41 protein-coding genes, 2 tRNA genes and 1 pseudogene (1 of these 44 running past the window's edge) are annotated in these 45,307 nt (G+C 38.6%); 41 read left to right on the top strand and 3 right to left on the bottom strand.

The features are described 5' to 3' along the window. The 27 genes and pseudogenes from DOT_RS30560 to DOT_RS15890 form a co-directional block, all read left to right on the top strand. Positions 1-222: pseudogene (locus DOT_RS30560) on the top strand (ATP-binding protein); the annotation flags it as partial. Next, positions 219-836, top strand: a complete 618-nt coding sequence (locus DOT_RS16005) for a response regulator transcription factor (RefSeq protein WP_009620852.1) — start codon at positions 219-221, stop codon at positions 834-836. The pseudogene DOT_RS30560 and the gene DOT_RS16005, both read left to right, overlap by 4 nt. A gap of 628 nt (positions 837-1,464) precedes the next feature. Then, complete coding sequence (locus DOT_RS16000; RefSeq protein WP_009620850.1) at positions 1,465-2,091, top strand: response regulator transcription factor; 627 nt, start codon at positions 1,465-1,467, stop codon at positions 2,089-2,091. A gap of 435 nt (positions 2,092-2,526) precedes the next feature. Then, positions 2,527-3,132, top strand: coding sequence for a response regulator transcription factor (locus DOT_RS15995; protein ID WP_009620848.1), 606 nt, complete (start codon positions 2,527-2,529; stop codon positions 3,130-3,132). A gap of 245 nt (positions 3,133-3,377) precedes the next feature. Continuing rightward, on the top strand, positions 3,378-4,322 hold the full coding sequence (locus tag DOT_RS15990) for an NAD-dependent epimerase/dehydratase family protein (RefSeq protein ID WP_009620846.1): 945 nt from the start codon (positions 3,378-3,380) through the stop codon (positions 4,320-4,322). A 24-nt stretch (positions 4,323-4,346) separates the two neighbouring features. Then, positions 4,347-5,696, top strand: a complete 1,350-nt coding sequence (locus DOT_RS15985) for a sugar transferase (RefSeq protein ID WP_009620844.1) — start codon at positions 4,347-4,349, stop codon at positions 5,694-5,696. Positions 5,697-5,801: 105 nt separating this feature from the next. Continuing rightward, positions 5,802-6,578, top strand: coding sequence for a glycosyltransferase family 2 protein (locus DOT_RS15980; protein ID WP_009620843.1), 777 nt, complete (start codon positions 5,802-5,804; stop codon positions 6,576-6,578). Positions 6,579-6,610: 32 nt separating this feature from the next. Then, the gene (locus DOT_RS15975) at positions 6,611-8,071 is read left to right on the top strand and encodes a radical SAM protein (protein WP_009620842.1); all 1,461 of its coding nucleotides are present in this window, start codon (positions 6,611-6,613) and stop codon (positions 8,069-8,071) included. Between the two features lie 15 nt (positions 8,072-8,086). Beyond that, positions 8,087-9,190, top strand: a complete 1,104-nt coding sequence (locus DOT_RS15970) for a glycosyltransferase (RefSeq protein ID WP_040412435.1) — start codon at positions 8,087-8,089, stop codon at positions 9,188-9,190. After that, positions 9,187-10,143, top strand: a complete 957-nt coding sequence (locus DOT_RS15965; protein WP_009620839.1) for a glycosyltransferase — start codon at positions 9,187-9,189, stop codon at positions 10,141-10,143. The genes DOT_RS15970 and DOT_RS15965 overlap by 4 nt, the downstream gene beginning before the upstream one ends. A 6-nt stretch (positions 10,144-10,149) precedes the next feature. After that, positions 10,150-10,812, top strand: a complete 663-nt coding sequence (locus tag DOT_RS15960) for a hypothetical protein (protein WP_009620837.1) — start codon at positions 10,150-10,152, stop codon at positions 10,810-10,812. Positions 10,813-10,822: 10 nt separating this feature from the next. Beyond that, positions 10,823-12,265, top strand: coding sequence for an alkaline phosphatase family protein (locus tag DOT_RS15955; RefSeq protein WP_009620834.1), 1,443 nt, complete (start codon positions 10,823-10,825; stop codon positions 12,263-12,265). 102 nt (positions 12,266-12,367) lie between these two features. Continuing rightward, the gene (locus tag DOT_RS15950) at positions 12,368-13,501 is read left to right on the top strand and encodes a glycosyltransferase family 4 protein (protein WP_009620832.1); all 1,134 of its coding nucleotides are present in this window, start codon (positions 12,368-12,370) and stop codon (positions 13,499-13,501) included. A gap of 366 nt (positions 13,502-13,867) precedes the next feature. Beyond that, a complete protein-coding gene (locus DOT_RS15945; RefSeq protein ID WP_207637048.1) occupies positions 13,868-14,860 on the top strand; it encodes an O-antigen ligase family protein in 993 nt (330 codons plus the stop codon). A 58-nt stretch (positions 14,861-14,918) separates the two neighbouring features. Then, entirely contained in the window at positions 14,919-16,499 is a 1,581-nt protein-coding gene (locus DOT_RS15940) for a membrane protein (protein ID WP_009620827.1), read from the top strand. 3 nt (positions 16,500-16,502) lie between these two features. Next, entirely contained in the window at positions 16,503-17,561 is a 1,059-nt protein-coding gene (locus tag DOT_RS15935; RefSeq protein ID WP_009620826.1) for a polysaccharide pyruvyl transferase family protein, read from the top strand. A 254-nt stretch (positions 17,562-17,815) separates the two neighbouring features. Then, on the top strand, positions 17,816-19,258 hold the full coding sequence (locus DOT_RS15930; RefSeq protein ID WP_009620825.1) for a polysaccharide biosynthesis tyrosine autokinase: 1,443 nt from the start codon (positions 17,816-17,818) through the stop codon (positions 19,256-19,258). Positions 19,259-19,404: 146 nt separating this feature from the next. Then, entirely contained in the window at positions 19,405-20,658 is a 1,254-nt protein-coding gene (locus tag DOT_RS15925) for a right-handed parallel beta-helix repeat-containing protein (RefSeq protein WP_009620822.1), read from the top strand. A 114-nt stretch (positions 20,659-20,772) separates the two neighbouring features. Then, positions 20,773-21,315, top strand: coding sequence for a CatB-related O-acetyltransferase (locus DOT_RS15920; RefSeq protein ID WP_009620821.1), 543 nt, complete (start codon positions 20,773-20,775; stop codon positions 21,313-21,315). Positions 21,316-21,846: 531 nt separating this feature from the next. Further along, positions 21,847-22,986, top strand: a complete 1,140-nt coding sequence (locus DOT_RS15915) for a nucleotidyltransferase family protein (protein ID WP_009620819.1) — start codon at positions 21,847-21,849, stop codon at positions 22,984-22,986. 267 nt (positions 22,987-23,253) lie between these two features. Next, positions 23,254-23,517, top strand: a complete 264-nt coding sequence (locus DOT_RS15910) for a PqqD family protein (protein WP_040412432.1) — start codon at positions 23,254-23,256, stop codon at positions 23,515-23,517. Positions 23,518-23,546: 29 nt separating this feature from the next. Continuing rightward, on the top strand, positions 23,547-24,671 hold the full coding sequence (locus tag DOT_RS15905) for a radical SAM protein (protein ID WP_009620815.1): 1,125 nt from the start codon (positions 23,547-23,549) through the stop codon (positions 24,669-24,671). Between the two features lie 123 nt (positions 24,672-24,794). Continuing rightward, a complete protein-coding gene (locus DOT_RS30555; RefSeq protein WP_009620812.1) occupies positions 24,795-24,959 on the top strand; it encodes a hypothetical protein in 165 nt (54 codons plus the stop codon). A 30-nt stretch (positions 24,960-24,989) separates the two neighbouring features. Next, on the top strand, positions 24,990-25,136 hold the full coding sequence (locus tag DOT_RS30550) for a hypothetical protein (protein WP_009620810.1): 147 nt from the start codon (positions 24,990-24,992) through the stop codon (positions 25,134-25,136). Positions 25,137-25,296: 160 nt separating this feature from the next. Next, positions 25,297-26,193 carry a hypothetical protein gene (locus DOT_RS15900; RefSeq protein ID WP_009620809.1) on the top strand — a complete coding sequence of 299 codons (897 nt, stop codon included), beginning with the start codon at positions 25,297-25,299 and terminating at the stop codon, positions 26,191-26,193. Further along, positions 26,181-26,648 (top strand): S24/S26 family peptidase, encoded by a 468-nt coding sequence (locus DOT_RS15895; protein WP_009620808.1) that lies wholly within the window; start codon positions 26,181-26,183, stop codon positions 26,646-26,648. Before DOT_RS15900 ends, DOT_RS15895 begins: the two co-directional genes overlap by 13 nt. A 75-nt stretch (positions 26,649-26,723) precedes the next feature. After that, complete coding sequence (locus tag DOT_RS15890) at positions 26,724-28,436, top strand: ABC transporter ATP-binding protein (RefSeq protein WP_009620807.1); 1,713 nt, start codon at positions 26,724-26,726, stop codon at positions 28,434-28,436. A gap of 38 nt (positions 28,437-28,474) precedes the next feature. Here DOT_RS15890 and DOT_RS15885 read toward each other — a convergent pair whose 3' ends face one another. After that, positions 28,475-30,364: a NosD domain-containing protein gene (locus DOT_RS15885; RefSeq protein ID WP_009620806.1), complete on the bottom strand. Its 1,890-nt coding sequence runs from the start codon at positions 30,362-30,364 to the stop codon at positions 28,475-28,477. A 359-nt stretch (positions 30,365-30,723) separates the two neighbouring features. On the opposite strand from DOT_RS15885, the gene DOT_RS30545 reads away from it, so the two are divergent. The 9 genes from DOT_RS30545 (at position 30,724) to DOT_RS15845 (ending at position 36,500) form a co-directional block, all read left to right on the top strand. Continuing rightward, a complete protein-coding gene (locus DOT_RS30545; protein WP_009620805.1) occupies positions 30,724-30,864 on the top strand; it encodes a hypothetical protein in 141 nt (46 codons plus the stop codon). A 17-nt stretch (positions 30,865-30,881) separates the two neighbouring features. After that, positions 30,882-31,214, top strand: coding sequence for a hypothetical protein (locus DOT_RS15880; RefSeq protein WP_009620804.1), 333 nt, complete (start codon positions 30,882-30,884; stop codon positions 31,212-31,214). Between the two features lie 34 nt (positions 31,215-31,248). Next, on the top strand, positions 31,249-31,857 hold the full coding sequence (locus DOT_RS15875; protein ID WP_139024228.1) for a hypothetical protein: 609 nt from the start codon (positions 31,249-31,251) through the stop codon (positions 31,855-31,857). A 242-nt stretch (positions 31,858-32,099) separates the two neighbouring features. Beyond that, positions 32,100-32,756 (top strand): VTT domain-containing protein, encoded by a 657-nt coding sequence (locus tag DOT_RS15870; protein ID WP_009620801.1) that lies wholly within the window; start codon positions 32,100-32,102, stop codon positions 32,754-32,756. 279 nt (positions 32,757-33,035) lie between these two features. Then, complete coding sequence (locus tag DOT_RS27880; RefSeq protein WP_009620799.1) at positions 33,036-34,607, top strand: DUF5667 domain-containing protein; 1,572 nt, start codon at positions 33,036-33,038, stop codon at positions 34,605-34,607. A gap of 201 nt (positions 34,608-34,808) precedes the next feature. Further along, positions 34,809-35,108: a hypothetical protein gene (locus DOT_RS15860; protein WP_040412429.1), complete on the top strand. Its 300-nt coding sequence runs from the start codon at positions 34,809-34,811 to the stop codon at positions 35,106-35,108. Positions 35,109-35,188: 80 nt separating this feature from the next. Next, a tRNA-Gln gene (locus DOT_RS15855) sits at positions 35,189-35,263 on the top strand. Between the two features lie 85 nt (positions 35,264-35,348). Further along, a tRNA-Leu gene (locus DOT_RS15850) sits at positions 35,349-35,431 on the top strand. A gap of 352 nt (positions 35,432-35,783) precedes the next feature. Further along, positions 35,784-36,500, top strand: a complete 717-nt coding sequence (locus DOT_RS15845; RefSeq protein WP_009620797.1) for an SGNH/GDSL hydrolase family protein — start codon at positions 35,784-35,786, stop codon at positions 36,498-36,500. A gap of 243 nt (positions 36,501-36,743) precedes the next feature. Here DOT_RS15845 and DOT_RS15840 read toward each other — a convergent pair whose 3' ends face one another. Next, complete coding sequence (locus DOT_RS15840; RefSeq protein ID WP_009620796.1) at positions 36,744-37,124, bottom strand: DUF4363 family protein; 381 nt, start codon at positions 37,122-37,124, stop codon at positions 36,744-36,746. A 37-nt stretch (positions 37,125-37,161) separates the two neighbouring features. After that, positions 37,162-37,833, bottom strand: a complete 672-nt coding sequence (locus DOT_RS15835) for a DUF421 domain-containing protein (RefSeq protein ID WP_009620795.1) — start codon at positions 37,831-37,833, stop codon at positions 37,162-37,164. Positions 37,834-38,095: 262 nt separating this feature from the next. On the opposite strand from DOT_RS15835, the gene DOT_RS15830 reads away from it, so the two are divergent. From DOT_RS15830 to lonB, 5 genes are all read left to right on the top strand, one after another. Beyond that, positions 38,096-39,247 carry a glycosyltransferase gene (locus DOT_RS15830; protein ID WP_009620793.1) on the top strand — a complete coding sequence of 384 codons (1,152 nt, stop codon included), beginning with the start codon at positions 38,096-38,098 and terminating at the stop codon, positions 39,245-39,247. Between the two features lie 71 nt (positions 39,248-39,318). Next, the gene (locus DOT_RS15825; protein WP_009620791.1) at positions 39,319-40,578 is read left to right on the top strand and encodes a polysaccharide deacetylase family protein; all 1,260 of its coding nucleotides are present in this window, start codon (positions 39,319-39,321) and stop codon (positions 40,576-40,578) included. A gap of 300 nt (positions 40,579-40,878) precedes the next feature. Further along, positions 40,879-42,162, top strand: a complete 1,284-nt coding sequence (gene tig, locus DOT_RS15820) for a trigger factor (RefSeq protein WP_009620789.1) — start codon at positions 40,879-40,881, stop codon at positions 42,160-42,162. Positions 42,163-42,204: 42 nt separating this feature from the next. Beyond that, entirely contained in the window at positions 42,205-43,473 is a 1,269-nt protein-coding gene (clpX, locus tag DOT_RS15815; protein ID WP_009620787.1) for an ATP-dependent Clp protease ATP-binding subunit ClpX, read from the top strand. 176 nt (positions 43,474-43,649) lie between these two features. Further along, positions 43,650-45,307, top strand: the 5' portion of a protein-coding gene (gene lonB, locus DOT_RS15810; RefSeq protein WP_009620780.1) for an ATP-dependent protease LonB. The gene runs 88 nt beyond the window's last position; the window shows 1,658 of its 1,746 coding nt (coding positions 1-1,658); the start codon lies at positions 43,650-43,652; the stop codon falls past the right edge of the window.

The following is a 45,307-nucleotide window of genomic DNA, read 5'->3' as shown; positions in this document are numbered from 1 at the left end:
CATTTAACGATCATAGATGATGGTATTGGTTTTGAACCGGTAAATAGCGCCAGGGAAAATCACGGTTTGGGGTTAACCAACATCACCTGTTTAGCTCATTCAATGAATGCGATTTCATCGATTGAAAGTCATATAGGGCGAGGGACTCGGATAAAAATCATTGTACCTAATGAGAAAGCAAAGATCACTCCTGAAAAGACGTTTGAGGAGGTAGTTTCATGACCTTAGTGTCGATTGATGATTTTCCAATAGCGAGACAGGGTCTAATAGCAGTTTTGGAGTTAGAAGAGGAGTTTGAGTTAGTTGGGCAAGCTTCCAGTATCATAGAGGCACGCGACGTTATTTTTAGGTTAAAACCGGATATTGTTATTATAGACTTAAGGCTAAAGGATGAGTGTGGTTTTGATATTGTCTCAGAAATTAGAGATTTCTACGTTAAGTGTAAGATTATTATTTTGACTTCTTCGTTAGATCCGGATGATTTTAAGCGAGCATCCGAGTTTAAAGTAGATGGATATATTATAAAAGATGCAATGCCTGAGGAGATAATCAGCGCTATTCGGCTGGTTAGTAAAGGCAGAAAGTATTATGACCCGTCCATTATGGAAATTGTGTTGAAGAAGGAAAAACTTGAGAATATCGAACAGTTAACGCCTAGAGAGCTAGAGGTACTGGCATCATTAGGCAAGGGCTTAAATAATAAAGATATCGCCAAACATCTGTTCATTACAGAGTATACGGTGAAAAAACATGTTAGCCAAGTTCTCGGTAAGTTGGGACTGAGCTGTCGTACACAGGCAGCACTTTATGCAAGTGCACGTGGAATTATAAATTGAGTAATTTCATAATTAATGAAAAAGCCACTGCCAGTGCAGTGGCTTTTTCAGTCTGCGCTTACCGTAGCAATGGAATACTTTTACCATTAAGTACCCAAAAAGGATAACAGCAGTTTGGTTCCAATGCTGTATTGGCTTTAAGTTATAGAGTCTAGAATGACACTAAAGTATTGCAATCTATCCCAATAGGTTACTAGACAGTCGACGTCAGCATTCCATTAACAGTATCTGTTTGGATATCTCGAAGTTATTCCATTGCGCGACGATTAATACCGCAAAAAAATGAATAATAAACATAGAATCAGATGTTCATTTTCGGTTCTTGGATAATTAGATAAGGATCAACTTTAGGTTGCGGCCTAGAAAATTGGCAGAAAGCGTTAAAGGGGTGGTAGGCATGACAAGTAAGGTATGTCCAAAATCTCAAGGAAAATCGTACTCAGTTCACCTAGGAGATCGGATTTCTCTATGGCGAAGACTTAGGAAATATACCGACAGATGATGAGGTTAGTGCAAGAAATGTCTTTACAACAGCAAGCAAAGAACAGCGAATTCGATTGTTAGTAATGAAGGTGGGACTATGCAAAAAAGATACAATGAAGGCATATAGTCCTCAGGAGGATGTAGAGTGAGGTTTGTATGTGTAGATGATTATCCATTGTCGAGACAGGGACTTATAACAATTCTGAGATCAGAAGATGGATTTGAATTTGTGGGACAGGCTGCTTCTGTTGATGAAGCGAGAAATGTTATTTTCAATTCGTGTCCGGATGTTGTTATTTTAGATTTATGGCTCAAGGGCGAATCTGGATTAGATATATTAATGGAAATGAAAAAAACAAACTTAAGCTGTAAGTATGTGGTTCTGACAAATTCACATAAATTAGAAGATTTTATGAGAGCTAATGACTTAGGCGTCGATGGATATATTTTAAAAGATGCAATGCTTGAGGAAATCGTTAACGCTATTCGGTTAGTGGCACGAGGAAGAAAATACTATGATCCCGCAGTTATTGAGTGGGTTCTTAAAAGAGAAAGCCAACATGTTGAGCCACTAACTCTAAGGGAGCAGGAGGTTCTATCTGCACTTGGGGCAGGTCTAAGTAATAAAGATATTGCTGACCAGTTGTACATTACGGAATATACAGTTAAGAAGCATGTGAGTCGGATTTTATCTAAGCTTGGTTTTAGTGGTAGAACTCAGGCTGCACTTTATGCAAGGTCAAAAGGATTTAATAGTCAATTACCTTCTTGAAGAGATTACAATAAGCCTCATGTTACAATAGTGTACTGATGGATGTATGACGTATTAAAATCTGAATACGTTTACACGTAAGGGGCGATAAACCGCCCCTTTTAGTCGTCAAGCGAAAAGAGGTTTCCTTTCACTGTTTTCTGATTACAAAGTCACCTATGCCGACCCTAGATGCTAACATTACTACCTGTTTTGGCATGCGAATTTGAGAATAGCGGTACTTTAGTGTAATTAGTATACTTCATTTGTAGATTATGCGTACTTCATTTGTATAACTCTGGATATACGCCTTCGATTAATTTGAAGGTGTTCGTTTGCGTGACGAAAAAGGTCGAGAAATGAATGATAATTTATACAAAGGTGTTTATGAAGGGTAGTCTATATTCTAGTGCTTAAATTACACTGGGAAGTATTTTGTATCAGGAGGTTAGTTTTGTGACGGTTGTGTCCATAGATGATTTTCCATTATCAAGACAGGGGCTTATAGCAATTTTAGGATTAGAAGAGGGGTTCGAGTTTGTAGGGCAAGCTTCTACAGTCAAGGATGCTTTAGATGTCATTAGACGATCTGATCCAGATATCATTATTTTGGATCTAAGGCTTAAGAATGAATGCGGATTAGATATCTTGCCAGAGATCAAAAAACAAGGCTCAGGATGTAAATGTGTAGTGTTAACCTCTTCATTCGATCCAGAGGATTTTCGACGTGCCAGTGAGCTGGGTATTGATGGATATATTCTTAAAGATTCGATGCCCGAAGAAATTGTATCTGCTATTCGCTTAGTAAGTAAAGGTCGGAAATATTATGATCCTGCTATCATAGAACTCGTCATGAAACAATCGAAGTTAGATGACAAGGATATGTTAACACCAAGAGAGCATGAGGTACTTAGATTACTTGGAGTGGGGTTAGCAAATAAGGACATCGCTCAACAATTATTCATTTCGGAGTGTACAGTTAAAAAACATGTTAGCCAAGTTTTAGCGAAACTCGGCTTTAGCTGTCGAACTCAAGCAGCTCTTTATGCAAGGACTCATTAAAGAAAAACTTTAGACAAAATGATAAGATCTAATACTTTAGTATAACAATGATGGAATAAAGTAGAATTCTTAAATGATACATGTTGTCAAGTTTAGATTAGACATATGACTGAAGAAAAAGAACTCGTTAAAAAGGATAATTAACTTAGAAACTATGCAAAGAAATCTTTGGGATTATCTAAAATTGTTGTCACAATTAGGCGATTCGTTTAAATTATTTATCCGTATAGGAGGTGTTTAAGTAAATGAAGGTATTAGTGACAGGTGGAGCGGGTTTTATTGGTTCTCATGTTGTAGATCAATTAATTTGGGGAAAGTTCGAAGTCTTTGTTATTGATAACTTTTCTACGGGAAAGCGGGAAAATGTAAACCATAAGGCCAGAATACATCAATGTGATATCACCAACTTAAAAAAGTTAGAAAGTATTTTTGAGGAAGTAAAACCCGAAGTAGTGATTCATCATGCTGCCCAGATTAGCATACAACAATCTTTAAATTTTCCTAATTTTGATGCTGATGTGAATGTTTTAGGCACCCTTAATATTCTTCAAAATTGCATCATGCATAACGTGAAAAAGCTAATCTATGCTTCGTCGGCTGCAGTGTATGGTGACCCAAAGTATTTGCCGGTTGATGAAGAACATCCATTAAATCCTCAGTCACCTTATGGAATATCTAAACATACACCTGAGCATTACATTAGCGTGTTTAATGAATTATACGGTCTGGACTATACCATCCTTAGATACGCTAATGTATACGGACCGCGCCAGGATGCTGAGGGGGAAGGCGGGGTTGTATCAATATTTATTAATCGGTTGCTGCAGCACAAAACAATTAAAATATTTGGTGATGGATACCAAACAAGAGATTTTGTTTACGTCGAAGATGTAGCCGAAGCTAACTTGTTAGCAATCAATAATGGGACAGGTGAAATAATTAATATTAGTACTAACTTGCAAACCTCAGTAAAGGATCTCTTTCGAACGTTGTGTGTTATAAATAATACCTATACTGAACCAGATTATCAACTAGCACGACTAGGTGATATTAAACATAGCTACTTGGACAATAATAAGGCGCAGAATAAACTGAGATGGCAACCTAAATGCACTCTTTTTGAGGGGTTGGATAGAACTTTAAGCTATTATAAAATGGATCGCAATGTAGTCAGTAACCTGGCTAAATAAGGATCAAGAAAAAGGAGGGGGAGAGTGACGAAAAGTCGTTTTTCATCGATTTCTATTTTATTAGCATTCCTTGACATAGGTATCATTAACTTGTCTTACCATCTATGTTATTTGATTATATTTGGACCTCAAAGTCCTTTTACTTACTGGAATGCGTATTTTAAAGTCTTGCCATTTGTTTGTATAGGGATTCTATTATCATTTTATATATTTGACTTATATACAGTAGCTATAACTCGAAGCTTACTAAAAGTTCTCTGTTCTCTTTTCGCGGCAATGATTATTAACACAGCACTTATAATGAGTTATGTTTATATAATTGAAAACTCTGTTCTACCTGATTCAGTTGCTTTAACGGCGACAGTTTTAGAATTTTTTTTATTTTCTATTTCGCGTACTATTATTCAGTTACTATTTCGAGAAGTCTATAAATCAAAAAGGTTGTTGTTCATCGAAAAAAATACTAGCTTTGAAACTAGAAGATTGATAAAGAAATTTGCTAACCATAAGGGTTTTTCTATTTGTGAAAATGCAAATAGACATGAATTACAATCGGTACTTGATGAAGTGGATGTTATAGCAATTAACCCAGGAATCGAAGATAAAATGAAAGTGATTGACCTTTGTGTCAAAAAAGGAAAGGAGGTTCTTTTAGTTCCAGATCTGATAGAGATCTTGCTTTACAGTGCTGAAGCTCAATGCGTTGATGACACATTATTACTATCAATCAAACCCCTGGGTTTAGATATTAGACAACGATTTGCAAAAAGAGTATTCGACATCATAATTTCCTCGTTAATGTTATTAGTTGCGAGTCCGATTATGATTACATTGAGGATTTTAATACCAATCTTATCACCAGGGCCGGCAATATTTAGCCAAGAAAGGTTGGGGGAAAAAAGTCTTTCATTTAAAGTAATGAAGTTCCGCTCAATGGTAGACAACGCTGAACAAAAGACCGGACCGGTATTAGCAGTTGAGAAAGATCCCAGAATAACAAGATTTGGAGCATTTCTGCGTGCAACAAGACTAGATGAGTTGCCACAATTAATTAATGTAATAAAAGGGGATATGAGCATTGTTGGTCCTCGACCAGAACGTCAATTTTTTGTAGATCAGTATAGAGAGTCAATCCCATATTATAGTTATCGGATGGCTGTAAAACCTGGAATTACTGGACTTGCTCAGGTTAAAGGGAAATATACGACCACTCCTGAAGATAAATTAAGGTTCGACATAATGTATATTAGAAATTATTCGTTGGGCTTGGATTTTAGTATTTTGTTTCAGACAGTAAGAGTGGTGTTCCAACGGGAGAGAGCAGTCGGGTTAAATGCAGAAACGAATACTGGCGTTAAAAACTTAGTTTCGTAACTTAATATTACTAATTATCTTATGACTATGTTTAAGTAATGTATTAGACCTCTTCCCTTCCTCCTTCCATAAGATTAATTGATAATTTATTTTGGGGATGTTTTGATGAGTCAATTTGTTAGTGTTATTATGCCTGCTTATAATGCTGAAAAATATATTGAAAAAGCAATAAATTCAGTCTTGAATCAGTCATACGATCAATTCGAACTTATTGTTATAGATGATGGTTCTGAAGATAATACGGCTGAAATCATAAAAGCTATGGTAATTAAAGATAAAAGGGTACATTTTTTTCGTAATGAAAAGAATAGAGGTGTTTCAGCATCAAGAAATCTCGGTATAGCCCAGTCAATTGGAGATTGGATAGCTTTTCTCGACAGTGATGATATGTGGAGATCAGAGAAACTCGAAAAGCAAATAAACTTGATCAGAAATAACGAACACGCTAACTTGATATATACAGGATTGTCATTTATGGACGAAAACGACAACCCCAATTCGTATGTTCTTAAAATTCCTGAATTGGTAAAATACAAAGATCTGTTGAAGCAAAATATTATTGCCTGCTCTTCCGTGCTTGTTAAGAAGCAGTGTCTGTCGGGTCTCAAAATGGAACGGGACGATATGCACGAAGACTTCGCAATGTGGCTGAAGATACTTAAGACAGAAAGCTACGCTTACGGCATCAATGAGCCTCTCTTAATATATCGACTTTCCAAAAACTCAAAATCGGGCAACAAAATCAAAGCAGCGAAGATGACTTTTATGGTTTATCGGCATATCGGGTTAAATATATTTCAATCGGCGTATTTTATGCTTTTTTATACATTTAAAAACATTAAAAAATATAGGAAATTAAACTGCCGACATTGTGTAAGTTAAAAGTTATTGAAGAAAAAGTTTTGGAGGCAAAAATGAAGGTCTTTTTTGTTAACCCACCATTTAAAGCCCAATATGGCAAATTTTCTCGAGAATCAAGGAGTCCTGCAATCGGTCATAGTGGTGTTCTTTATTACCCATTGTGGTTAATTTATGCCGCTGCTGTTGTTGAAAAAGAAGGTTTCGATATTGAGTTTCTAGATGCGCCAGCTAAAAATATGGATGAGGAAGCAAGCTTGAATTATGTGTCTGAACATGCTGAAGATACAAGACTGTTTGTACTAGATACTAGTACTCCGTCTATTTACAGTGATATTGCTTTTGCTGGGACAATCAAAGACAGATATCCTAACGCATTTATTTTGCTTGTCGGGACCCATCCGTCGTCGACAGTAACCGAGACTATGGAAGCAGATGGTCGGATCGATGGAATTGCTAGAAAAGAATACGACTATATTATTAAAAATCTTGCATATACAATTAAAAACAATGTTGGGCTAGAAAAGGTTGATGGGTTAACTTACCGACGCAGTGGTAACCTCATTCATAATAGGGATGCTGAGTATATAACAGAATTGGACGAAATTCCCTTTGCCGCCGAGTTTATCAAAAAGCACCTTGACATCATGGATTACTCTTTCCCTGCTGCATCATATCCGTCCATTCAGATATTTACGGGCAGAGGTTGCCCGGCAAGATGCAACTTTTGTGTGTATCCACAGACCCTGCACGGTCATCAATATCGTCTCAGGAGCGCCCAAAACGTAATTGATGAAATTAAATATATTGCCGCTAACTTTCCAAGAGTCAAAGAAATCGTTATTGAAGATGATACGTTTACAGTTAACAAAAAACGCGTTACTGAGATTTGTAATTTGCTTATTGAGAACCGTCTGCACAAACGGCTAAAGTGGATTTGCAATGCAAGAGTAAATCTTGATTTTGAAACGATGAAACTGATGAAAAAGGCCGGCTGTCACCTGATTATCCCAGGTATTGAAAGTCTTAATCAGACGATTCTTAATAATATTAAAAAAGGAACAACCGTTCAACAGATTGAGAAATATATTGCAAACGCGAAGAAAGCTGGGCTTTTAGTTCACGCGTGCTATATGGTGGGAAACCAAGGTGAAACAAAGGAAACTATGAATGAAACGTTGAAGGCGGCTTTAAGATTTAAAACTGATACGGCACAGTTTTTCCCCCTCGTTCCTTATCCAGGCACCGAGGCTTATACCTGGGCAAAGTCATACGGTTATATTAACGGAAGGTATGATGAGTATTGTAACGAGGACGGAACGATGAGTTGTGTCATCAACCTTCCTGAAATCTCTGCACAGGAATTCGTAGATTTTTGTGCATTTGCAAGGAAGAAATATTATCTTCGCTTTTGGTATATTTGTCACAGGCTGTGGATGGGTATGTTGAACTTTGATGATTTGAAGCGTTCATTAAAAGCATTTGCAAAATTTAAAACCTACTTATTTAACGAGTAAGAATAGGATGATGATATGAGCAAGGTGTTTATCGTCTCAAACCCCATTCCGGACTCGAATAAATCGTCTCTTATAAGTTTGAGTAAATTTTCGCTTCTGTTATCCTGCATCTTCGGCAAGCTTATGGTCTTGGGAGGTAATATTGAAGACTTTGACGATAATGCCTGTGTAGAACTCTACAACGTAAGGTGCAGTCGTACTGGTAACAAACTGAGAAAAGTATTGAGTTTTCTGAAACTGGAGTTGTTGTTACTTTCTATGATCCTAAAAAGGGTGGAAAGAGATGACCTAGCATTTTTCTGGATTGCGGATAAAATGTTGTTGCCATTCTGGGCAGCGAAACTTAAAAGGGCGAGGACTTATTACTTCTTGATGGGTAATGTCGGTAATGAAGGTAAAAAAACTCTATTTAGAAATATCTCTGAAAAAATGATCGTTTATATGGCTGAGCATGCAGACTATATCTGCGTTGAAAGTCTTTCGGTGATTGATTGTTGGAATATTAGAATAAAACCTGAGAAGATAAAAATTATACACTTGTTTGTTGAGGGCAAGGCCGAACCTTTGTATGAACAAAAGGAAAATACTATTGGTATGGTCTGTCGACTAGTGGAGGGTAAGCACGTGTTAGAAAGCATTAAAGCCTTTGCTATGTTTTCCAATCAAAAACCCAATTGGAAACTTCAGATAGTTGGCAGCGGAATGCTAAGAGATGACTGTGAAAATCTGATCAAAGAGTTTAAGCTCGAACACAAGGTTGAATTGCTTGGTTGGGTGGAACACAGTAAGTTACCTAGTATTGTTGCAAAGTGGAAACTTTTACTTTTTCCCACGGATGCGGAAGGATTACCGAATGGGCTCATTGAGACAATGTTCCAGGGTGTTCCTGCAATCGCTTCGCCTGTCGGCGGCATTATTGATGTGATTGAAGATTGGGTTAATGGTTGGATTCTCTCAGACTGTTCAGTAGATAGTATTTGTGAAGCTATGATTCGAGCGTTGTCCTCACAGAACTTCCTATCAATTGCCAAAGCTGCAGAAAAGATTATAGTTCAGAAATTTACTTTTAGTGCAAGCGTCGACAACTTGAGAGAACAACTAAAAGAGGTGTTGCTATGAAGATACTAATTATTGGAACAGTTAATGGACTTCAGAACGAAGGCATGAGAAATGTAATTACTCATTTATCAAGGTCTTTCGAGAAAAAACACGAAGTTGTTTATTTCGCACTCAGAGACATTGGGGCTATCTTATCCATTGCTAAGTCAACCGACGCAGTGATTGTTTGCGCAAGGGCAAATCTCAAAGTCTTTTTGCTTTGCCAGCTACTAAGGTTACACGTTAATAAACTATTTGTTTTATTGGTTCAAGAACCAGAGTACGGGTTTGTCCTATTAAATAACGTATATCCGTTGAGATGTAATTATTTTACGATATATAAAAATGATATGCGTAAGTTGAGACTTCCAAAAGAGGGTAAGGTATTTGAGGTTTCCGTTGGCATTGACAGTCAAAAATTTCGAGCGCGTCCGCCTCATGAAAGATCTCATCTAAAGGAAAAGTATGGCTTTGACACCTTGCGACCTGTCGTACTTCATGTGGGGCATTGTTCATACGGGCGAGGGCTTGAAGATTTTTGTCAGATCAACCAAGAGCACTATCAGTGCGTTATCGTTGCAAGCGGATTGTTTGAGAACAAAGAAGTGATTGAAAAGTTGCAAAAGGCGAACATTAGGCTGTTAACTGGATATTTGCCGAATGTTGAAGAACTGTTTCAACTTGCAGACGTTTATTTATTTCCTACAAAAACGACGGAGTTTGTGATTTCTATCCCGCTATCCGTGATGGAAGCCTTGTCTTGCGGAACTCCTGTCGTTGCGTATAAGCAACTATCCTCATTATCCTATATAAAAACAACCAACCCAAAGGCTTTAACAATTATTGACAGCATGATAGATCTTACAAAAGCAATTGAGAACGCGGCTTATTATAAATCACAGACCACATTGCTCTCTAACAGCAAAAGTTGGGATGAGTCCTCGGAGAAAATTCTCGAAATCTTGAAAGGTTGAGTTTCAATGAACCCTATCATTTGTTTTATCGGACTAGATGGTTCCGGCAAATCAACAAGTATTGGGCAAGTATATAAAGAACTTAAAAAACAAGGGATCAGAGTTGAAGTTGTTCGCGCAGCATATGTTGTCAAAGTGATGTCATTTTTCATTAAAACCGGAAAGAGACTGTTGCTTAAGAAAGATAATAGTCCCCATAGCGGTGATTATAAAGCCTATCTCACTGGAATGAGAAACCAGGCCCGAAGAAAATATATTTATACAATTTTTTCATTTCTGACCACATGTGAGTTCAAGTTACAGATTTTCTTTAACATTTGTGTAAAGCATTGGCTTGGGACGACTCTTCTGGTGGACCGGTATATCTATGACAATGCTGTCACATATGCCGCAAATCTTGGAGAGAATGAAGAGTATATCGAAAGAACTATATCAGGCAAGTGGAAGCATGCTCCAAAACCCGATTTAATTATTTACATAAAAACTCCTGTGGAAGTTTGTTGCTCCAGAAAAAATGATATCCCAGACCCCCTTTATTTGGAGATCAGAGAGCCGCTTTATGATGCACTCGCATCTATATATAATGTTAGAACTATATCCGGTAATCAACCAGTGGATAGTATGATTTCCGAAGTTATGGCAACTATCCAGCCACTGCTGATGAAATAGAGGTTGTGATATGGTAAAAAAATTAATTATTATTGGTGTGGATGGAATGGATTGGGATGTCGTAAGGGAATATGAATGCGACCTGCCCACCATCAGTTCTATGATGAAGCGCAGCAAATACCCTCATCTTCGCTCGGTATTTCCTGCCGATACAACGCCGGCTTGGTCTACAATCTACACTGGGCTTGACCCATCTAAACATGGGATCATAAATTTCCTTAATGTCGGTGATAAGTTAAACGCCTATAAGCCACTGAGCTTTGATGATTTCTCTTTCAAGGGGAGGGTGTTTTGGGATAAGCTCAATCAACAGGGTTTACGATGTGCCGTCATCCTCCCAATGAATATTAAAGAGGGTTGGGAAATTGATGGACTGATGATCACCCGACCGCATAAGGGCAGAATGTGCGTTTATCCGCAAAGCAGGTACGTTACCTATCATCCCAAGGTTGGCTTGTTGGGAACAGAAGGTAAATTCACATCGGAAAAGCAGTTCGGCAAAATAATTAAGGAATACGTTTGCAAAGCCGAGGAAGAATTCCGTCTTACGAAGCTTGCGATTGAAAACGAAGAATGTGATGTCCTGTTCAGCTATTTTTCAGTAATCGACGGCATACAGCATGATTTTTGGCGTCATTGCGACCCTACTCATCCGGAATATCCAGGAGATAATGAGTATAAAGACGTCATTCGAGATATGTATAAACGTATAGACAATTACATCGGCAAAATCCAAAAGATGCTTCCTGATACACCAATGCTGTTGATAAGTGACCATGGGCACGGCGCGCGTCCGGTGTATATAGCAAGGATTAACGAAATGTTGCGACGTAGGGGATACTTAACACCAAGGCAGGCAGGAATCAAAAAGGATAAAAAGTTTGATATTAAGAAATGGGTTAAGAAAACCTCCTTGACCTTTGTGAAAAAACGAGGACTACCTAAATGGGCGGTGAAGATAGCAAAGAAGTTCCCTGTGTGGAAAGGAATTTTTGCATCAAGCAACGATTTTGACTGGAGTAAAACGATTGCCTACCTCAGCGATTTGTCAGCTCTAAAAAATTACAGCTACGGCGGGATCAGAATAAGTGAAAGCGTTAAGCATAAGAAGGCTTTATGCGATGAAATCATTACTTATTTAAAAACAATTAATATCGACGGTGAAGATTCGCCTGCTTTCCTATGGATAAAACGTACTGATGAACTTTATAACGGCGAATACTTGTCGAGGTACCCAGAAATCATTTTTCAAATGGATGAGCGTTACGGTGCAGATTGGAATTTAGGCGAAAAGTTGTTTGAAAAGCAGGGTTTTATGCATAGGCTTTCCCCCGGGGCACACCGCTATGAAACTGCTGTCATCGCCTCGAACGGCTTTTTGCTGGATAAGACACAGTATGAAATGACGGATATTTATTCATTAATAATGAAAATATCTTTGCAGAAGGAGTAATTCTAAAATTATTTATGGAAAAATCTATTTAATATTATTGTTGTAGATGGTAGATCGAAGTGTTTATGGTATAGCGGCTGACCGAAAGGAGATGTTGTTTGAATGGAAGTGTTGGTTTGGGAAACATCTCACCTAATTGGTGGTGGTCAGCAAATGTCGTTAGCAATAGCAAAAATGCTCAAGAAAAAATATAAGGTTAAATTCCTTATACCTCAAAGAGGGCCATTATCGAAGCAACTTGAAAGGGAAGGAATACCTTACATATGTTGTGGAAGCCAAATACTCCCTATAGGTATCAAAAAGAGAACTGCTATCTTTAAATATAGTTGGATGTCTATAAAAGCAATGCTTAAGTTTTTACATATTTATATGATACATAAACCGGATATTATTTATGTTCCTGGGCCGGCAGCACTGCCTTGGGGTGCAATTTGCGGCAAGTTAGTTCGTCGTCCAGTTATTTGGCATCTGCATCACATTTTCGAGGATGGTGGAACGAAAAAGCTTCTTAACTATTTCTCGAACTGGTCAAGTATCAAAACCATTATATGTATTTCCGATTCCGTTGGAAGTCAACTGACTTCCGAAAAGATAAAGGACAAAGTAGTTACTATGTACAATCCAGTAGATTCGCATAAATATAAAAGTGGTAAGGCAAGTAGGATTTATAAGGAACTCTCGTTAACTCCAGGGCAACAGATACTAATAGGACATATCGGCATACTACAACCATCAAAACGGCAAGAGTTCGTAATTCAAGTTGTTATAGAGATTTTAAAGAGGGGGTACTCAGTTCAGGCTCTTCTGGTGGGTTCTGCAAGAAAAGAAACAAGGGAGTACGAAAGAGAGTTAAAAAGACTTGTTACAAATTTGAACTTAGAGAAAAACATACATTTCATGGGGCAACGCCAAGATGTAGCGGATATCCTTGCTGCTATAGATGTTGTCATTATACCTTCTGTAGAGGGGTTATCTTTAGTAGGGTTGGAAGCATTGGCAGCCGGTAAGCCCATTGTATGCAACGAAGTGGGCGGAGCATGTGAACTTGCCGAAGTGAGCAAAGGGGGCATCTGTTTTTCAGATAGTGTAGTCATGGCTGCAAATGCCATTTTGGAAGTACTAACTCCGGAAACGAAGCAAAAACTATATAGTAATGCAGTTTGTTTTATCGAGCAGCAATCTTATGAAAGATATCAGATGTTATTACTAAGGCATTTTGAACGAGCTCTGAGATAACATGAGATAAGGTTCGCGTAGTTCAGATTTGAGCGGGATGAGGTAATTAAGATGATATGGATATGGATAACGTTAGCATGTTCAATTACATGCTTTCAATTAAGGAATAAGAACATATCGTGGTATCACTACATTTGGATGTTACTACCTATTGATATGTATGGAATTAGCATTTCAAATGTAAACATAAAGCCTTACATGCTATTCTCATTTTTAATACTTTTAAAAGTACTTGCGTCATATAAAAATAATTTGAGTGTGCGTTACAATGTGAGATTAGTAATTACTTTGTTAAGTATTTTTAGTGTTCTATTTTGTATCGACATTATCAATGGCTCTGGATTCCTTTCATTTAAGCAACACTTCATGGTAATCATTATTATTCTTTGTGCATTGCTTTATGTTTCTTTGCTAAAACGGGATAATGATTTGCTTCAAATTCGGCAAGTTATAGTAGCCACTGCCTTAGGTTACGGCATTGTTTTTTTCATGGCAATGCAAATGAATATTCAAGGGATAAATGTTGGAGGTTTAAGTACTTCTTTTAGAATGTCCGAAGGTATTATTTTGAAATTCGTAGATATTACACAAGGTAGGCTAAGGGGTTTTTTTATTGATCCAAATGTAGTCGTAACGGGTTTTATAGTTGCAATTGCGATCTCAATTTGCAGCTTTCCCAATGAGCCAAAATTCTCAGTAAGAAATCAATATTTATTAACTATCATAATTTGTGCAACTGACTTATATTATACAGAATCGCGAGCTGCCTTAATGACCCTATCTTTGACTGTCATGCTCTCTTTAGGCGCCTTTTTCAAAAACCAACAATCAAGAAAGAAAATCACCTTGTATCTGGGTATTATCTGTCTAACGGTTTTAATACTTATTATTCTAGTGACTAACATAAACTGGAATCCAGTGTTTTTTAAAAGTCTAATAGCTCAATATGAGAATAGATCTGCGTTAAATGATGAGTATGGGCGGATAACTATTTGGAAAAATGCATGGCAAGTTTTAATGAATAACAATTCATTTTTAGGAATTGGACAAGGACGAATACCTTACTATACATATAGGGATTGCCATAATACTTGGCTGGAGTGGATTGTTGGGAATGGCATTGTTGTTGGAAGTGCTATTGTAGCAACGTTTATTAGTGTTCCAATAATCTTTTATCAAAAGTGCCAAAAGATAAAGATCTTAAGAAATGATTATTATTCAATATGTCTGGGATTAGTTTGTGGATTTATCGGAATTTTCACTAGTCTTTTTTCCGTAAGCAATATCTCGAATTCATATCTAATATTTATAACGTTTCTGCTCATTTCAATAAGAGTTCCAAGTTTTGATAAAAAGTAAAAGTTTAATAGAATTTTGAAGAGTCAATTATCAGTCAAGAGAATAAGGAGTATTGAAAATGAGTTTTAAGGTAAGCAGGCAAAAGCATTCATTGATAAATATTGGATTGGCCTTGATAAGTCAGGTGACAGTGGTTATTGTAGGTTTATTTCTCCCTCGCGCTATCATCCAAGCATACGGGTCTGAAACAAACGGACTGGTCACATCGCTTCAGCAGATTATCACCTATTTTACCTTGGTTGAAGGGGGTTTGGCTGGGGCAACTATTTTTGCTTTATACAAACCGTTGACACAGGATGACAAAGTGGAAGTTTGCAGGATTCTTTCTGCCACAAAAAAATTTTATTTTAAAGTGGGTATTACTTACTTGGCCTTATTACTAATTGCAATGCTAATATACCCCTTTATGATTGCCAGAACTGCGTTTTCAATAGCGGAGATTATGGCTTTGGTACTGTTTATTGGTGTGAATGGTGCAACCCAGTTATGGGTAATCGGCAAATATAAGGCTCTGTTGATGGCATCCCAGTACAGCGGGGTTGTCTTTGTTTTGAATAGCGCCTCAACCGGTTTGTATTCCGTTCTTTTGATCTTATTGGCGTATTACCATGTTTATGTTGTACTAGCGTTTGCTGTGGCCTCAATTGCCTATATTATAAGAGCTTTAGCATTTTTCATTGCAGTCAGAAAAATTCATCCACAGGTAAATTATAACGCCGATTCAAAAGAATATAAGCTACAGCAAAGAAACGATGTCTTGCTGCAGCAATTGCTTAGTATGTTAGTTATGAATTCAAGCGTCTTTATATTGACCTTTTCAAAATCTCCGATGGCGTTGATAAGTGTTTTCACCGTATATAATCTTGTATTATCAAGCTTATATACTATTATGAATTCAATAAATAATGGTATAGCAGCTGGGTTTGGAGATTTGATAGCCTGTGGCGACACCGAAAAACTTAGGAAAACTTATAAAGAGTTCGAAGTAATGTTTCAGATGCTATGGACGTGGGTATTTTCGTGCCTTTCCGTTTTATACTTGCCGTTCATAAGGGTTTACACGCTCAATATAACGGATGCCCACTATATCCTGCCAACAGTTTGCGTTCTTTTTATCTTAATAGGGGCGAGTTGGACAATCCGAAATCAGCAGTCGATTTTGATTGTCGCTGCCGGTAGATTTCGAGAAATCAGAAACGGGAGCATTATCGAAGCTTCGCTGACCGTCATTCTTTCAATGGTAGGTTTCATGACTTATGGTTTGGTAGGAATGCTTATCGGGAGGTTGCTTGTAACGATGTATCGTGCGGTTGATTATATTATTCATTGCAACAAATACGTAGTAAAAATATCAATGGGATTCACTTTTTGGCAGATATGTCTATCAATTGTCAGTGTCGGTGCCTCCTATACGGTTTCATCTTTAGTATTCACTTCATATCCCGATTCATTTGTTTCATGGACAGTTGAAGCGATATGTTGCGCCGTTGTCTGTGCTGCAGTTATGCTCGTTTTTAGACTCATTTTTGACAGTAGCACGACTCTTAGCGTGCTAGAGCGCTTTGCACAAATGCTCAAGAATACGTTTGTGGGGAAGGACAATCTGAAACATAATTCACTTAAGGAAAGGAAGGTATAATTAATGAAAATAGGAATATGCACAGTTTGGGATAAGCATAATTATGGATCGTTTTTACAAGCAAATGCATTAAAAACTATATGTGAACAAATGGGCCATAATGTATACTTTTTACCGTATGAAAAAGGAGAGGTATATGAAGGGGAGGTATATGGTAGATCTGATAATTCAAAAAAAAAGTCCAACAAGTTAAAATATTATTTATCAAAAGTTAAAGACTACAAAAAATTTCAGACGATATATCAGAGAAAAAAAGTAATAAAGAAAAGCGTAAGAAGAACATTTAAAAAGTTTCCTTTTATTGACGGCAGAAATTTAGATTATGTCATTATTGGAAGCGATGAGCTTTGGAATATACAAAATAGGGATATTGGTATTTGTCCTTCATTTTGGGCAGTTGGTTTAATATCTAAAACAATTGTTTACGCAAATAGTTTTGGTACTTCAAGTTATGAAGATATCGTAAAGCATAATTTATCTGAATTTATCAAAAGCAAATTATTGAATATTGAACATATCTCAGTGAGAGACCAGTTAAGTCATGAAATCGTAAAAAAATTAACTGAAAAGACAGTACCAATTGTACTGGATCCGACACTCTTATATGATGATGAAACATTTATTCCTATTAGTTTACCTGATTATATGCTCGTTTACGTTCATTTTATAACTCCATCAGAAGTTAGAGTTATTAAGAATTTTGCGGATCAAAACAGATTGAAGATTTATGCTATAGGAAATTATTTGGATTTTGCGGAAGGTGTTCTACTTCCTCCTCCAGAGTACTTTGCGTCCTATTTTAAAGCTGCAAAATATGTATATACATCCACATTTCATGGAACAATATTTTCTTTAAAAACAGGAGCGAACTTCGTAAGCCTTATAGTTAATCAAAAGGCTCAATATCTTCTTGCCAGCCTTGGATTATCAGAAAGAATTATTTTTGACCCGGATAAAGCCATAGAACTTTGGGAAGAAGGAGTTAATTATAATTTGTATTCACAGCTTTTAAAGGAAAAACGAAGTGAGTCTTTACAGTTCTTAGAACAAGTGCTAGTTTAGAAATCTAGTAAACGTTTATGGAAAGAAGAAAATGAAGTGCGCTTTAGAAAAAGTCATTCTACATAAGCTAATCATATTAGAGGAGTTTTTATTTTGCTATCGATGATGATACTAAAGTATCAACTGCAAATAATACTATTGTGAATTTCAGATAAATCATATGAATGAAGAAAAAGAAAAAGGTAAAGAGTTATAATCAATTTAACAAAGTAGTGAGCATAAGCAGTTTTATTATTAGATAATAGGAGGTCAAAATGGAAAGCGAGAAAGATTTGGGATTTTATGGTAAAGCACTAAAAAGACGATGGGCTATTATATTAATATTACCAATAATCACTGCAACGGCAAGCGGTATTTTAGGTTACTATTTTAAAGAAAAGCCCATTTATTTAGCATCAACTACCTTGGTTATGGGTAAGCCAGTCGAAACTTCTACAAATAACCAAGATGTTAATGCAATCCTTGCCAGTCCACAAATGGCTAAGATTTTCGAACCTATAGTCAAAAGCTGGAATGTCGAAGAAAAGGTTATCAATCATTTAAATCTTCCTTTAAGTGTTACACAACTGGATAGTAAAGTAACGGTGAATTCTGAAGAGGGCTCAGATCTCATTGAAATTAGTGTAAGAGATCCTGATGCTAAAGTTGCCGCGGACATAGCCAATGCATTGGCTGAAAAATTCTCAGAAGTAGTAGTCAAAATTAAAAAGGTGAATACTGTAAGTATTCTAGATAGAGCGGTCATTCCAGATGCACCTGTAATAGCGGATAATAGGCAAATAATTTTAATTGCATATTTTAGTGGTCTCATGGCTTCTTTAGCACTTGCTTTCTTATTAGAGTATAGAGACAATACTTTAAAAAGCAGTGAGGATATTCAAAAAATCCTAAATTTATCTGTAATGGGTAAAGTTCCATATGGTCCTAAAATAAAAATAAGTGAGGTAGCAAGCAGTCTGGAAAACAACAGCTTGTGGGCATTGTCCAAAAAGAAGTCTCGGGTTGCTGAAGCCTACAGTACTCTGCGTACCAATATTCAGTTTCTAAATTCCGATGGAGTTAAGAAACGAATTCTAATTACCAGTACAAGTCATCGCGAGGGGAAATCATTAATAACAGTAAATCTCGCAGCTTCTTTGGTTCATACTGGTAAAAGAGTACTTATTATTGATGCAAATCTGCGTAATCCAATTCAGCATGATTTGTTCGAATTTACTAGTGAAGAGGGATTGTCTAATATCCTTGTCTCTCAGTCACCAAGCTTAGACCAGATAACCCAGACTCGTATTCAAGGACTGGATGTTATTACTGCTGGTCCAATCCCACCAAATCCTACGGAACTTTTGGCTTCAGAGAATATGAAAAGTATTCTAACTGCTGCAGCAGAGATTTATGATGTAGTAATTATCGATTCACCTCCAGCAATGGCAATAGCGGATGTTTCGGTTCTTGCTCAGGAGGTTGATGGAGTACTATTGGTTGTGGGTTCAGGAGAAGTAAGCCAGGAGTATGTACTTGAAGCTAAGGAGCAACTTGAGAAGGTAGGGGCTAAAATTATTGGGGTGGTTCTAAATAAAGTCACCCTTAAAACTAAAGATTATAAATACTATAACCGCTTTTACAAAGCCTCAAAAAGATGGAAAAAAAGGATCAAGCGAAGCAATAATCAGAATCAATCGAGTAAATATACTGCGTAGTTTCAAATGCTGAAAAATGAGTGAACCATACGAGAAATCACATTACTGGATGCTCATATCTATATGATTAGTGCTAATAATATAAAGCGTTTTTGGAAATTTGATCACTTTTGGATTCGCTGTGAAAAATTGGAGGGTATTTGCTGTTGCGAAAAAATATTAAATATTTGAAACTGATTTGTACGTTAGTTTTATTTCTGTTTTTTCTCTTGCTTGGAAAGCAAACTGCAGCAGAAAAAAGCACTCAGGTAAATCCTGATGCAGACATAGCGAGAAGTTCACTCAATATTAAAAAATACGGTGCAATAGGTGATGGCGTTTCGGATGATACTGTATCTATACAGGATGCTTTTAATGAATTAGCTAATGGTCAATCGCTATATTTCCCTCCAGGCAATTATAAAATTAATGATACTTTGCAATTTTACGGCAAGCAAAATATTGGAATAATCGGTCATGAAGCAAAAATAATTATGACGAATAATACCAAAAATATTATGAGGCTGGGAAATGGTGCAGGGGGTGCCTCTATACGTTACCATATTTCTGGACTTGACATCAACGGTGGAAGCACATCTGGATATGCCATCGGTGTCGATACTGGCGGTGGAACGTACATGCAAAATTGCATTATCCAAGATTGTCAAATTTATAATTGTAATACAGGTATATATCTCGGTGGTGATTATAATGTCATTTTAAATAATACGTTTGAATCATGCACTAAGGCAGGAATACTAAATGACTGCTCAAGTTATGCACTTATAGAAGGAAATACATTTAAGACATGTTTTAATTCTATTAATTTGCAATTGCCATACTACAATGAAGTATTAAACAATCATGTAATTGAAAGCAGCAATTTTGGCATATTGGTTGGCGGGACTGCAAAAAGTGAGGTGCATTGCTTAATTGCCAACAACATCATTTTAGGAGCTAATAATTTAGTTGTGAAAGGTTTAACCGGCATTTGGATTGTTGCAGGTGTAGGCAAAGTAGAAATTAACAATAATTTAGTGGCTTATTGCGGTCAGCATGGTATTAAGAGCCTAGGAAATGATGTTTCCATCATTAGTAACCGTTGTTATAACAATAATGTTAGTGGAATAATTGTGGATAATTGCTCGAGGAATAGCTTGATTGGCAATAAATGCTATGATAATGGTCATGACGGAATTGATATCGTGAATAGAGGTAGCAACCATTTAATATTGAATAATCAGTGTTATGATGATCAGATGAGAAAAACCCAAGGATACGGTTTGGTTATTGCTGCTACTCAGTTTGGATGTCTTGTTCAAGGTAATGAGTTTCTTAACAATAAGCTCGACGGCGTTTCAGATGGAACGTACAATCATTCTAAGATTAACTACAGCTTTAATGTTGATGGACGAACATAAAACGGGTTTCCAAGAATGGCCGTATATCCAGCTACCTTCAAAAGGTAATCCTGTTTGCCTTAGAATCTTTTTTGGTTAGCTTACTAACCATCCTTACAAAGCGGAGGGGGAAAAATGTTCCGTAATGTTAAGAAAATAATTGGTTATTCATTTTACTATACTATAGCAAGGCATTTACCAGTATCTTTTGCTAGAGTAAGTTTTTTTTCCAAACAAATAAGGAATGTTTGTGCAAAGTTGGTGCTTGAAAAATGCGGAAATAACGTAAATATTGAAAAAGGAGCCGTTTTTTCGACGAAAGTGACCATTGGAAATAATTCTGGAATAGGAATAAGAGCGGCTATCCATGGGCCTTGTAATATTGGAGAGGATGTTATGATGGGGCCTGATTGTGTTATCTACGTAAGAAATCATTGTTTTAATAGAACAGATATTCCAATGTGGAAACAGGGTTTTTATGATGATGAGCCAGTTACGATAGGAAATGATGTCTGGATAGGGGGGCGGGTAACAATTTTGCCAGGTGTTAAAATTGGTAATGGGGCTATCATTGGGGCGAACGCCGTAGTAACCAAAGACGTACCTGATTACGCAATTGTTGGTGGAAATCCTGCGAGGACTCTAAAAATGAGAAAACATGATAGTAAATCTACATAGAGACAATAGAGATATAAAAAAGTACCTAAAGTAGCTAAAAATGCCTAAAACGCCGATTTGCTTTAGTATCCCAAGATCGCTTTGATGAGGCAGCCCAAGCTCATTAGGGATTGTATGTCGCCGGACAAAAGAATTTCGAAATTTATACAATAAGTTTGGATGGATAGTTTATAGCTAAGGAAACCATAAGGCTCTTTAATATGGATTGTAAATCTTCTAGAACAGTTTTGGCCAAGCATGTGGCATAGGCTCATATCTTCTCTTTCAGATTCAGTAAAAAATAGAGTCTTTTAACGGCGTTAATGCCGTTTTTGTTTCCCTAAAATTGGACGAGAAATGGGTGCGTCTAACATAATGACTGATACTTAAGTATAGGCATATAATGCTGCATTTGTATATTGGAGAGGTTTCTTTTTGGCTAAGACAAGGGTACCTTTTTATTATCTTAGAGTAATCGTTTGTATGGCGAAAAAGATTTAGAAAAAATCAATAATATTAGAAACAGCTGGTGTTTAAATTTGGAGGTGAATAATGAATACATCTCAAGAACAATTACTTAGTTTGCTAACACTAGCAATTCACGGTGGGGTTCCATCTTACGAAATATTCTCATCCATTTATGGAGAAGAATTGTTTGATTTAGCGCTTCAACACAATGTTTTTTCATTTTTATACCCCACACTTAATAAACATTGCGAGGAGATAAAACTTGACGAGTTAATTATGCGTAGGTGGAAAGAAGCTACTCTTTATATGGCAACACGCCAAGTGAGTATGATCAATAAAATAAGAACCATCTTTGAGCTTTTTGAATCTAGCGGTATTCCAGTGATCTCTCTCAAAGGTCTTGTCCTCAAGGGACTTTATCCTCAGCCAGAGCTGAGGAATATGGGTGATATTGATCTGCTTATTCAAGAGAATGATATGCAGAGAGCAATTGAGTTGTTGGGTAAACATGGTTATCGTCCAAACTCGAAGGATTTAAACAACCCTAAATATATGCATATAGGAATGTATATATCAGGTTCATTTCCTGTAGAACTTCATAGAACACTTTGGCATCCATCGATAATGAAAACAAAGGACGACCATGTATGGTTAAATCATATGTGGCAAAACAAACGCCTGGTCATAATGGAGGGACTTAAATTTACAGCCTTATCGCTGGAAGATGAATTCATCAATTTGGTTGTTCATCTGTCGAGACATATCATGGGTGATGGTGCGCAACTTCGTCAGCTATGTGACTTTGTTCTTTTTGTTAAAATATATTGGAATATGATGGATATAAAGTATATCGAGCATACGATTGAAGCAATGGAGCTTTATGCGTTTTATCAGCATCTCCACACATCTTGTCACTTTTATTTAGGGTTAACGGTTCCTACTAAAAGTGACATGTTAAAAGAAAATAAATCAGATGTCCTTATTAATCTTATCTACACTTCAAAAATACATCATCAAACAAAGGAAGAACTTTCGACTTTTGTTCGATACAACAAGCTTCTTGACCCTTTTACCTCAACTGAAAAAAAGATGGGTCGATTTTTAATAAATATGAAAACCATTCTTAAAAGTATCCCTTACATGAAAAGGACCTATAAATTCTTTAAATGCTCTAAGGAGAAAGCGCGATATTTACGAAGTGTTGGACTTTACATAAAGTACTAATTTGACAACAAGAACTTTTATTCAAACCTCTCTGCACTGTAAAAAATCCAATTTTAGTTTGTTAAATTGTTTGAACTGATAAGAGTACCTACTAAGACAAAAGGATGGAAGAATTCCCGCATGTAAGAGGAGTGATGTTTATACGATATTAAAAGTTTTGGTGTTGCTCAAACTTTACGGCTTGTTTGTTAATTATTCTTGCTTCCCGAGCAACAGAATTCAAAACAGCGACTATCAGATTAGATAATGAAATTGGAGGCGAGGTCTTTGAAGATTAGAGATGGGTTTATGTTACGTGAAATTGCTGGACAATGGGTAGTAGTGCCGTTAGGCGAAAAGGTGGTGGAGTTTAACGGGATCATGACTCTTAGTCAGAGCGGGGCTCTGTTATGGCAAGTATTAGAGAAAAATGCTTCAGAAGAGGATTTAGTTGAAGTCATTCTCAAAGAATATACCATTGACAAAGAGACTGCTGAAACAGATGTCAGGGAATTCGTTTCAATTATAAGAGAGAAGAATTTAATTAATTAAAATCGATCTAAGAATAGGAGAATAAGGATATGTCGTTAAGATGGGGTGAGTTATATTCACAACTGATTTCAGGTGCTAGGGAAAGAAAAGAATTGATCTCGGCTTCCTTTGAGTTAACCGCAAGGTGTAATCTTCAATGTAAAATGTGTTATGTTAGCCATTCAGTCAACGATCTGAAAACCAAAGCGAAGGAGCTTACCACTGCAGAATGGATTCGCTTAGCTGAGGAAGCCCGTGATGCAGGGCTCTTATTTCTTACTCTAACTGGTGGGGAAGTATTTATTCGCGAAGATTTTAAGACAATTTACGAGAAATTTATGCAGATGGGCTTCGTTATTCAGATTTATACTAATGGAACGTTGCTAACCAAGGATCATGTCAACTGGCTTGCTTCAATTCCGCCTTCGAAGGTTAGTATAACTCTCTATGGAGCATCTCGGAAAACCTATCAGGAAGTTACCGGATATGCGGAGGGATTCGATAAAACCATACGGGCGATAGATGATTTGCTCGCTAAAGGTATTACAACTGAAATTAAAACAACGGTAATTCAAGGAACTAGGTACGAATTTGATGCTTTATTAGATATAGCTTTGCAAAGAAAATTACAGTTAGGTATCGTAAATTATGTATCACCAAATAGAGAATGCAGCCATAGTGATCCTGTGGGAAATCGGCTTTCTTCACAGGAATTACTCCAATATGAAATACATATGTCGGAACGTGAGCAACAGTTAACTGCGGAAAATATCAAAGACATAACCAAGATTACGGATGCTGTTACCGAGGAAGTTATGCCCGCCAAGTTAGATGTTGTTCGTTTGAAAGATACTCCTGCACTTGCTTTTCCATGTCTAGCTGGAACAAGCGCTGCCTGGGTTACTTGGGATGGACGGCTCCTCCCCTGCGGTCTTTTAGATATACCAGAAACAAATCCTCTGGAAAAAGGGTTCAAGGCGGCGTGGGAGGAGCTTAAGAATAAATGTACACTAATTCCTGTGTGCAAGGAGTGCCAGGAATGTAAATATCAGTCTTTGTGTGAACACTGTCCTGCCAGATTATTTAGAGAAACGGGATATTATGATCAACCAGCTCCGTATCTTTGTGAATTGGCTCAAAGTCGAAGCGTTTATAAAGATAGAATGAAGGCCTAATATATCAATTTTAAATTAAATTTTTCTTTTGAGTTAAGTTTTCTTAAAAAGTATACCAAAGTAGAATTTAAAAAAACTTTAATTTTAATAAACTATAGTTAATATAGAATTGGAGGTGAAGAAATGAAAAATTATGTTAAGCCATTGTTTGAATATGTTACACTTACAGTTGAGGAGAAATTTGCCAATGGAAGTCCAACCTGTACCATCTTTGGATCTTGTCCAACCGATTGTGATAGTTTTACCGTAGGAGGTGTAACGATTAATCGAAATTTTCATGCGCATTAATTGATGAGAAAGTCTTTAGGGGGTGAAAACATGAGAAAGTATATTAAACCTGTAATTGAATATATCTTACTAACGGCAGAAGAAAATTTTGCTAGTGGTTCTCCTTGTAAAAACAATGTTGGGTCTTGTCCCGATATTCCGAGTATACCAATAAAATTACAAAATTTTAGTTGCTAAGGGTATACGCGATTAACAAGTTGCCGCTGAGATTAGTAAGAGAGCATGTCCTCAGTGAGGATATACTCTCTTATTTTTGCCCATTTGAATTAAAGAGATACTCTTAAATTTTTTGCGCAATACTGTTTGTATAACTTCTTGTAATTTAAGGAGTGTTTTTATGCCTCTATATGAAGTTGCCGGAGTGGCGATTAATATTGCAAATGATGATTCTGAGTCTTTTATGTATATGCGTGATTTTTTGCTGCCACAACAAAGACAGCAGTCTAAGGCTGATTTAACTTTTGTTTTTCAATCTAACGAGGTAATCGAAGTTCCTCAAGGAAATATAATATCTGAAGAGAATATCAGTTTCAAATGGCTAAAGAAAACTTCAGGAGAAACGGGCTATTACATATATGTTCAGGAATTTGGTATCGGTAAAATTATGGTTTTAATGGATATTGAAAATAGTTGGCGTAAAGTTGTATTTACTTGGTGCAATTATATTGGTAATGATCCTCAGGTAATGGTTAATAGTCAGTCTCAGATAAGGCTAGCTACTCACATCATGATGGGTATAGTGTTTAGATATAATCTTTTACACATGGATGGATTGGTTGTTCATGCTTCTGCCTTAGAATGGAATGGAAAAGGTCTGATTTTTTCTGCCCCTTCGGGAACTGGAAAATCAACTCACGTTAAACTATGGCAGGAATATATAAATGATGTAATAGTACTAAATGATGATAATCCGGCCGTCCGAATTATCAATAATCAACCCACTATTTTCGGTACACCTTGGAGTGGTTCGGCTTTTATCCACAGCAATGAATCAGCTCCATTATTTGCAATAATTGTCTTAGAACAGGCTCAAGACAATGTGCTTCGTAAGCTTGATCGCCATGAGGTAATTCTAAAACTAATGCCGCGAGTTTTTCTTCCCTATTTTGATCAAAATTTTATGGACAAAGCCATGACTATTTTTGAGAATATTATTACTTCGGTACCAGTGTATTTGCTGAAATGCCGGCCTGACCGGGAAGCAGTGGAGTTGGTTTATCAATGTCTGAAATAAAAAAGATTAAAGCTGCTAGTATTTTCCCTTTAATTTCAGAGATTCTTGAGCACGGTCAGAATACAAGGCTTACCGTATCGGGTGACAGCATGTATCCCTTCCTGCGTGATGGCATTGATAGTGTGGAACTAACAAAAGAGAGCTATGCGCTGTTATCTAGGGGGGACATTGTTCTTATCCAAAGAACAGACGGTTGTTATGTCATGCATAGGATAGTTCGTAAAAATGACGATTGTTTCTTTATGGTGGGAGATGCCCAACAATGGATTGAAGGGCCGCTCTATCCACGACAACTAGTTGCAGTTGTGACTGCGATTTGGCGTAAGGATAAACGAATCATCTGCTCCAATATATGGTGGCGTATCCTTTCTGAAATTTGGCTTGTCAGTCTGCCATTCAGAATCTTGATCTTTAAAATATTTAGGAAAATTCATAAACTTTCTCGTATAGGTTAATGGCTTATCTTGAGACTTCTCAAGGCACTTTGTCCTAGTTGGGTCTTAATTGGAGTTGATATTATCTCAAACCTAATGAATGAAATTAAAAAGTCATGGCAAATTTTTAATTGGCTTAAACCGGATTTCAAGTCATTTTGGCCCGGCCTAACAGTTATTCTAATCATTGAAGTATCGGGTGCACTAATGAGTGTAGCATCTGCCATAGCTTCCAAAAACATGATCGACTATGCTGTGGCTGAAAGGCTTAACTTGGCTGGTCTAGCTGCAACAGTTTTTGCCGCACTTATCATTATTAGGCTGTTTATGGGGGTAGGTGAGTCACTACTTTCCGTAAGAATTTTAGAGTCGTCCTCAAATGTCATGCGGCAACGCCTGTTTCGCAGTTTATTGGTAACTGAATGGGAACCTCTTTCTGCCTTTCACAGCGGTGATCTCTTAACACGTTTGACTAGTGATGTTAATAATGTCACTAATTGTATAGTTAATGTTATTCCTGGTATCTTTTCTCTAGGAGTTCAATTGGTGGCATCTTTTGTAGCATTGCTATATTATGAGCCAAAATTGGCTTTTCTTGCGTTTGTTTTAGGGCCATCTAATGTGATTTTCAGCCGCATCTGGGGACGTAAGCTTAAGCATCTACATATCAGGGTGCAGGAGTCAGAGAGTTCATATCGAGAGTATATTCAGGAAGCAATTCAAAATTTTGTAATCATTAAGAGTTTTCAGTTAGAGCAACAAAATTACAAAAGTTTGCAAGAACTGCATGAAAATCGGATGAAGTGGATTCTTCAACGCAACCGTACAACTCTGGCTGCCAACAATGTGATTGCGGGAGGCTATTGGACGGGTTATTTTCTAGCGTTTGGTTGGGGTATTGTAAAGCTTGCTCAAAAAACGATTTCTTTTGGTACAGTTACTGCTTTTATCCAATTAGTACAGCAGGTTCAGTCACCATTTATAGGCATAGCCAGGACCTTTCCTCAGGTTATCGCTATGGCAGGTTCTGCAGGACGGTTAATGGAGCTAGAAACGATGGCAATAGAAAAGACGACTGAACGGGTACCAAAGCTCACAACGGTTGGTATAAATTTTCATCGGGTCAGTTTTGCTTATGCCGATGGAAATACAATATTGGATAAAGTAACAACGGAAATATTGCCTGGCCAACTGGTAGCTTTAGTTGGTTCTTCAGGCCAGGGGAAAACAACAATGGTCAGGCTTCTTTTAGCACTGCTCCGCCCCACCGATGGAGAAGTATACTTTACAGATATTGCAGGTGGGCGTTATCAAGTGTCATCATCTACGCGGGAATGGCTAACTTATGTTCCACAAGGCAACACTCTTTTTAGTGGTTCTATCGCTGATAATTTGCGGAGTGGCAAGCCAGATGTAACTTTAGAAGAAATAGAAAGAGCTGCTCGTTTAGCCTGCGCTTGGGATTTTATTCAAGGGCTTCCACAAGGAATTAATACCTGTATTGGTGAGCGCGGCCACGGAATTTCCGAGGGACAAGCACAAAGGATAGCAATTGCCCGGGCTTTCTTAAAAAAAGCACCAGTTCTGATTCTAGATGAAGCCACTTCCGCGTTGGATATGGAGACGGAAATAAAAATTTTGAGGGCGGTCAAGGAACTGACTCAACACAGTACTTGTCTGGTTATTACCCATAGGCTATCTGCTTTAGGAGTATGTTCACGGGTACTGAGAATACGAGATGGCAAATTGATCGAAGAAAAAAATGATGACATTTATTCGAATAATCCTTTACGTTGTTTAGGCGACTGATCGTCGACCTTTCACAAGTTACTTTCTCTTTAACGTAATTAAACCGTAGCCCCAGTTATATCCATCCAAACTGGATTAGTACCTACAGTTTTCTGAACAATTGATGCTGTTACTCCTGTGGTTCCACCCGAAAATACCGGAGCTGAACATACACCACCATCAAGTTTAAGAAATGTTATAATAGGACTATTTGCTACTCCATTTACACTCCATACAGCAAAAGAAGAAAGTTTAACTTTGTCAGCAATTTTATTTGGTGTATCTCCACTTATTACACTAACATCGCTGGAAACACCATTTAAAGTTAAAGTAATGTTACCGGAACTTGTGGCGCTTGTTAAAAATTGCAAGACATCTTTTTCTTGTAAGCCTGAAATTTTAACCCAGATAGGTTTATTTAAAGAATTATCCAAATATTGAAATCCCATTGGTGCTCCTATTGGTCGTTGTGCAGTTGTACCATATTTTAAATAAGAATTTCCTAATAAATTTGATATAGGTGGGAAGCGTGTAAATATATTCTTTCCTACGGCCATAGAAACGTCATCAATATATAATACATCGTCAGTATCAATCCCAGATTGCTTAATAAAGAAATAAACTTTTAAATCTGTTGGGGTTGCGTCTAAAATATGACTAATTGTAACATAATGCCAAGTATCATCTTTTTTAATTAGAACTTGACTTAGTACACCACTTTTGGAATGTATCTGTACATAAGAGCTATTAGAGTTTGTTGATAATGCTTTTACCCATGCACCAACAGTTACTTGTTTTCCTGCATAATTTGTATAGTCATTAAATGATTGCACGATACCTGAACTTCCCGCTCCTTTCGGATCATTTGCTGTAAGTTTTATGCATTGTTTGCCTTGTTTTATATCTATTGTTTCAGTAGCAATAGTAGCTCGAATACTAGTCCATCCTGTACTGACTATGTCTTTCTCAAAATTTCCATTTGCAATAAGATTTTGTTTAGTAGTTTCCAATCCCTCAAATATAACACCAGAACAGAATGAATCTATATAAATTCCCTCTGCCCCTGTCGTTGGTTCACACATAAAGGGCGTATTTTTAATTCCTCTAATATCTATACCCTGAACATTTTTAATAACATGGTCTGAATTACGTATTAACGTCCCGAGTTGACCAAAATGCAAAATAGCACAGTAACCACCTTCTAAATGAAAACCACTACCTTCACAATATGTACCATAGATTTTAATTTGTTTGTCAGATGTTTTACAATAAAATGCATACACAGTATTACTTTGTAAGGTTCCACCAAATACTGTTGGGGCACATGGCACATTTTCACAATAAATTCCCGAATATTTATTATGTTCTATGTCACTAGAATAAATGTTACACACATTTGGGGCTTGGTCGATTGTGCTTGCAAGTTTTATACCATGATAATTATCTCCAATGATACAATCTCTAATTCTTACATACCTGCTTGTAGAAATGTAAATTCCGGCACCATCATTGGTTGCGTTTCCAAAACCAGTTCCAGAACCACCAAAAGGATTGCCGACTACAATTCTTTCCAATATTGTCCCTTTCCCATAAACATTTAATATATTAATTCCATACTGCTGATTCTCATTACCTAATAGAGCAAAGTCACTTAAATAATGTCCTTCTGTAGATATAATTACCGAAGATGTTCCATCAACTCTTAAATCAATTATAGTTGTTAATTTTTTACTAGATCCTATAAATTTAATAGGATTTTTAGTATTTAAATTAATTGAGCCAGAAATTCTAAAATTTCCAGATGGAATAATTACTACGCCAGAACTAACACTGGCTAAAGCAATTGCAGAATTAAATGCCACCTCATTATTCAAAGATGATAAAGAAGCACTTACGTAAGGAGCAGGAAGAGACATTACATTGATTGATGTTGTATCAAATCCATTCATTTTGATTCACCTGCCTCAATATTTTTAGTAGTCCCATCATTTATAGCCTAAGTAAGCAATCCACCTGCTACAGCAAAATTAAAAATAATTGACGTATCACCTGTAATAAAGATATTCATTTGTCTCCACACTCATTCTAAATATTTGAGATAAATCCAAATGAGTATGAAGCCTTCTTTACGTGAAATTCATTGATTCTGTCTAGCTGAATACTATTGATTTTTTTAAGATCAAGATTTTTCACCATTGTGATAATGGAGAATATGTTTTACATCGTAAATGCAAAATTATTCAAGGAAGTTACTATATGATTAGTGATGCCGAAATAGAGTAGAAAGCCCTTACGACCAGACAGTTAGTTGGCAGATTCTGAATGCGGACCAGAAATTCAGAACGGTCCAACTGTACCCCAATTGAGTAAGGCGAATAGTATCCTTTTGTCTGATGAAAATGGCCAAGGAACGATTAATAATAGAGTAGGTTTGGTCGTTGCAGGATAAAAGGAGGGAAGAACCTAATGGTTCCTTATATGAGTTTAAGTCAGAAGGTAAAAGAAATTTACTCAGACTTTGTAAAACTTTATCCGACCTGTCAATACAAGGAAGCTATTCTTGAATTAACAATTAATCGTATCTTACGAAGGCTAGCCGATATGACTCAAGATACATTGGATAACTATTTTATCGGACAACAATTTCGAGTAGATGTCACACTTGAGTTAACAAAGATCGCTTTGATGATGCATCCCAAGCTTATTTTGGATTCAATATCACAGGAGAAAGGCAAGATAAACACTTCAATACCAATTCTATATAATCAGTTTGGAAAGATAGTTTATAGCTTGGACTAATTATAAATACTTTTAATATGGGTGATTACTTCCGTTGAAGGAAGGTCACTCTTTGTGGGGGATATTCAATAATTCGAAATGCTTAAACTGCTTATTTGGAATTCCAGAAATAAACTATATTCATACTGGAAATGGCACTATTACTTCGTATAACACTTCTGGTTATCAAAATAATATGAATGTACGATTTGATGCTAGTTCATCCAATATCATAAATAATGGTTTTGAAAGTGGCAATTTGACTGGTTGGACTACTTCTACGCCATTAAATTTCGTTGTAATCAATACTGATAAATACGATGGAAATTATTGTGTGCAAATATCTAATAAGTCGGCTTCTTGGATAGCATTAACATCAAACAAAATACCAGTACCAATTGAAAAGAAAAAGCTTGTGCTGAGTGCCTTTTTTAAGGGAATAGCAAACAAGAAAATGGATTTTTTAGTTCGTTTCTGGAGTTGGTCAGGGGTAGAAATTACACCAAATTTAGATGTCGGAATAAGCGCAACTCCCAAATGGACTCTAGGGCAAGTTACGGGCAATATACCAACCGGAACGGCTTATATTACAGTTGTACTATCTTTACAGCCTACCGTTGCAGGTTATATCAATGTTGACGAGGTTTATATGGGATTATATTAACCCCCGCTAAAAAGCCAACCCGCGAGTGGTCATCACTTATTGTGTGACTAAAATCTGTAACAAAAAATCCGCTAGACTGATGTCTCAAGGCATCAATCTGGCGGATTTTTAGTGGAGATTTATCAGGTACGGTGTAATCCAGTATAGGTTATAATAAAATAATTAATAAATAACCAAACGTAACTTGGGGGACGATACACTTTAGGTTCCTTAATCAGCTAATTAAAAGGGGAGAATGACCGATGACTCAGATTATTGAGGCCAAACGAAATATAAGCAAGTACGCTTGGACCGGAGTTCTTATCGCTGCCTTCGTCTTGCTTATTGCAGCGTTTTTCTACTTTGATAGACGAAACGAGATTTCCGTGATCATTCGGGCATGGGGGCTGTGGGGTGTTGTTTTCGCAATTTTCTTGATGGCCGCTATTTGCATGACTCCCATTCCATCTGAAGGGTTGGTAGTTTTATACCTGAAGATCTACGGCATCTATCAGGGCATCTTTTTCGCGTGGTTAGGTTCAACACTTAGTGCCCTGGTAATCTTTATTATTGTACGTGTCTATGGGCAAATGCTGATGAAACGACTAATTTCTCCGGAACGTTTTGATACTGTAGATAATTGGATCAAGGGAAAAGGGTCGCTGGGATTATTGGTGGCCCGCTTGCTTCCGATTCCGGCATTTGCCGTAAATTACATAGCTGGTGCAATGCCCTCGATGAAACTTTGGACTTATCTTTGGACAGCCGCGCTATCGATGATTCCTTATTATGTTGGAACTGCTCTCGTTTTTTTGGGTGTTGCTAGGGAAACTTGGATCTGGCTGGCTTTGGGCATTGTTGCGCTAATTTTATTTTGGGGCACAGGGTACGCCCTCAATAAGCGAGTGAAAAGTTCTTAACCTCGTTGGGTAACTACGACTTCTTAATATTAAAAATCCTTCCCGATCATTCTCTTCAAAGAATGTCAGGCAAGGATTTTTTCTTTAAATCAAGGTTGTTAAAACTGAAGTATATAGGAGGAGCAGGTTGCAAATTTATTGGGACCCCCTCAAAAACTCTCCGGGGCTCGTAAAGTTATTGTGTAAAGGGTAAGGAAAAGCCCGAAGAGCCTTTGTATAAAAAACACTGGCTTTATGTTAATCAAAAACTAATCAAAAGAAAGAGGAGAAATGAAAACAATGAAGCACAAAATCGCAGTTGCCTTAACGGTTGCCCTCTTGGCACTCCCTCTTAGTACAACGTTCACTCTGGCAGATACAGCAAGTTCATCTTCAACGACAACGGTATCAGCGACTACCACCTCGGATACGGCGGAAGTTCAAGCAGAAGCAGCAGTCTCGGCATATGAAGCTGCGCCAATAACAACATTAGTAAAAATAGCTACAGCTAACGGTTTAAAAGCAGCAGCAGATACAGCGGTAGCAGCAGTAACCGATGTAACAGCTAAAGAAGACTTCGAACTTAGAGTCACACACCGAGCAGCAGCAATTGCAATCGCGACTACGATACTTCAAGCAGAAGCAGCAGTCTCGGCATATGAAACTGCACCAATAACGACATTAGCAGAAGTAGCTAAAGCTGAAGGGTTAAAAGCGGCAGCGGATACAGCGGTAGCAGCTACAGCTGATGTGACAGCAAAAACTGCCTTCGAATTTAGGATCACAAACAGAGCAGCAGCAATAGCAAGGACGAAGACAGTGCTCCAGGCAGAAGCAGCAGTCTCGGTATATGAAGCTGCGCCAATAACGACATTAGCAAAAATAACTAAAGCTGAAGGTTTAAAAGCAGCGGCGGATACAGCGGTAGCAGCAGTAGCTAATGGGACAGTAAAAACAGCTTTTGAACTTAGGATCACGAACAGAGCAGCAGCAATTGCAAACGCAAAAACTTTACTGACTCCTGTTGTCGACGATAATGGTAATACAGTGACTCCTAGTAATTGGATCACAGATTTGATCGGGAAACTCCAGCTTGCTCTGACTTTTGACCCAGCACATAAGGCTGAATTAAATGAACGACATGCTCTCGCGAAGTTGGCAGAAGCCCAAAAGTTGATGAAGGCCCGAGATCCCGAAGCAGCCCAGACCTGCTTAAACGAATACACAGATAAGATCACTAAAGCGCAGGCATTCCTTGAGCAAGTCAAAGATCCTACCTCGGAAACAGCTAAAACCCTTGCTAAAGCCCTTGTCAATGTTAATTCGAACAACGTTCAAGTTCTGAGCAATTTGCTCGATAAGCTTCCTCCCCAAGCTGCTCAAAAATTAGCGCTCAATGTCGTCCGTTCCATGGATAAGGCTGTCCAGAAGATACAAAAAGAAGATGCAAAGGTCACGTCTGAGACAACGTCAACCACATCAGCAACAGATAATGATGAAGTCTTGAAAAAGCAAGCCAAAGTCGCTTTGGAAAACTTTAAGAAGTCTCTAAATCAAAAGGGAAAGATTCATATTGAAGACCAAGAGCAAGAAAATGATGGCGATCAAAAGGTTGTCAAACAATCCAAGCCCGAACAAGAAAAGCTAGAAAAGGAACTGAAGTCGCAGAAAGTAATTAAAAATCAATCTCCGCAGATTCAAGCCTTTACCCAGGGTCAGCCAACTCACGTGACGGTCGCTCCTATTAAATCACAAGTGGCACCAACCGTTACCAAGCCATCTGAGCATGGTACAGTAGATCGGAGCAAACGGGCAGAAAACGAGAAAGACAAAGATGGTTACAAAGCAGAGAACCATCGGAATAATGAATGATAAGAGAGTTTTAATATAGCCGCTCGGCCGATACCATGGGTGGTGGCAGGATAAAAATATCGGGTTTTTACGAAGCATAAATCAAGTAGGGTCACGAAGCAATCGTGCCCCTACTTGGCGCCAGCCAAGTTTCTTTATCTCCAAGGAAGAAAACATGATATACTGATTTAAGGGACCTGACTGAGGATAGGGGGAGAGATGGTGGGCAAAGCAAAGCCGGATGAAAATGATCTGCGCCGCTTAATTGGATACACAATGATCACATTTATGAGCGTATTTATTTTCTTCCCCGTTTTATGGTTTGTTCATTTATTTTCGCAGGATACAGGACTGTATACACGTTGGGGCATTTGTTCAGCTTTCCTAGTCGTGTTTAATGTCCTCTATTATTACTGGAAATACCCTCAGGACTGGTTCAAAAATTTACTTGCTTTGGTTGGAATTGATTTGTTTATCCTAATTGTAGAGTACTTTTGGCTACTACAGAGCATGAGCTCATAAGCTGTTTTCATAGTCCAAAAAAATAATAATAATTTAATCGTTTTGGGGTTATATTAATTAGGCCGCACATATTCCAACGTTGGGGTGTCGCCAAGCGGTAAGGCACCAGACTTTGACTCTGGCATTCGTTGGTTCGAATCCAGCCACCCCAGCCAATGAAAAAGCTAAAGAACAAACAAAAATAATAGCTTGTAATATCGACGAAAGTGTGATACTATATCATTCGGTGCTACAATTCTTGCGGGAGTGGCGGAACTGGCAGACGCACTGGATTTAGGTTCCAGCGGGCAACCGTGCAGGTTCAAGTCCTGTCTCCCGCACCATACACAAGGGTTTAGAAGGTAGTTTGACCTCATAAAGGTTAAACTACCTTTTTTGTACTTATCAGAAAGTATAAACTTCGTTTGCATACTTTCTGTAGCATAAGTGCAACTAGGCAGCCGCCTTCGCTAAGGCTTGGCGCCAGCCAAGTTTTCTTTATGTTACACATTGGATTATTATCCAACAAAGTAATAAATTACAATAATACTTTTTAACACAAATATGTAAATATATAGTATAATATGTCGAACTCGTTCACTGTATAGGAGTATTAAACATTAATAGTTTAAATAACTAATACTACTACTAATACTACTACTACTAATAATAAAGATAAGGAAGATGAAATGGGTTATGAAGAAGTTAAATATATTTTTTGTATTAGCAATACTGGTTGTCGCTATGGTAGGTTTAGGCATTCGCGAAACGGTTCAGGTAGCACAGAAAACTATACCCACTTCAGTTACTAAAGTTCAAACCTTGACGGGTATTAGTAAGATAAAAAGAGGTCCAGTTAATGCTGTGATCCTTGGAGAATCTATCGCAGTTAGTCAAGGTGCATCAAATCCCGCGACAACGGGTTGGAATTCTTATCTAAATACTGCTTTATATGATAAGTATTCAAACAAAATAGTGTGGGATAACAAAGCTTCAGCCGGAAAACTTATAGATTATTGTTTAGAGAGAGCTAAGGAGATAACAAGTAATACTGATGCTGTATTTATTTTTACAGGAAGAATTGATAGAAATTTTTCCACGCCAGAGCGGTTTAGTGAAAAGTATACTCAGTTAATTAATGAAGTTAAAAGCAAAGCGCCTAAAGCGGATATATTTTGCATTGTTGAACCTCCGATGATTTCTCCTGATGAATCTAAATTTTTAGGTATAAGAAAAACAATAATTGATGTAGCTACTAAGAATGGTGTGAATTTAATCGATGTATGGAGCGCATTTCCTCAAGATCAAGTCGCTTTGAGCGCATTGTTGGCGGATGTACTTCATCCAAATGATACGGGTAATAAGCTAATGTCAGACTTCATGTATAATCGATTAGTTACAGTGATTAAGTGAAAAGTGGTTACACGAAACATAATAAAAAACACAACCAAATTTGATTGTGTTAAATCGCTTTTATGGAGCCGATGGCAGGACTCGAACCTGTAACCTGCTGATTACAAATCAGCTGCTCTACCAATGGTTACTTTCTTTAACTTCGAACCTCGAAGATCTTAGATTATCCTCAATGAAACAAAGGGTACTTGTAATGGCAACCGCATCCCAGCAAAAAGAGTGATTTCAAATGCAGTTTGGACTTTACAGGATGTTTTGCAAATTGAGCTTCTCTGTATCTGCAATATGATCGAGCCGGAGCTTCAACGCCGACACTTCTCCGAGGGAGAGTGTAATATTCTGAGTTTTAATGAATTTGTCTAAACGGTTTATGCCAATGTCAATGGTGTCGATTTCTTGATGATCTAAGAGAACGGTCCACCAGGCCTTATTATTATCCCAGTGTTCTTGGGTAGTGTTTAATTCCTTTTGAGCGACCTCCCATTTCTCGGAAGAGATAGATTGTTCGACTGCCTCAAGTTGATTCCCCAAAGTTTGGGTTGTTGCCTGAAGATACCGATAGGATGTTAAGGACCCGCCCAATAGTAAGATGACTATGATGACAATGATATAAATGGTGCGCATCGGGTGTTACCTCACTCTCCATCTTTGTTTAATTGAATTATCGCTTTGCTTGCACATAGAGCGTCCCTGAAGAATCAAGGCTTGCTATGAGGACTTTTTCGATTTTGTCAATCGATTGCTTTTTGAGTTCCCCTTTTAACCAGTTGAGGTCTTTATTGCCTTGCTGAAGATTAATAGCATTAAGTTTACCGTCCATGATAATAGTTAGAGGTAAACCTTCGTACTTAGTTGTTATATGAAAATCTTCAGGAGTCGTTGGTCTTTTTTGAGATTTTGGAAAAACGCTCAATTGTCCATTAGTCTCCAAAACAGCAAACTCGACATCGGCAATATTCGGAATATTCTTGATACGTAATTCCTCTAGTAGGTCGGTGAGGTTGTAACGATTTTTCTTCAACTCATCTTCTAAAATTCGACCGCGTTCGATGATGATACTTGGTGTACCACAAACAATAGATCTTGCTTTTTCACTTTTTAAGGTAATCCAAGCCAACGTTACACTTGCTAAGAGAAGAACTAGGATAGGAACGATGCCACTGAGGAGTGGGATACCTACATTTTCACTCGGTATAACGGCAAGGTCGGAGATCATGAGAATAACCACAAGCTCAAAAGGCTGTAATTGGCCAATTTCTCTTTTTCCCATAAGACGAAGGGCAACGATGACCAGCGTATATAGAATTATTGTTCTGATCACAACAATGATCATATATGTTCTCCTTTTTTATATACTTGGCAACTTCCGTGAAAGTTATTTTCCCCCAAATGATGAGAGTTATTCCCCAAAATTTGGTGAATTACTCATTTCACGCTATAATGGTCGTCAAATAGAATCAATAGGACGAATAGGGTGTTAGAAAAAATAGAGCCATAGAAACGCATAGAAGTACAAATCTAGTGGCATTAACTTTAGAGTCGGGAGGTATCTTTTACTCTTTAGAGGGCAGAATTCTAATTAAGGAGGTTTGTACATGGAACAATTGAGTGTGTTGATCTTTTCGGCGTCGTTTGGCGCCGGTCATGTGCGAGCGGCTGAAGCAATTATTGAAGCGTTACGTGCCCAAAGGCCGAACGTAGAAATTACGCATTTGGATTTTGGGGCATTCCTTAGTAAGACGTTCAATTCCGTTATTAAGAGTACCTACATTGAGCTAATCAAGCATACACCAAAATTATGGGGTAAATTTTACTACCGAACGTCCAAAATTCCCCCGGATTCCTTATTCCAACGCTTTTTAAACGGTTTGGGACGACGTGAGTTTGTGAAATTTATTCAAGCGTTACAACCAGATCTCGTAATTTGTACTTATCCGACGGTAGCGGGAGTTTTGGCGCAACAGAGGCTAAAAGGGATTTTAAATGTCCCTCTAGTTACCATCGTGACAGATTACGCGGTGCACAGCCAATGGATTCACCCAGGAGTTGACCTATATATTGTAGGGTGTCAGAGTGTTTACAACGGGTTGGTGTCCCGAGGGATTAAGCCTAATGCGATTATAGTTACGGGGATTCCAGTGAGCCCGAAGTTTGAATGGCAATTAGATCGCCAGGAAATCTTAAATAAACTAGAGTTGAAACCCCATCTTCCCACGGTTCTGGTCATGGGGGGAGCCTATGGCGTTTTGGGTGGGGCAAAATGGATCTGTAAGATTCTAGCCGAGACGACTGTCCCCGTGCAAAGTATTATCGTTTGTGGACGAGATGAAAAACTTTATAAAGCTCTCGATCCTTTGCTGGAGGAAGGGAGAAATCCTGTCGCTCGATTTGGATTTGTCAAGAATGTCGAGGAATTGATGAGTGCTGCGGATATGATTATTACGAAGGCCGGTGGCTTAACAGTTGCTGAGGCGTTGACCAAACGGGTGCCTTTGGTCATTTTCAGGCCGATACCCGGCCAGGAAGAAGAAAACGCAACTTATCTAGAAGGGATCGGAGCTGGTCGGGTGGCCAAGAATGAAGAAGAATTGGAAAACATAATCTTTACTCTTCTGCAACATCCGAAGGATCTAGAATGGATGCGCCGAGCAGCCGCAAAAGCCGTGACTGGTCGGACAGCGGAACATGCGGTTGAGGGCATGTTGCAGCTGCTAGAGAAGCCTCAGAACACACAAAGGATTGGTTAGGGTCATGTGCTCTCTTTGTAATAGTGCTTTTGACTCTATGGTGCTATAAATATGAGTATGAGGAGAAAAGCATGAGCTTGGGATATATGCTTTTGAGTTTCGTTCTGGGGTTACTGGCATTATATACGGTCATTCCTGATTTGCTTCTGCACCGCTTGGGAATAGGGAGTTGGAAACGTCAATTTAGTCCGGGCGTTGCTCTGACCTTTGATGATGGGCCTGATCCGGAATTTACCCCACAGGTTCTTGAGGTTTTAAGAAAGCATCAGGTATGTGCTACGTTTTTTGTGGTTGCGGAAAAGGCCAAAGAGTTTCCGGAACTCATTCGGCGGATCAAAGATGAAGGACATCTAATCGGAGTGCACTCCCTTAATCACCGCTATGCTTGGTTTGCCTCTCCTTGGAGAACTTCTCAGGAATGGACGGAAAGCGTTCGTATTTTAGAACGACTTTGGGAGGATAGAATAACATGGATGCGCCCACCTTGGGGGACCTTCAATCTTATGACATGGTGGTGGCTTAAGCGACACAAGATGCGTGCTGTGTCCTGGAATGCCGAAGGACATGACTGGGAGGCCCGACGGACGCCGGAAGAAATCACTGAGCGAATTCTTAAGGATACAAATGAAGGGACGATCATAGTTCTGCATGACAGTGGCGGAGAATTCGGTGCTCGAAAAAACTCGATCTTAGCCTTGGAGCGGTTGTGTGAACAGATAGTTCGGGAGCTGAAGCTGCCTATTGTTCCTTTGGAATTTCCAGATTGGAAGCTAGGGAAAAGATTAACGTTTCGAGTCTGGGAAAAGTGGGAGCACTACTATGCGAAGAGACACAGTGTTGAACGAATTGATGCCGCCAATATTTTTCGTTTAGAGAAGAGTATGTATGGTGGGCCTAAGCTGCATGCCGAAGATGGGCAAATATTAGCTGAAAAAGGGGACCTGGTGGCTGAAATCCATTTCGATAATATTCGGCTACAAGCAAAGGGTCAGGATATGCAGCAGACTGCACTCAAAGCCATGCACCAAGTCCGTGAATCTTTGCCGGGTTTGGCTCGGTATGTGGCTCAAGAGCGGACTTATGACAACATAAAGGTTTTTGTAGCCCAGACGTTATTTCACCGGGGGGTTAAACGATTTGGGTTTAATGTACAGGATTTACCGGACACCCTGAAAAACCGAGGGATTGTTTGGCTACAAAAAATGATTATGCGTGTTTATCATCCAGCTGGGAAAAATCGCAACAATGAGCGACTTGGGAATAAGACAATGTTGGTGTGGATAAGTAAAGAGAAGCTAGAGCGGATTTTTGAATTTGATTACGGAGAATAAGTCTGGTATAATTGGCTAGGAAATTTGTTAGATTTAGCTCCAAACGTTGTAAATTAAAACGTTGACTCGTAAAAGGGGGAACGAAATGTTCCCCCTTTAGGTAGATTTTAGGTTATTATACCGAATCTGAAAAGAATTTTTGGCATCCAGCCATCCTTGGCTAAGGTTTGGTACAAGCAAGTTTCTTTGATGTATTTGGCTTAAGTAGGGGTTTGTAGTCTTGAAAAATCGGTAAGACTATCGAAGTGTCCCGCAGCTGCCTTGCACATAGAGTAAATAGTGTTTTAAGGGGGAGAATATATGTCAGTTACAGTTGAAAAAACAGAAAAAAATATTGTCGCTTTAGAAGTGACCGTTGAAGCTGAAAAATTTGTCGCTGCTGTAAACCAAGCTGCGAAGAATTTAGCGAAGAAAGTTAATGTTCCAGGGTTTCGTAAAGGTAAAGCACCCCGCCGTATGGTTGAACTTCATCTAGGGAAGGAAGCCCTTTATGATGAAGCATTGGATCAATTGATTGGACCTGCTTATGCTGATGCTGTTGTCGAAAGTGGCATCGAGCCAGTGGACCGTCCTGAAGTAGACTTGGTACAAATTGAAGAGGGCAAGGACCTCATTTTCAAAGCAAAAGTCATGGTGAAGCCTGAAGTTGAATTGGGAGAATATAAAGGTCTTCACATTGAACAAGATGCAGCTAGCGTAACAGAAGAGCAAGTTATGGAAGAACTGAAAAACAAACAACAACAACATGCCCGCCTTATAACCCTTGAAACCGGTACAGTGGAAAACGAGGATACCGTCACCATTGACTTTGAAGGCTTAAAAGATGGTGTTCCTTTTGTAGGTGGCAAAGCAGCGGGTTATGAATTAGTTATTGGTTCGGGTACCTTTATTCCAGGTTTTGAAGAAGGTTTAATCGGAGCTGAAGTTGGACAACATGTTGATGTCAACGTTACCTTCCCCGCTGAATATCATAGTGCAGAGCTGGCAGGGCAGGAAGCAGTCTTTAAAACAGACATCAAGAAAATCCAACGCAAAGAATTGTCGGTGCTTGATGATGAATTTGCCAAAGATGTCAGTGAATTTGAGACACTGGATGAATTGAAAACCGATTTGCGGAATAAATTATTGATGCATAGTGAATCACTGGCTAAAACGAATCAACTTAAGACGGTCGTCTCTAAAGTAGTTGACAATGCTAGCGTCGAAATTCCTGAAGTGATGGTTACTGAAAGAATTAAGGTAATGATGGATGACTTAAGTCGTAATATCGCTCAGCAGGGAATGACACTTGAACAGTATTTCATGTATACTAATTCGACTGAGGAAGTTATGAAGGAACGCCTGCGTCCTCAAGCTGTGGAAAGTGTCAAAACTGATTTAGTTTTAGAAGCTATTGCCAAAGCAGAAGGAATTGGGGTCACGGAAGACGAAGTAAACGAAGAGATTAAAAAACTTGGTGAGCAATACAAACAAGATGCTCAATTGCTCAAACAGTCCCTCATTGCGCGTGGGGAGCTCGGGTTCTATAAACAAAGTTTGATTAGCGAGAAGACGGTCAACTTTTTAGTAGAGCAGAACGCATAAGACAACGGCGTGAGGGAAATTCTGAGGTATAGAGGTGAGAGGATGGCAAAGTACACTGACGACAAAAATCAACTAAAGTGTTCATTTTGCGGTAAGACTCAGGAGCAAGTCAAGAAGTTGGTTGCCGGTCCAGGCGTTTACATTTGTGATGAATGTATTGAACTCTGCAACGAGATTATTGAAGAAGAGTTAACTGACGACTTGGGCGTTGAAATCGGGGATATACTGAAACCGAAAGAAATTCGGGCAATTATTGATCAATACGTTATTGGTCAAGAACAAGCCAAGAAGTCACTTTCTGTCGCAGTATACAACCATTACAAACGGATCAACCTGGGCATGAAAATTGATGATGTTGAATTGCAAAAGTCAAACATCGTTATGCTGGGACCCACAGGTTCAGGAAAGACTTTGTTGGCCTCGACTCTAGCTAAAGTTCTTAATGTTCCCTTTGCTATTGCGGATGCCACTTCACTCACAGAAGCAGGTTATGTTGGTGAGGACGTAGAGAATATCCTACTCAAATTGATTCAAGCGGCTGACTATGATGTCGAAAAAGCGGAAAAAGGTATTGTATATATCGACGAAATCGATAAGATCGCTCGTAAGTCTGAAAACCCTTCCATTACACGTGATGTATCTGGAGAAGGGGTTCAGCAGGCATTGTTGAAGATTCTTGAAGGGACGGTTGCTAGTGTGCCCCCGCAAGGTGGTCGTAAGCATCCTCATCAGGAATTTATTCAGTTGGATACCACCAATATCTTGTTTATTGTCGGCGGAGCCTTTGACGGAATTGAAAAAATTATTCAAAACCGATCGGGTCAAAAGACCATGGGTTTCGGCGCCAACATTCAAAACAAAGCGGATCGGAAGATCGGCGAAGTTCTGAAAGAAATTTTACCGTCAGACCTGCAAAAATTTGGGCTAATCCCTGAGTTTGTTGGACGTCTGCCCGTAATTGTAACCCTTGAGGCACTGGATGAAGCAGCGTTGGTTCGTATCTTAACTGAACCTAAGAATGCCCTGGTTAAGCAATATCAAAAGTTGATGGAGCTTGACGGTGTAACCTTGGAGTTTAAAGAGGCGGCACTCGCCTCGATTGCTACGGAAGCGATTCGCCGGAATACCGGAGCACGCGGTCTGAGGGCTATTGTTGAGGAACTCATGCTCAATGTGATGTACGACCTACCTTCACGCAATGATGTCATGAAATGTGTCATTACGCATGAGGTAGTCCTGAAGAAAGAAGAACCTTTGCTCGTTATGACGGATAAAGTCAAAAAAGGCAACAAGAAGGAAGAGTCTGCTTAGGCGAGGTTTGAGTTTAGTTGGACTTCATCTAAATAAGTGTCCTAAAAATATAAAACACCGGAGTAGCTGTTGAGTTACTCTGGTGTTTTTATTGTACTTTGCCATTTTGATGTTTTATTTTCCACCCTGTGGCAATACTAACACAAGGGATATTACAGGGAGGAAATGAGTACATGATGAATGGTCTAAGTGGAATAGTCATGGTTGTCCAGTTGGTTTTCGCCGTTGTTATCGGGCTTTATTTTTGGGGTATGCTCAAGACTCAACAGGGAAATAAGGTCTCGATTGAACGAGAGTCACGTAAGGAACTTGAAAAATTACAAACTATGCGCAGGATTGCTTTAACTACTCCTTTGTCTGAAAAAACACGTCCAGTTCATTTTGATGAGATTATCGGGCAAAAAGAGGGGATCAAAGCATTGCGAGCTGCTTTATGTGGTCCGAACCCACAACATGTCCTGATCTATGGAGCTCCTGGTGTGGGTAAAACTGCCGCAGCCCGGTTAATCTTGGAAGAAGCTAAAAAGAACTCTCTGTCTCCGTTTAAGGAAAACGCTCACTTCACTGAAATTGATGGAGCAACTGCCCGCTTTGATGAACGAGGGATCGCCGATCCTTTGATTGGTTCAGTGCATGATCCGATATACCAAGGGGCCGGAGCCATGGGCTTAGCGGGAATTCCTCAACCAAAACAAGGGGCGGTTACCAAAGCGCATGGCGGGCTGCTTTTTATTGATGAAATAGGAGAACTTCATCCAATTCAAATTAACAAACTTTTAAAGGTTTTAGAGGATCGCAAAGTAATTCTTGAAAGTGCCTATTATAGTTCTGAAGATCCCAATATTCCCCAACATATTCATGATATTTTTCAAAACGGCCTGCCCGCAGATTTTCGCCTTGTGGGGGCAACGACACGCAGTCCTGAAGAAATTCCGCCAGCGATTCGTTCCCGCTGCATGGAAGTCTATTTTCGAGGCTTGCTTCCCGACGAAATCGCGGAAATCGCTCAAGTGGCCGCGGCAAAGATGGAAATGCCCATTACCCCGGCTGCGCTTGAGGTCATCAAACAGTTTGCCGCTAATGGCCGTGAGGCCGTTAATATGGTCCAGTTAGCAGCCGGAGTCGCTTTAACAGATCAGTTAGCGCAGGTCGACGTGGATATTGTAGAATGGGTCGTCACAACCGGGCAATATGTGCCGCGGCCCGATAGAAAAATACCGACCGAAGCTAGTATGGGAGTGGTTAATGGTCTGGCCGTATACGGACCCAATATGGGAATGCTTCTGGAGTTGGAAGTAACTGCCCTGCCGGTAGCTTCGGGCACAGGTGTGCTTTTGGTGACCGGAATCGTCGAGGAAGAAGAACAAGGGAGTGAAGGTAAGAAAACACGCCGCAAGAGCATGGCTCGCAGTTCAGTGGAAAATGTCTTGACCGTTTTAAGGCGGCAAATGGGAATTGAACCTCGGAACTTCGATCTGCACGTGAATTTTCCAGGCGGCGGGCCTGTCGATGGACCATCCGCCGGGATTGCTATTGCGACGGCAATCGTATCTGCAATTCGCCAGCAAAAGGTGGATAATTACATAGCTATGACTGGGGAACTTTCTATTAGAGGACGTGTCAAACCCGTGGGTGGTGTGGCAGCTAAGATTGAAGCAGCGAAGCAGGCCGGATGCCAACGGGTACTGATTCCCAAGGAAAACTGGCAGGAACGCTTTGCGGAATTAAACAGAGAAATCGAAGTTATACCAGTAGAAGAACTCTCTCAGGTTTTAGAATTATCCATTGCCTCAGATATTAAACTTGAAAAGACGGAGATGCGTCCTCCACTTGA

Source organism: Desulfosporosinus sp. OT, assembly GCF_000224515.1.
GTDB lineage: Bacteria > Bacillota > Desulfitobacteriia > Desulfitobacteriales > Desulfitobacteriaceae > Desulfosporosinus.
The sequence above is the reverse complement of the archived record's forward strand: the minus strand, read 5'-3'. Positions and strand labels throughout refer to the sequence as shown.

Excerpts from the sequence above, each read along its gene's own strand:
- DOT_RS15965 (WP_009620839.1), top strand. The coding sequence starts at position 9,187 with ATGAAGATACTAATTATTGGAACAGTTAATGGACTTCAGAACGAAGGC.
- DOT_RS15980 (WP_009620843.1), top strand. The coding sequence starts at position 5,802 with ATGAGTCAATTTGTTAGTGTTATTATGCCTGCTTATAATGCTGAAAAA.
- DOT_RS15975 (WP_009620842.1), top strand. The coding sequence starts at position 6,611 with ATGAAGGTCTTTTTTGTTAACCCACCATTTAAAGCCCAATATGGCAAA.
- tig (WP_009620789.1), top strand. The coding sequence starts at position 40,879 with ATGTCAGTTACAGTTGAAAAAACAGAAAAAAATATTGTCGCTTTAGAA.
- DOT_RS15960 (WP_009620837.1), top strand. The coding sequence starts at position 10,150 with ATGAACCCTATCATTTGTTTTATCGGACTAGATGGTTCCGGCAAATCA.
- DOT_RS16005 (WP_009620852.1), top strand. The coding sequence starts at position 219 with ATGACCTTAGTGTCGATTGATGATTTTCCAATAGCGAGACAGGGTCTA.
- DOT_RS15945 (WP_207637048.1), top strand. The coding sequence starts at position 13,868 with ATGGTAATCATTATTATTCTTTGTGCATTGCTTTATGTTTCTTTGCTA.
- DOT_RS15895 (WP_009620808.1), top strand. The coding sequence starts at position 26,181 with ATGTCTGAAATAAAAAAGATTAAAGCTGCTAGTATTTTCCCTTTAATT.
- DOT_RS15990 (WP_009620846.1), top strand. The coding sequence starts at position 3,378 with ATGAAGGTATTAGTGACAGGTGGAGCGGGTTTTATTGGTTCTCATGTT.
- DOT_RS15940 (WP_009620827.1), top strand. The coding sequence starts at position 14,919 with ATGAGTTTTAAGGTAAGCAGGCAAAAGCATTCATTGATAAATATTGGA.
- DOT_RS15955 (WP_009620834.1), top strand. The coding sequence starts at position 10,823 with ATGGTAAAAAAATTAATTATTATTGGTGTGGATGGAATGGATTGGGAT.
- DOT_RS15825 (WP_009620791.1), top strand. The coding sequence starts at position 39,319 with ATGAGCTTGGGATATATGCTTTTGAGTTTCGTTCTGGGGTTACTGGCA.
- DOT_RS15835 (WP_009620795.1), bottom strand. The coding sequence starts at position 37,833 with ATGATCATTGTTGTGATCAGAACAATAATTCTATATACGCTGGTCATC.
- DOT_RS15915 (WP_009620819.1), top strand. The coding sequence starts at position 21,847 with ATGAATACATCTCAAGAACAATTACTTAGTTTGCTAACACTAGCAATT.
- DOT_RS30555 (WP_009620812.1), top strand. The coding sequence starts at position 24,795 with ATGAAAAATTATGTTAAGCCATTGTTTGAATATGTTACACTTACAGTT.
- DOT_RS15900 (WP_009620809.1), top strand. The coding sequence starts at position 25,297 with ATGCCTCTATATGAAGTTGCCGGAGTGGCGATTAATATTGCAAATGAT.
- DOT_RS30550 (WP_009620810.1), top strand. The coding sequence starts at position 24,990 with ATGAGAAAGTATATTAAACCTGTAATTGAATATATCTTACTAACGGCA.
- DOT_RS15905 (WP_009620815.1), top strand. The coding sequence starts at position 23,547 with ATGTCGTTAAGATGGGGTGAGTTATATTCACAACTGATTTCAGGTGCT.
- DOT_RS15970 (WP_040412435.1), top strand. The coding sequence starts at position 8,087 with ATGAGCAAGGTGTTTATCGTCTCAAACCCCATTCCGGACTCGAATAAA.
- DOT_RS15880 (WP_009620804.1), top strand. The coding sequence starts at position 30,882 with ATGGTTCCTTATATGAGTTTAAGTCAGAAGGTAAAAGAAATTTACTCA.
- clpX (WP_009620787.1), top strand. The coding sequence starts at position 42,205 with ATGGCAAAGTACACTGACGACAAAAATCAACTAAAGTGTTCATTTTGC.
- DOT_RS15840 (WP_009620796.1), bottom strand. The coding sequence starts at position 37,124 with ATGCGCACCATTTATATCATTGTCATCATAGTCATCTTACTATTGGGC.
- DOT_RS15870 (WP_009620801.1), top strand. The coding sequence starts at position 32,100 with ATGACTCAGATTATTGAGGCCAAACGAAATATAAGCAAGTACGCTTGG.
- DOT_RS15845 (WP_009620797.1), top strand. The coding sequence starts at position 35,784 with ATGAAGAAGTTAAATATATTTTTTGTATTAGCAATACTGGTTGTCGCT.
- DOT_RS27880 (WP_009620799.1), top strand. The coding sequence starts at position 33,036 with ATGAAGCACAAAATCGCAGTTGCCTTAACGGTTGCCCTCTTGGCACTC.
- DOT_RS15885 (WP_009620806.1), bottom strand. The coding sequence starts at position 30,364 with ATGAATGGATTTGATACAACATCAATCAATGTAATGTCTCTTCCTGCT.
- DOT_RS15920 (WP_009620821.1), top strand. The coding sequence starts at position 20,773 with ATGTTCCGTAATGTTAAGAAAATAATTGGTTATTCATTTTACTATACT.
- DOT_RS15890 (WP_009620807.1), top strand. The coding sequence starts at position 26,724 with ATGAATGAAATTAAAAAGTCATGGCAAATTTTTAATTGGCTTAAACCG.
- DOT_RS15830 (WP_009620793.1), top strand. The coding sequence starts at position 38,096 with ATGGAACAATTGAGTGTGTTGATCTTTTCGGCGTCGTTTGGCGCCGGT.
- DOT_RS15950 (WP_009620832.1), top strand. The coding sequence starts at position 12,368 with ATGGAAGTGTTGGTTTGGGAAACATCTCACCTAATTGGTGGTGGTCAG.
- DOT_RS15930 (WP_009620825.1), top strand. The coding sequence starts at position 17,816 with ATGGAAAGCGAGAAAGATTTGGGATTTTATGGTAAAGCACTAAAAAGA.
- DOT_RS15935 (WP_009620826.1), top strand. The coding sequence starts at position 16,503 with ATGAAAATAGGAATATGCACAGTTTGGGATAAGCATAATTATGGATCG.